41 protein-coding genes (1 of these 41 only partly in view) are annotated in these 57671 nt (G+C 48.1%); 21 read left to right on the plus strand and 20 right to left on the minus strand.

What is annotated here, in order from left to right; translation table 11 throughout:
• On the minus strand, window positions 1-733 hold the 5' portion of the coding sequence (gene kbl, locus ACTTHR_RS03150; protein WP_314669547.1) for a glycine C-acetyltransferase. The gene continues 458 nt to the left of window position 1, outside the view; the window shows 733 of its 1191 coding nt (coding positions 1-733); its start codon is at window positions 731-733; its stop codon lies off the left edge, out of view.
• Window positions 734-788: 55 nt separating this feature from the next.
• Window positions 789-1220, minus strand: coding sequence for a DUF5606 family protein (locus ACTTHR_RS03155; protein WP_315075005.1), 432 nt, complete (start codon window positions 1218-1220; stop codon window positions 789-791).
• A gap of 231 nt (window positions 1221-1451) precedes the next feature.
• Here ACTTHR_RS03155 and nadB point away from each other — a divergent pair, with 231 nt between their 5' ends.
• The 8 genes from nadB (at window position 1452) to ACTTHR_RS03195 (ending at window position 12391) form a co-directional block, all read left to right on the plus strand.
• Window positions 1452-3065, plus strand: coding sequence for an L-aspartate oxidase (nadB, locus tag ACTTHR_RS03160; protein WP_442605156.1), 1614 nt, complete (start codon window positions 1452-1454; stop codon window positions 3063-3065).
• Window positions 3062-3907: a carboxylating nicotinate-nucleotide diphosphorylase gene (nadC, locus tag ACTTHR_RS03165; protein ID WP_442605157.1), complete on the plus strand. Its 846-nt coding sequence runs from the start codon at window positions 3062-3064 to the stop codon at window positions 3905-3907. The genes nadB and nadC overlap by 4 nt, the downstream gene beginning before the upstream one ends.
• Window positions 3908-3936: 29 nt before the next feature.
• Complete coding sequence (gene nadA, locus ACTTHR_RS03170; protein WP_442605158.1) at window positions 3937-4875, plus strand: quinolinate synthase NadA; 939 nt, start codon at window positions 3937-3939, stop codon at window positions 4873-4875.
• A gap of 171 nt (window positions 4876-5046) precedes the next feature.
• The gene (locus ACTTHR_RS03175; protein ID WP_442605159.1) at window positions 5047-5910 is read left to right on the plus strand and encodes a DNA/RNA non-specific endonuclease; all 864 of its coding nucleotides are present in this window, start codon (window positions 5047-5049) and stop codon (window positions 5908-5910) included.
• A gap of 39 nt (window positions 5911-5949) precedes the next feature.
• The gene (locus ACTTHR_RS03180; RefSeq protein WP_314862369.1) at window positions 5950-6744 is read left to right on the plus strand and encodes a sulfide/dihydroorotate dehydrogenase-like FAD/NAD-binding protein; all 795 of its coding nucleotides are present in this window, start codon (window positions 5950-5952) and stop codon (window positions 6742-6744) included.
• Between the two features lie 19 nt (window positions 6745-6763).
• Entirely contained in the window at window positions 6764-8233 is a 1470-nt protein-coding gene (gene gltA / locus ACTTHR_RS03185) for an NADPH-dependent glutamate synthase (protein WP_281677149.1), read from the plus strand.
• Between the two features lie 6 nt (window positions 8234-8239).
• A complete protein-coding gene (gene priA, locus ACTTHR_RS03190; RefSeq protein ID WP_442605160.1) occupies window positions 8240-10693 on the plus strand; it encodes a replication restart helicase PriA in 2454 nt (817 codons plus the stop codon).
• A 318-nt stretch (window positions 10694-11011) separates the two neighbouring features.
• Window positions 11012-12391: a tryptophanase gene (locus ACTTHR_RS03195; protein ID WP_311552534.1), complete on the plus strand. Its 1380-nt coding sequence runs from the start codon at window positions 11012-11014 to the stop codon at window positions 12389-12391.
• 104 nt (window positions 12392-12495) lie between these two features.
• Here ACTTHR_RS03195 and ACTTHR_RS03200 read toward each other — a convergent pair whose 3' ends face one another.
• The 14 genes from ACTTHR_RS03200 to ACTTHR_RS03265 form a co-directional block, all read right to left on the minus strand.
• Window positions 12496-13791: a 3-phosphoshikimate 1-carboxyvinyltransferase gene (locus ACTTHR_RS03200; RefSeq protein WP_442605161.1), complete on the minus strand. Its 1296-nt coding sequence runs from the start codon at window positions 13789-13791 to the stop codon at window positions 12496-12498.
• Between the two features lie 22 nt (window positions 13792-13813).
• Complete coding sequence (locus tag ACTTHR_RS03205) at window positions 13814-15685, minus strand: ABC transporter ATP-binding protein (RefSeq protein ID WP_442605162.1); 1872 nt, start codon at window positions 15683-15685, stop codon at window positions 13814-13816.
• Window positions 15686-16609 carry a phosphatidate cytidylyltransferase gene (locus tag ACTTHR_RS03210; RefSeq protein WP_442605163.1) on the minus strand — a complete coding sequence of 308 codons (924 nt, stop codon included), beginning with the start codon at window positions 16607-16609 and terminating at the stop codon, window positions 15686-15688.
• Between the two features lie 111 nt (window positions 16610-16720).
• A complete protein-coding gene (ftsH, locus tag ACTTHR_RS03215; RefSeq protein WP_442605164.1) occupies window positions 16721-18763 on the minus strand; it encodes an ATP-dependent zinc metalloprotease FtsH in 2043 nt (680 codons plus the stop codon).
• 74 nt (window positions 18764-18837) lie between these two features.
• Window positions 18838-20637, minus strand: a complete 1800-nt coding sequence (locus ACTTHR_RS03220; protein ID WP_442605165.1) for a membrane dipeptidase — start codon at window positions 20635-20637, stop codon at window positions 18838-18840.
• Window positions 20618-22579 (minus strand): DNA topoisomerase (ATP-hydrolyzing) subunit B, encoded by a 1962-nt coding sequence (gene gyrB, locus ACTTHR_RS03225; RefSeq protein ID WP_281677161.1) that lies wholly within the window; start codon window positions 22577-22579, stop codon window positions 20618-20620. Before gyrB ends, ACTTHR_RS03220 begins: the two co-directional genes overlap by 20 nt.
• A 437-nt stretch (window positions 22580-23016) precedes the next feature.
• Entirely contained in the window at window positions 23017-24960 is a 1944-nt protein-coding gene (locus tag ACTTHR_RS03230; RefSeq protein ID WP_004333414.1) for an NAD(+) synthase, read from the minus strand.
• 25 nt (window positions 24961-24985) lie between these two features.
• Window positions 24986-26047 carry a S41 family peptidase gene (locus ACTTHR_RS03235; RefSeq protein ID WP_442605166.1) on the minus strand — a complete coding sequence of 354 codons (1062 nt, stop codon included), beginning with the start codon at window positions 26045-26047 and terminating at the stop codon, window positions 24986-24988.
• A 29-nt stretch (window positions 26048-26076) separates the two neighbouring features.
• On the minus strand, window positions 26077-26946 hold the full coding sequence (locus ACTTHR_RS03240; protein WP_442605167.1) for a hypothetical protein: 870 nt from the start codon (window positions 26944-26946) through the stop codon (window positions 26077-26079).
• Between the two features lie 21 nt (window positions 26947-26967).
• Window positions 26968-29667, minus strand: coding sequence for a DNA gyrase/topoisomerase IV subunit A (locus tag ACTTHR_RS03245; protein ID WP_442605168.1), 2700 nt, complete (start codon window positions 29665-29667; stop codon window positions 26968-26970).
• 51 nt (window positions 29668-29718) lie between these two features.
• Window positions 29719-30591: a 5'-nucleotidase, lipoprotein e(P4) family gene (locus tag ACTTHR_RS03250; protein WP_442605169.1), complete on the minus strand. Its 873-nt coding sequence runs from the start codon at window positions 30589-30591 to the stop codon at window positions 29719-29721.
• Between the two features lie 4 nt (window positions 30592-30595).
• A complete protein-coding gene (radA, locus tag ACTTHR_RS03255; protein ID WP_442605170.1) occupies window positions 30596-31987 on the minus strand; it encodes a DNA repair protein RadA in 1392 nt (463 codons plus the stop codon).
• Between the two features lie 32 nt (window positions 31988-32019).
• Window positions 32020-32952, minus strand: a complete 933-nt coding sequence (locus ACTTHR_RS03260) for a dimethylarginine dimethylaminohydrolase family protein (protein WP_442605171.1) — start codon at window positions 32950-32952, stop codon at window positions 32020-32022.
• Between the two features lie 146 nt (window positions 32953-33098).
• A complete protein-coding gene (locus ACTTHR_RS03265) occupies window positions 33099-33494 on the minus strand; it encodes a T9SS type A sorting domain-containing protein (RefSeq protein WP_442605172.1) in 396 nt (131 codons plus the stop codon).
• A 454-nt stretch (window positions 33495-33948) separates the two neighbouring features.
• Here ACTTHR_RS03265 and ACTTHR_RS03270 point away from each other — a divergent pair, with 454 nt between their 5' ends.
• The 11 genes from ACTTHR_RS03270 to ACTTHR_RS03320 all read left to right on the plus strand — a co-directional run bounded on the left by ACTTHR_RS03270 (window position 33949) and on the right by ACTTHR_RS03320 (window position 49621).
• Entirely contained in the window at window positions 33949-34587 is a 639-nt protein-coding gene (locus tag ACTTHR_RS03270) for a PASTA domain-containing protein (protein WP_442605173.1), read from the plus strand.
• 1 nt (window position 34588) lies between these two features.
• Window positions 34589-35668, plus strand: a complete 1080-nt coding sequence (locus ACTTHR_RS03275; RefSeq protein ID WP_442605200.1) for an RluA family pseudouridine synthase — start codon at window positions 34589-34591, stop codon at window positions 35666-35668.
• Window positions 35669-35710: 42 nt separating this feature from the next.
• Window positions 35711-36703, plus strand: coding sequence for a D-alanine--D-alanine ligase (locus ACTTHR_RS03280; RefSeq protein ID WP_442605174.1), 993 nt, complete (start codon window positions 35711-35713; stop codon window positions 36701-36703).
• The gene (locus ACTTHR_RS03285) at window positions 36700-37872 is read left to right on the plus strand and encodes a 1-acyl-sn-glycerol-3-phosphate acyltransferase (protein ID WP_442605175.1); all 1173 of its coding nucleotides are present in this window, start codon (window positions 36700-36702) and stop codon (window positions 37870-37872) included. Before ACTTHR_RS03280 ends, ACTTHR_RS03285 begins: the two co-directional genes overlap by 4 nt.
• Window positions 37873-37933: 61 nt before the next feature.
• Window positions 37934-38890: an NAD-dependent epimerase/dehydratase family protein gene (locus tag ACTTHR_RS03290; RefSeq protein WP_004334670.1), complete on the plus strand. Its 957-nt coding sequence runs from the start codon at window positions 37934-37936 to the stop codon at window positions 38888-38890.
• A 309-nt stretch (window positions 38891-39199) separates the two neighbouring features.
• Window positions 39200-39796, plus strand: a complete 597-nt coding sequence (yihA, locus tag ACTTHR_RS03295; protein WP_424037861.1) for a ribosome biogenesis GTP-binding protein YihA/YsxC — start codon at window positions 39200-39202, stop codon at window positions 39794-39796.
• Window positions 39793-40818 carry a UDP-glucose 4-epimerase GalE gene (galE, locus tag ACTTHR_RS03300; protein WP_442605176.1) on the plus strand — a complete coding sequence of 342 codons (1026 nt, stop codon included), beginning with the start codon at window positions 39793-39795 and terminating at the stop codon, window positions 40816-40818. The genes yihA and galE overlap by 4 nt, the downstream gene beginning before the upstream one ends.
• 696 nt (window positions 40819-41514) lie before the next feature.
• Window positions 41515-43254, plus strand: a complete 1740-nt coding sequence (locus ACTTHR_RS03305; RefSeq protein ID WP_442605177.1) for a leucine-rich repeat domain-containing protein — start codon at window positions 41515-41517, stop codon at window positions 43252-43254.
• A 41-nt stretch (window positions 43255-43295) separates the two neighbouring features.
• Window positions 43296-45608, plus strand: a complete 2313-nt coding sequence (locus ACTTHR_RS03310) for a T9SS type A sorting domain-containing protein (protein ID WP_442605178.1) — start codon at window positions 43296-43298, stop codon at window positions 45606-45608.
• A gap of 118 nt (window positions 45609-45726) precedes the next feature.
• Entirely contained in the window at window positions 45727-48675 is a 2949-nt protein-coding gene (locus tag ACTTHR_RS03315) for a T9SS type A sorting domain-containing protein (protein ID WP_442605179.1), read from the plus strand.
• Window positions 48676-48760: 85 nt separating this feature from the next.
• The gene (locus ACTTHR_RS03320; RefSeq protein ID WP_442605180.1) at window positions 48761-49621 is read left to right on the plus strand and encodes an Ig-like domain-containing protein; all 861 of its coding nucleotides are present in this window, start codon (window positions 48761-48763) and stop codon (window positions 49619-49621) included.
• A 185-nt stretch (window positions 49622-49806) separates the two neighbouring features.
• Here the strand turns inward: ACTTHR_RS03320 and ACTTHR_RS03325 are convergent, their stop codons facing one another.
• From ACTTHR_RS03325 to ruvB, 4 genes are read right to left on the minus strand one after another with little or no spacing between them, the layout of a single operon-like run.
• A complete protein-coding gene (locus ACTTHR_RS03325) occupies window positions 49807-51276 on the minus strand; it encodes a hypothetical protein (RefSeq protein ID WP_442605181.1) in 1470 nt (489 codons plus the stop codon).
• On the minus strand, window positions 51276-52694 hold the full coding sequence (gene xseA / locus ACTTHR_RS03330) for an exodeoxyribonuclease VII large subunit (protein WP_442605182.1): 1419 nt from the start codon (window positions 52692-52694) through the stop codon (window positions 51276-51278). Before xseA ends, ACTTHR_RS03325 begins: the two co-directional genes overlap by 1 nt.
• A gap of 42 nt (window positions 52695-52736) precedes the next feature.
• Complete coding sequence (locus ACTTHR_RS03335; RefSeq protein WP_314812793.1) at window positions 52737-53231, minus strand: Lrp/AsnC family transcriptional regulator; 495 nt, start codon at window positions 53229-53231, stop codon at window positions 52737-52739.
• Window positions 53232-53290: 59 nt separating this feature from the next.
• Window positions 53291-54325, minus strand: coding sequence for a Holliday junction branch migration DNA helicase RuvB (ruvB, locus tag ACTTHR_RS03340; RefSeq protein ID WP_442605183.1), 1035 nt, complete (start codon window positions 54323-54325; stop codon window positions 53291-53293).
• A 134-nt stretch (window positions 54326-54459) separates the two neighbouring features.
• Here ruvB and prfB point away from each other — a divergent pair.
• Both prfB and ACTTHR_RS03350 read left to right on the plus strand, forming a co-directional pair.
• Window positions 54460-55573 (plus strand): peptide chain release factor 2 gene (gene prfB, locus ACTTHR_RS03345; protein WP_276774368.1). Its coding sequence is split into 2 segments (ribosomal slippage): window positions 54460-54522 and window positions 54524-55573, totalling 1113 coding nucleotides; the frame shifts between segments, so codons are not numbered across the junction.
• 104 nt (window positions 55574-55677) lie between these two features.
• Window positions 55678-57489, plus strand: a complete 1812-nt coding sequence (locus ACTTHR_RS03350; RefSeq protein ID WP_442605184.1) for a DNA topoisomerase 3 — start codon at window positions 55678-55680, stop codon at window positions 57487-57489.
• Window positions 57490-57671 lie beyond the last annotated feature (182 nt).

Genomic DNA, 57671 nt, shown 5'->3' on the forward strand with positions numbered 1-57671 from the left:
CAAAAGCCTTACCGAGTGTACCGGTATGGATATCGATACGATCCCAGCAGTTGTACTTTTCGGCAACACCACGACCGGTTGCTCCTACAACGCCTGCCGAGTGGCATTCGTCTACCATCACAAGAGCATCGTACTTCTCAGCAAGAGCACAAATCTGATCCATGGGGGCAACATTACCGTCCATAGAGAAAACACCGTCCGTTACAATGATACGATGACGTTGTGCTTGTGCTTCTTTGAGACACTCTTCGAGCTCTGCCATGTTACCATTGGCATAACGATAACGCTTTGCCTTGCAGAGACGTACCCCGTCAATAATAGAAGCGTGATTGAGGGCATCGCTAATAATGGCATCTTCTGCACCAAAGAGAGGCTCAAACACACCTCCATTGGCATCGAAGCAAGCAGCGTAAAGAATAGCGTCTTCGGTATGGAAGTACTCGGCAATAGCACGCTCGAGTTGCTTGTGCATGTCCTGCGTACCACAAATGAAACGCACGCTACTCATACCATAACCACGGCTATCCATAGCTTCCTTGGCAGCCTTGATAAGGCGAGGATGATCACTAAGGCCTAGATAGTTGTTAGCGCAAAAGTTAAGTACTTCTTGACCTTCATTAACCTTGATGTCGGCACGTTGGGGTGTCGTAATGATGCGCTCCTCTTTGTAGAGCCCATCTTCTTTGATCTTCTTGAGCTCAGCACCCAAGAAATCTTTCATTCCCTTGAACATAGCAATGTTTGTACTATTAATGGATTTTAATTCGTAAGCGATCGAATAAGAAAGGTTATTTAACCTCCTCTTCCTTACCCTCTGCGGGAGTCTCTTCTGCGGTGAATCGGGTAAATCCGCCTTGTACCAATATATTATACCACGAGAGCATCTTCTTTACATCGGTAGGGTAAACTCGGTCTTTGTCGTACGTGGGGAGAACGGACTCCATATAGGCAAAAGTAGACTCTTTGGTTGCCCCAATGGTTTTGAGGTCTACCTCCTTGCCTTCGGCAGCCGTATACACAAGATCTAGCACCTCACCGAGAGGTTTCTCTCCCTCAGTCGTATATATGGCAATCTCTGCAAGCGACACCACTCGATCTGTAGCATGGATAGGCGTGCGACGCTTGTCTGTAAGAGACTCCACGATGAGGGAGTTTTTCCCCTGAGAGAGGAGTTTGAAAAGCCCCGGACGACCCGAGACAGACAGAATTTCTCTAAGCATAGTATATCTATTACTTTCTTTGGTCTAAACTAATGTAGCGGTTCTTTATAGGTAGCAATTCGTTGTTTCCACCCCCTGTGTAACCACTTACAAGCACAAAAGTAACCATTTCTCAGGGAATATGATACGCAGCATTTATACTCGCCTACTCTGCCCTCTTTCCCTGATTTTATCATAAATAAAAGAGTACCTTTGCCCCAACGTTCAATTGGAAGAGAGAAGAGACGCTATATGATGCAGTTCGACTATGTAGTAGTAGGAGGGGGGCTTGCGGGTCTATATACCGCATACTTATTGTCCTCCAAAGGCTCTGTAGCTCTTGTTACCTGCACTACCCTAGAGGAGAGTAATTCCTATTTTGCACAAGGGGGAATGGCTGCCGTAACAGAGGCAAGCGACACCCCTAAAAATCATTTCGAAGATACGATTGAAGCAGGGCGCGGACTATGCTCCGAGGCTGCTGTACGAATCCTGACAGAAGAGGCCCCACAACGTATCGAAGAATTGATCAACTTGGGAATGCACTTCGATACCGAAGATGGTCACTTAGCATTAGGGTTAGAAGGCGGGCACCACCACAGACGAATCTTACATGCCGGAGGAGATGCCACAGGCCGAATGGTCACCTCCTTTATGACGGAGCAAGTGCGCAAAACGGCCAATATAAAGATCCTAGATCACTACTTTGCACTCGGGTTAATTGTAACCCAAGGCCAATGCTTCGGACTTTACACCTACAATCAAAAGTCGCATCAGACGGAAGCGATAACCGCACATGCGACCATCCTAGCTACCGGTGGTGCCGGAGCTCTCTATCACCCCACAACCAATCCTCCAACGGCTCTAGGCGACGGATTGGGGATGGCATTAGCGGCAGGAGCCACGCTGCGAGATCTCGAGTTTGTACAATTCCACCCAACGGCTCTATACGTACCGGGGCAGGCTTCTTTTCTTATCAGCGAGGCAGTACGAGGGGAAGGAGCGCACCTCTACAATCAATCGGGGGAACGCTTTATGCTGGCAAAGCATCCGCTGGCAGAGCTTGCGCCTCGAGATGTAGTGGCACGCGAAATCTTCCATCAAATAGAAGCCGAGGGAGGGGATAGTGTTACCCTCTCCTTGCGTCACCTTGATGCCGAGCACATACGCCATCGCTTCCCCACCATCGCCCAACATTGTGCCGAGATAGGATTGGATCTCACACAAGAGATACCCGTAGCTCCGGCAGCTCACTATACCGTGGGAGGAGTGGCAACGGACCTTAATGGAGCTACGTCTGTACGACAACTCTATGCGGTGGGAGAAGTAGCCTCTACAGGAGTGATGGGTGCCAATCGCTTAGCTTCTAATTCCCTTGTTGAGTGTCTTGTTTTTGGCAAACGCATCGCAGACCACATCCATCAGCACCCCCATCCTCAAACTCTTCCTCTAGAGTCTCCATTACTCTACCGAGAATTCCCCCTCTCTTCGTATGCCAAAGAGCAAGAGTGGAGAGAGCAAGAAGGGAAGAAATACATGCTGCAACTAGGGAAGTTGCTCATGAAGCACGTGGGGATTGTACGCACAGAAGCCTCTCTCTCTACCGCTTTAGAGGAGCTCAATAGGCTTATCTCGGAGATCTCATCCCCAGCACAACAACTCTTATCTGCCCTCGTTGTTTCCCAAAGACTACGCCTAGCTCGTTGTTTGGTAAGGGCGGCTCTCGAGCGAAAAGAGAGCCGAGGTGGACACTTCCGAAGTGACTACCCCGAGACACTCCCCAACGACAAAGCATATCATTCCCTCATTACTCAAGAGAGTATAAAACAAGTATTTACGTTTACCTCCAGCCCAGGTTCTCTATGAAAGCAACTCACGACGAATTAGAAAAAATAGATCGTCTCATCGATCTTGCCTTTGACGAAGATATTGCACAAGGTGACCTTACCACAGAATCTATCTTCCCCGACGTAACCGAGGCAACAGCACTCCTCACCGCCAAAGCCCCCGGCATTATCTCGGGTATTGAGATAGCCCAACGAGTGCTCGACAAACGCGGGAGCAACAAGGTACAACTCTTTGTAAACGACGGAGACTCCGTGCAGAAGGGAGATAAGATTATGGCCATCACCGCCTCTTATACTACCCTACTTACAGCCGAGCGGCTCCTCCTAAACTTTATGCAACGGATGTCTGGTATCGCTACCGAAACGCACCGCTATGTGGCCGCTTGCGAAGGTACCAATACGCATATCCTGGATACGCGCAAGACAGCTCCCGGGCTACGACTTCTCGATAAAATGGCCGTTAGACACGGAGGTGGGCGCAATCATCGTATGGGCTTGTACGACATGATTATGCTCAAAGACAACCACATCAAGGCCGTGGGGAGCATCACAAAGGCGGTAGAGATGGTACACTCCCAACTTCCCCTCTCCGTTAAGGTAGAGGTAGAGACAACCTGCCTCAAGGAGGTGGAAGAGGCACTCTCTGCCGGCGCAGATATTATTATGCTAGACAATATGAGCAACGAAGCCATGCTAGAGGCAGTCCGTTTGATTAATCACCGCTGTGCAGTGGAAGCCTCAGGCAATATGACTCTCGAGCGCATCCGAGAGGTTGCAGCGTTGGGGGTAGACTACATCAGTGTGGGGGCTCTGACTCACTCCGTAAAGGCTCTCGACATTAGCATGAACTTTATACAATAGGATTTTAGCTCAACAAAAAGGGATAGAAAATGAACAACAACGAAGACGTTAAGGCTCTTGCAGAAGAGATTGCACAACTAAAGAAGGAGCGTGATGCTGTTATACTCGCGCATTATTACGCTCGTCCGGAGGTGCAGGCTGTTGCCGATATACTAGGCGACTCCTTGGCTTTATCCCAACTCGCAGCCACCACAGAGGCAAAAGTGATTGTATTCTGCGGAGTCCACTTTATGGCAGAGACGGCTGCAATTATCTCTCCTGAGAAGAAAGTACTCATCCCTGTAGAGAATGCCGGATGTTCCCTAGCCGAGAGTGTCACGGCCGCAGGGCTGGCAACTTGGCGCAAATACCATCCCAACGGTCTTATTGTAAGCTACGTAAATACATCGGCTGCCGTAAAGGCAGAAACAGACTACTGCGTAACGAGTGCCAATGCCCTCAAGGTGATAGAGACATTGCCCCTCGAGGTCCCCATCCTCTTCGGGCCGGACAAAAACTTAGGGGAGTACATCAACCTCAAAACAGGGCGTAATATGGATATTTGGCAGGGCGATTGCTATGTACATAGACACATAACAGGCGAGCTCATCCGCGAGTATCTTGAGCATTATCCCAATGCTGATATTCTCATCCATCCGGAGTCGGTTGCTTGTGGAGACAAGAGTATTCTGGAGCATCCTCGCTGCTTTGTTGGCTCTACCTCGGGCATCCTAAAGCATCCGGCTCAAAGCGAGAAAAAACAATTTGTAGTAGCGACCGAAAAGGAAGCTATTACGGAACTCGTACACCAATATCCCCATCTTGAGTTCATCCCCATCACCCGAGAGCACTACTGCGAATATATGAAACTCACTACACTCACTGACCTACGCGATGCCCTACGCGACGAGAAGCATGTAGTGACAATTGCTCCCGAGGTGCGGGAGCGAGCCTTGCTCCCCATCCAACGAATGCTAGCTGTAAAGTAACCGGAAACACCCCCTCTCCCCCTATGAGAGGGGGCTATATTTTATAAATAGGGGCTTTGATAGAGGGCTGATATAAGGTTTTAGCGTTAATTGGTACCTTTGCAGGAGGGAAACTACCACAACAAAAGGAACTCATAAAAGCATCTCCCTATCTAAAACAAACAAACTAGTATGAAACAATCCAGTAAACTCATCTTAGCATGCATCTCAGCCCTGCTACTAGGAAGTGGTCTCTGGGGCTGTCAATCAAGGCAAAAGCCACAACCTCCCTATATCCCCGATGGCGCGGGAGATGCCTCTCTACTAGAATGCCCCAAAGTGCGTGGACGTGAAGGGGATTTTTTCATAACACATCGGGTAAACAACGGTACTCGGGTAAACTATTCTCTTGAGTACGATATTAGGCTGCATCATGCCCTGTGGGTTTGCTTTAGCTTCGATAACTACACGAAACAAACCAATGTAAAGCGTACCAATGCCTGGGCTTGGGATCCCTTTATTCCGGCTCAGTACGAAGTAAATAAATCCTCATTCGAAGGATACGACCGAGGGCACTTGGTAGCATCCCACGACCGAGTATTCTCAGAAGAAGCCAACCGACAAACATTCTACTACTCCAATATGAGCCCTCAGAAAGCTGCCTTTAATCAAGTAGCTTGGCGACAACTTGAGGAGGCGGTGCAGAAGTGGGCTCGTAACGAAGCTCTAACCGATAAAATGTATATTGCCAAGGGGGGCACTCTCACTCCCGAAGGCATCTACCCCACCCTCTCGGGTGGTAAAATTGCTGTACCACGCAACTATTGGATGGCAATTCTTGCAGAAAAGAATGGAGAGTGGAGAGCTCTCGGCTTCTGGATCAGCCACGAAAGCAGCAAACAACTAAAGGGTGGATTAGCTCCTTTGACGTGCTCCATAGATGAACTAGAAAATAAAACCAACTTCGACTTTTTCCCAAATCTCGAAGACAATATCGAACAAAAGGTAGAGGCTATAGACCCCAAAGATTGCTCAGATCTCTGGCCCGGTTTGTAACCCATTCCCCACTATACATTTTCCGAAAGAAAAAGAGAAATGAATTTGATTGTAGAGAAGAAATACTTCTCCCCAAACGTAGCCATGCTGCGTATTGAAGCTCCGCGTATTGCCAAAGCTAGGCGTGCAGGCAACTTTGTAATAGTGCGTGCCGATGCCCATAGTGAGCGCATTCCACTAACCATTGCAAGTGCAGACCTCAACCAAGGAACCATTACTTTGGTAGTACAAGGTGTGGGACAATCGTCCAAGAAATTGATTGCCCTCAACGAAGGGGACTATGTACACGACATTGTAGGTCCCCTTGGGCAGGCTACCGAGATAGAGAAAGTAGGCACAGTTGTGTGTGCCGGAGGTGGCGTTGGCGTTGCCCCATTGCTCCCCATTGTAGAGGCCTTTCATGCAGCCGGCAATAGAGTAATTGTAGTACTCGCAGCCCGCACCAAAGATCTCATTATCCTAGAGAGGGAGATGCGCCAGGCCAGCGACGAAGTCCTCATTATGACCGACGATGGTTCTCTAGGAAAGAAAGGACTCGTAACCGAGGGTGTAGAGGAAGTGATCCTAAGAGAAAAGGTAGATAAGTGCGTGACTATCGGCCCTGCCATTATGATGAAATTTGTCTCCGCTCTCACGGCAAAGTACCAAATCCCCACAATAGCTTCACTCAATACCATTATGGTAGATGGCACCGGAATGTGTGGAGCCTGCCGTGTAACTGTGGGAGGGAAGCGCAAATTCGTTTGCGTTGATGGACCGGAGTTTGATGCCCATCAAGTAGATTTTGATGAGCTATTGATGCGTCTTAATTCCTATAAAGACGTAGGTAAATAATCCTCTAATATCTACTACAATGGAAATGAATGAACTAATTGCCGAACGCCGAAAGCTAGCTTGGCGAGAAGAGCTACGCAAGAGCCATTCCCCCAAAGAGCGAACCGCCATAGCTCGTGCCCAAATGCCCGAATTAGACCCCAAGTACCGCATTACTACACTTACAGAAGAGGTAAACCAAGGGTTAACCGAGGAGCAAGCCCTTGTGGAGGCTCGTCGCTGTCTAGACTGTGCTAAACCAACCTGTATGGAGGGGTGCCCCGTCGGCATTCATATCCCCTCTTTTATAAAGGAAATAGAGCGAGGGAATTTTGCTGCCGCAGCTTCCACGCTACGAGAAACAACCAGTTTGCCTGCCGTTTGTGGCCGTGTCTGCCCTCAAGAGCGCCAATGCGAAAGTCGGTGCGTATACCAAACGATGAAGAAACCGGCTGTTGCCATCGGTTACCTAGAGCGATTCGCCGCAGATTGGGCTCGAGAGCACAATGCCGTTGAGATGCCAACCCTAGCCCCTCCCACGGGCAAAAAGATTGCTGTTGTGGGGAGCGGCCCTGCCGGATTGTCCTTTGCCGGAGATATGGCAAAGCTAGGGTACGAAGTGGTAGTATTCGAGGCACTACACGAAATTGGGGGCGTACTAAAGTATGGTATCCCCGAGTATCGTCTGCCCAATAAGGTGGTAGACGCGGAGATAGAGCTGCTCAAACAAATGGGTGTCTCCTTTGAGACCAATACCATAATAGGGGCTACCCTCTCGTACGACGACTTGCACGAGATGGGATTCTCGGGGCTATTCGTCGGCTCAGGAGCCGGGTTGCCCAACTTCATGAACATCCCCGGGGAAAACCTCATCGGCGTAATGTCTTCTAACGAATACCTAACGCGTGTAAACCTGATGAACGCAGGAGATCCTGATAGCGAGACTCCTGTTTTCCGCGGACAGCACGTAGCCGTGATAGGAGGCGGGAATACCGCTATGGATAGTGTACGTACGGCTAAGCGACTAGGGGCTGAGCGCGCCATGATTGTGTACCGCCGTAGCGAAGAGGAGATGCCGGCGCGCCTAGAGGAGATAGCCCACGCCAAGGAAGAAGGGGTAGAGTTCCTTACGCTGCACAACCCTATCGAATATCTTGCCGATGAGAGGGGACACGTTGCCAAGATGCGCTTACAGAAGATGGAGCTAGGAGAACCCGATCCATCAGGGCGCCGTAAGCCAATACCTATAGAGGGAGCCATTGAGGAGATCCCTGTAGAGGTAGTTGTCGTCAGCATCGGGGTATCGCCCAATCCTCTTATCCCTAATACCTTCTCGGGACTCAATGTAACTCCCAAGGGTACCATCGTTGTGAACGAACTCGGAGCGACCGACTTGCCGGATGTGTATGCCGGAGGCGACATCGTACGAGGGGGCGCAACGGTCATCCTAGCCATGGGCGACGGTCGGCGAGCTGCAGCCAATATGCACCGCTACCTCTCCGGCAACTAAACCACTATGTTGTACGCCGGCGTACTACTCCCACTAAGCCTAAGCGACTTTTACCACTACCGAGTGCCCCAAGAGCTTGAGGCGAAAGTGCGAGTAGGTATGCGCTGCGTCATACAATTCGGAGCGAAGCGCATCTACGTAGGTATCATAGCGAGTCTCTCACCCACGCTTCCGTTGGGAGTGGAGACGCACAAGGTAAAGTCCTTAGGATACCTACCGGACGACGCTCCCATTATTTCCCAAGAAGAGATCGACTCGTGGCTCTGGGCTGCCCATTACTACATGGCAACGCCGGGAGATCTGCTGCACGCGGCTCTGCCTGCCACACTCCTACCCGAGAGCCGAACGGAGGTACTTATTGATTTCGAGCAAGCCGACTCCGACGCCTCCCTCGGGCGCACCGAGAGCGAAGTAGTTGAGCATCTCCGCTCAATCACAGGCAAAGGGATCCACTTCGAAACCCTCTTGCAATACATCCCGGGGCGCAATAAACTCTCCGTTTTCGACCAGCTCGTAGCCCACGGCGTCCTCTCCCTAAAGGAGCGAGTACGGGGAGTAGAAAAAAGAATCGGGGAGCGATGGCTCTACCTAAACCCCAAGTACCAATCGGACGATGCTCTGAACCTGCTCTTGGATGCCTATAAGCGAAGGCCTGCTCGGACGCGATTGCTCTACCGCTTTGTGGAGCTTCTCCCCGACCAGGAGCATTCCCTTTCCGGCTCCGTCCGCGAAAAAGAACTGATCGCCGGGGATAGCAACCGACAAAACGCCCTGCGTTACCTCCTCTCCGAGGGGGTACTGGAATGCTCCTTTCGGCAATATGCCTCTACCGACCGCCCTCCCGAGTATCGAATAGACCCGAATCTTCCTCCTTTGGAGAGCGATCGTCCCAACTACTACACCGCCGCGACGTACAGCGACGAACTGGAGCGAATCGGAGCCTACTCGGCCGCCGTGCTAGCACGAGGGGGACGCGTACTCCTTTTACTCCCCCAGAGTAGCGGATTAGAGGGCGACCTTCCCTCGCTTTGCTCCCAACTAAAGCTCCCCGTAGAGACGCCTCTCTACCTCTACACCAGCAGCCTATCCGATCGCGAACGAGCCTCCCTACGCTACCGCCTGACAGAGAGCGACGCCCCTCTTATCGTCGTAGGAAGTCGCATGGCGGCTCTACTTCCATTGGAGGGGGTCGAACTCATCATCGTAGCTGAGGAGCAGGATCCTCTCTACAAGCAACAGGAGCCGGCACCTCGCTTCAATGCCCGAGACCTACTCGCCTACAGAGCTACAAAGGGCAAGATTCCCCTACTTCTCACCTCCGTAACTCCCTCCATGGAGACGTACCACAACGTCGCCTACGACAAGTATGCCGCTATAGCGTCGCAGGAGTCGTTTACCCTAGCCTCTTTTCGCACTATCGACTTGGACTACGAGCGCACGACTCGCCGCCTCAAGACGGGGACGTTACTGAGCCTCCCCCTCCGAGAGGCCATATCCGAGACGCTAAAGAAGGGTGAGAAGGTAGTTTTGGTAAGTGCTCGACGCGGATACGCGCCCTATATCTTGTGCCAGAAGTGTGGCAAAAGCATCCGTTGCCTGCATTGCGATGTAAGCCTCACCTACCATCAGATGGAGAATCGGCTCACGTGCCACTACTGCGGTTACAATCTATCACTACCGGCGCAGTGCCCACACTGTGGAGCGGATCGGGAGGAGCTGAAGAAGGTAGGCTACGGTTCGGAACGCATTGAGGACGAACTAGCCACGCTCTACCCCGGGGAGGAGATCGTACGCATTGATGCCGATACGACCTCGGGCAAGGAAAAGCGAAGCCACATCCGAAGTGCGCTAGCGGAGGGGAAGGCCTCCCTCTACGTGGGTACCCAAATGCTCACACATTTTGCTCCGATTCAGGGGGTAGGACTGGTCGCGGTACCCCAACTTGATGCCATGCTCGCCCTACCCGACTTCCGCACAGACGAATTAGTCTTCGCCCTCCTCTACCGCCTGGCTGTAAAGTACCCCGAGGCTCTCATGTTGCTACAAACGAGTGATACGCAGCGTCCTCTCTTCGAGTATCTTGACATGCCCTCTCGCGAACTTAGGGAGAAGTATGCGAAGTTGGTACTACAGGAGCGCACATTTTTCGGCTTCCCTCCCTACGAAAGGATCATCCAGGTCATAGTCAAAAGCACGAAGGAAGAAGATACCATAGAGACGGCCACTCTCCTCTCCCGGCACTTCGGGAGCTACCCCGGACTAGCCCACGTCTCCGCCCCCATCAAGCCCTATGTGTCTCGCGTGCGACTCATGTACATTCGGCAGATTACCCTCAAACTATCCCCTAATTACTCAGCGAAACAGATTCGCGAAGCCCTGAAAAGCATCCTCCATCAGGTGGAGCGCACCTCGCTTTCCGCCCGACGCTCTCGTATCCTCTTCGACGTAGATCCCCTCTAAAAGCTGACTCTGTGTCAGATTTCTGCCCGAATCCTTGTGCATTTTGAAAACATTTATTATACTTGTGCTCAAATTGTATTCGAAAGAAGAAAAGCCAAGAAAATGCAACGCAGTGCCCTAGATATAAAGTGTACATCACCAATCCCAAGGAGAGGTGCCGAAGCATTCCTATCTAATACTTGGCTCGCAAAAGAATCCCTGGTATGGAAGACTTGTCTACGAGACGCCAGGGGCTCTCTTACTCTCTGCTCTTCTTGCAGAACCCAACGAGTAACTTCCGGCAAAATTCACTCTAAATTCATTTAATCAGTAGAATTCATGGAAATTCCCTTTTCTGAAAACTACCGCATCAAGATGGTAGAACAGCTCCGCAAGAGCACACGACAAGAACGCGAAACGTGGATACGCGAGGCCAAATACAACCTCTTCAACCTCCACAGCGAACAGGTATTTATCGACCTCCTAACCGACTCCGGTACCGGCGCCATGAGCGACAAACAATGGAGCGCCATGATGCTGGGAGACGAGAGCTACGCAGGTGCGACCTCGTACTACAAAATGCGAAAAGCCATCCAAGAGATCCTCGGATTCGAGTACTTCCTCCCCACCCACCAAGGGCGCGCTGCCGAGAATGTACTCTACTCCACCATCGTAAAGGCAGGCGACGTAGTACCCGGCAATTCGCACTTCGACACCACCAAAGGACATATCGAATTCCGTAAGGCGGCAGCCGTGGATTGCACCATAGACGCGGCAGCAGATACGCAACTGGAGATTCCCTTCAAGGGCGAAATGGACCTCGAAAAACTTGAGAAGGTACTAAAGGAAACTCCCAAAGAACGCATCCCCTGCTGTGTACTCACCGTAACCAACAACACGGCCGGAGGGCAACCCGTTTCGATGAAGAACATCCGCGAGACCAGCGAACTATGCCACAAATACGGCATCCTCGTGCAGATAGACGGCGCACGATTCGCAGAAAATGCCTACTTCATCAAGACTCGCGAAGAGGGCTATCAGGATAAATCCATCAAGGAGATCGTGCGCGAGATGCTCAGCTACGGCGATATCATGACCATGTCCAGCAAGAAAGACGCCATCGTGAACATGGGCGGATTCCTCGCCTTCCGAGACAAAGAGCTATGGCGTCGCTGCCAAATGTTCTGCGTTATGAACGAAGGTTTCATCACCTACGGAGGTCTCTCCGGACGTGACATGAATGCCTTGGCACAGGGGCTGGACGAAGGTACCGAGTTCGATACGCTCGAAACACGCATCGAACAGGTAGCCTACCTGGGGCGCAAGCTCGACGAGTACGGCATTCCCTACCAGCGTCCGGCAGGAGGGCACGCCATCTTCCTCGACGCTAAGAAGATCCTTACGCACGTGCCCAAAGAAGAATTTATCGCGCAGACCTTAGGTATCGAGCTCTACCTAGAGGCAGGCATACGTGGGGTAGAGATCGGATCCATCCTAGCCGACCGAGACCCCATCACACGCGAGAATCGCTATCCGCGTCTGGAGCTACTACGTCTTGCCATTCCACGCCGTACCTACACCAATAATCACATGGATGTAATCGCGGCCGCCGTGAAGAATGTGTTCGATAGGCGAGAAAGCATTACAAGAGGGTACGTAATCACAGAAGAGCTCCCCGTGATGCGTCACTTTACCATAGAGCTAGCTCCTGCAAAGTAACAGCAACCTATTTTGGAGGATCTGCCTCCGAAAGTAAAAAGCCCTCGATAGTTCATGTTTTCTATCGGGGGCATTCTTTATCTCTCCAGGAGGTAAGTCCGAAGTCAATGCGGAAGGGCTGCGAAGATGGGCTCTTGCCAGAAGCCCGGGTAGCTCTTCGATACGACCGAAGCATCCGTGTACTGCACTTGGGGGTAAAGGAGGCTTGCAATGGACCACGCCATAGCCATCCGATGATCCTCCGCCGTATCCACGAGGATAGTACGTTGCGCCTCCACAGGAGAGAATGTACCATCCCATGCCAACGCGTCGTCGCTCTCATGTAAACGAAATCCGAAGAGGGCCGCTGTCTCCACAAGCTGACGAAGACGATCGCTCTCCTTAAGACGCAAAGAGGCTACCCCTTTCATCAGAAAAGGCTGCCGGCGCATGAGAGCCGTCACCACCAGCGTGGGGACAAGATCCGGCACCTCGTTAAGCCCCTCCGGAGTGTAACACGCCAAATGGGGCACATCGGTAGGGATAAGCTCTACGCCTCCTCCCTCTAGGAACCGAGCCTCAACTCCCAAAGGGCGCATAAAGCCAACGATAGCCTTGTCCCCCTGTCTATCGGACGCCCGAAGAGAAGGTAAGAAAACAGGACGACGCACCACGGCACTCCAGCCGAAAGCGTAGGACGCGGCACTCCAATCCATCTCCGGAGCCTGAGCCATCTCGAGCAACTTATCTCCCCTATAGCCTCCGGGGTTTACCACAACCCCTGTTTCTGTGTAGCTCCAATCCGCCCCGGCTTCTCTCATCATGGCGAGAGTCAGGTCTATATAAGGGTAACTATTGCCTCGCCTCGGGAGCACAGGGATAGTAAAAGGAGCGGAAAAGTAGGGGGCAATCATCAACAAAGCACTGATAAACTGACTACTCTGCCTATCGAAGGTGCTAGAAAGAGCTCCTCCTCTCAAGGGGCGAGACGGAGGATATATGGTAAGGGGAGCGTGAGCTTTATCTTCTTTCCACTCCCCTCGAATATCCGCGCCCAAAGCCTTGAGCTCGTCCAGCAAAGGGCGTAGAGGACGGTTCTTTAGGCGTGTTGTTCCTGTTATCTGCAAAGGCCTCTCGGTCACGACAGCAGCCAAAGCCGTCACAAAGCGAAGTACCGTACCGGCAGCTCCCACATCAAGAAGGGTAAAGGGAGTATCTGATGAAGCCTCTGCCCCCGACGTCGCCCCCATCTCTTGGAGCACGCGACACATAATACGCACATCGTCCGGACAGTCTTCCCAATCCCTTTGCAAGAGGAGAGCCTCTCGAACGCGAGGGAATTCCCCTGCGAGATAGGCCATGACCAGCAAACGATTGGCATTACTCTTAGCTATGGGGAGGTGCCTGAGTTGTTCCATCATCGTCTGAAAAAGAAAGAATAAGCTAGGGAATTAGCTCCTCACGCGCCACCTGTAGTCTGTACAGTTTGGCGTAGGATCCATTGAGCGCCAGCAAGTCGGCATGGGAGCCTTGCTCCACAATAGTACCGTGGTCTAGCACGCAGATAACATCAGCATCCACAATAGTAGAGAGTCTATGCGCGATTACAATTGTGGTGCGGTCGCGCAAAAGGTGTTCAATGGCATCCTGCACAAGCCGCTCGCTTTCGTTGTCTAGAGCGGATGTTGCCTCGTCTAAAATAAGAATCGGAGGATTTTTGAGTATGGCGCGAGCAATGCTGAGACGCTGGCGTTCTCCCCCACTGAGTTTGTTTCCTCGGTCTCCAATATTGGTTTGATAGCCCTCCGGGAGACGAGAGATAAAGCCGTGCGCATTGGCAATAGTGGCTGCATGCTCCACCTCCTCCTGCGTCACGCTGAGAGGGGCAAACGCTATGTTGTTGTAAATGGTGTCGTTGAAGAGAATAGGCTCCTGATTAACGTTGCCGATAAGTGCACGCAAATCACGTACTGCCACCTCTCGAATATCGGTACCATCTATGGAGATACTCCCCTCCGTGACATCCCAAAAGCGAGGAATCAAATCGACCAACGTACTTTTCCCCGATCCCGAGCTTCCCACCAAAGCTACCGTCTGCCCTTTTTTAATGGTCAGATTGAGATTGGAGAGCACTCGCGTACGGGCATCGTAACCAAAAGAGACATTCTCAAAGCAAATCTCCCTCTCAAAGTGGAGTTCCTTAGGCTCTTTGGGGTCTTTTATTGGGTTATCCACCTCCAAGATACGCTCAATACGCTCCATGGAGGCAAGCCCCTTCTGTACGGAATAAACAGCCTTGCTAAAATCTTTAGCCGGGTTGATGATATTGTAAAAGACAATAAGATAGTATATGAAAACAGGAGCGGAGATAATACTGCTTCCGCCCAAAATGAGACTTCCCCCATACCACAAAATGATGGCAATAGTGGCGGTTCCCAAGAATTCACTCACGGGATGTGCCAATTGCTGACGGCGGTAGACACTCGAGACAAGCCTCCTATATTCCTCATTAGAAGTCCTAAAACGGGTGCGAATCTTCTCCTCTGCACCAAAAGCCTTGACAATGCGAAGCCCCCCGAGCGTCTCCTCTACTTGAGACATAAGGGCCCCCCAGCAATTCTGACTCTCCAGGCTCTGACGCTTGAGTTTCTTACCAATAAGCCCCATAATATACCCTGCAGGAGGCAGTACAACTATGACAAACAACGTAAGTTGCCAGCTGAGTAAGAATAGAGCCAATATGTAGATCAAGAGAAGTATCGGATTCTTGATGATCATTTCTAGAGAGTCCACAATCGTAGACTCAACATCCGTTACATCCCCCGATATACGGGCAAGGATATCCCCCTTATGCTCGTCGCTCATAAAAGCCATGGGGAAAGCGGTTATCTTGTCGTTAAGAAGATTACGCAAGTCACGTACGACCCCCGTACGCACAGGAACCAACAACCAAAGTCCCAAATAATTAACCCCTACCTTAGCAAGGGTCATCCCCACCAGATAGAGGCACAAAATAAGCAGTGTAGTACTTGCTCCGTGCTGGTGAATCAGCTGCTCTACATAGTAACTGAAGTTATTCATCAGGGCATTACCCCATGCAGAGATGGTAGAGAAGCCCTCAAAAGAAATCTCGCTCAAGGGCTGATACGTGTGCTCACCCTCCTCCATCCCAAACAGGATACGAAGAATGGGCATGATGAGCGAAAAAGTAAGAAGGTTGAGTAACGTTGCTAGTACATTCGCAGAGATACTCCCCCCCAAATACCCCTTATAGGGAGCTACATATCGTCGGATTACAGAGCGATAAGAGACCATTTAGAATAGTACAAACAGAGACGAGAGAGAGAAGAAAAGGAGAATATAGCTAGCAAAGAGATAACTATCCAGGCGATCTAGCACTCCTCCATGCCCGGGAATGATGTTACCGGAATCCTTTACTTTGGCCTGACGTTTGAGTACGGACTCAAAAAGATCTCCCAAGGTACCCAACACAACAATAAGCAATGCAAATATGGCCTTTGACAATGCTTCCATCAAGCGATCACCTCCACCTACTATTATATCCGTACGACTCAAAGGCGAGAAGCCGAAACTAGTAAAACAACAATCGGCGATTCCCGTAGAAAAATACCCGAATAAAGCCCCTACGAGAATAGAGAGCACCAAACCTCCGACGAGCCCCTCAACGCTCTTTTTAGGCGAAACTGCTGGGTACAATTTGTGCTTCCCGAAGAGAGAACCGACTAGATATGCCCCTGTATCATTCACCCATAGGATAACGAAAAGGAATAGAATCACGGTACCTCCCATGAGGTTACTAAATAAGGAGGTCAGTACCATAGGCAACGTTATATACAGCTGCCCTACTAACACATTCCCTATCGAACGAACCGCCCCTTTCTCCAAATCTGAGAAGATGGTGCGAGCCAGTATGTAGAAGATGTAGAAAAGATAGAAGAAGATAAGAGCAACCCCAACAAGATAGAGGTCAGGATTAAAAAAACAATAGGGGGAAAGTACGGCACATACCGAGGCAATCACATCCAAAGTCGTGCGGAAGGGATGGAGACGATTGACCTTAGTCAGCAAATTGTACTCCACAATCATTGCCCCTGTAAAGAAGGAAAAGAGCAAAATACGCAACAGGGGATTCTCCCACAAAAGGGAAGAGACGATGAGAGCGACATAGACCAATCCGGAAAGGGATCGGATGAGGAGATTTTTCTTATCAAGAGCCATATGTAGAGAACTATTGATCGGTACAATATATTTACTTATTCATAATCAAAGCCGATAGTAAGCTCCAACAGGGCTGAAGGCAACTCACTATCGACTTTTTAGAGATGCTAATTAGGGATGAAATGGAGGCGGAACAGCGTCTGTTGCTTCTCCTTCGGAGGGATGTTCACCTCCACCTTCGGTTGCCTTCTCCCCCTCAGGGACCTCAGACGGAGACTCGGAGGATTTTGCAGCGAGCAACAATTCGTCCGAACGGGAAGCCCAAAGGCGTTTGCCAAAGATTGCTTCTACATCCTCAGTGTAGATCACCTCGCGCTCTAGCAGTTGCTGATAGAGACGATGATGCCCCTCTGTTTTTTCTCGAAGCAACTGCTTAGCTCTCTCGTATTGCTCTGCAATAATGCGAGAGACTTCTTGGTCAATCACTTCTGCCGTATTGTCACTATATGGCTTCTGGAATGAGTAATCTCCTCCTTGCTCATGATAGTTTATATTCGGTAGCTTCTCACTCATACCATAGTAAACAACCATGGCGTAGGCGATACGTGTTACACGCTCCAAGTCATTGGCAGCGCCCGTAGAGATGCGTCCCAAAAAGAGTTCCTCGGCAGCACGTCCGCCCAAGAGGCTACAAATCTCATCCAGCAGTACTTGAGTATGTGTAATCTGTCTCTCCTCCGGCATATACCAAGCTGCACCAAGGGCTTTCCCTCGGGGAACAATGGTAACCTTGACCAAAGGATTGCCGTACTGGAGGTGCCAACTGATAGTAGCATGACCAGCCTCATGGATGGCAATACTCAAGCGCTCCTCTTCCGTTACAATGCGATTCTTTTTCTCTAAGCCACCGATAATACGATCGACAGCACTCATGAAGTCTTCTTTTGTGATAACACTCTTTTCGTGTCTCGCTGCAATAAGGGCGGCTTCGTTGCACACATTGGCAATATCGGCACCCGAGAAGCCCGGAGTTTGGCGAGCCAATTGCTCTATATCACAATCTCTGTCTAATCGCAAACTGCGCATGTGGACGGCGAAGATCTCCTTACGGTCGTTTATATCGGGGAGGTCTACAGAGATTTGTCTATCGAAGCGTCCTGCACGGAGCAAGGCGCTATCGAGTACATCTACTCGGTTGGTAGCTGCCAAGACAATCACTCCGCTATTCGAACCAAACCCGTCCATCTCGGTAAGTAATTGGTTGAGCGTGCTCTCCCGCTCATCATTACCTCCCATATTGGTATTGCGCCCACGAGCTCTCCCCACGGCATCAATTTCGTCGATAAAGACAATACAAGGAGCCTTGCTCTTTGCTTGAGCAAATAGATCGCGTACACGGCTAGCACCCACCCCCACAAACATCTCCACAAAGTCGGAACCCGACATAGAGAAGAAAGGAACATGAGCCTCTCCGGCCACTGCTTTAGCGAGCAAAGTTTTCCCGGTTCCCGGGGGACCAACCAAAAGGGCTCCCTTAGGGATCTTACCACCCAAAGCGGTGTATTTACTCGGGTCTTTAAGGAAATGCACAATCTCTTCGATCTCTTGCTTTGCCTCGTGCAGACCTGCTACATCTTTGAAGGTTACGTCGATATTTGTCTTATCGTAGAGTTGCGCTTTTGCTTTACCCACGTTGAAAATACCACCTCCACCGGCGCCACCTTTGCCACCGGCATTCATCCTTCGCATAATCACGATCCAAAAGACGATGAGGATAATCATCGGGAACCAATTGAGCAGGAAGGAAGTTAAACTGAATCCTCGGCTTGCATATTTCACCTCTGCCTTAAGCCCTGCCTTCTCGTAGAAGTCTGCAAAATTATCAACAGAAGGTATTTGGGTTGATACAATATACCGATCGTTTTGCTGGAACCCGGGAAGATAGGACTTCCGCAAAGCAGCGAGTTCTTGCTTCGTATAGACTAGAGACAGCTTGTCTTTCTTCACAACAGCCTCTACTTTATTCCCTTCTCGATGTACCGTAATACTCTCGAAAACCTCTTCTTTAGCTACTCGTTGGAACTCATTCCAACTCAGCTCTTTGCTGCTATCGGATGAGCGCATAAAGAAAATCCCAAGTAGCGAAATTGCTACCAAGAGATATATCCACAAGGGATTAAACCCCATTTTGCGCTTATTATTTCCTTTTGCCATCTTTCGTTATCTCTCGTTTTTATTCGTTGCACCTAGCATACTCACTCAGTAAAACAAATACCATGCCAATATGTTTAACGCCCTACGGACGTCAACACTCTGAGGAAGTTGCCTCCCAAAATGGCACGTAACTCTTCTTCTGTATGCCCACGGCGCAATAATTCAAGGGTCAAATTGATCAGATCTTGACTTCCTTGGCACCCTATAAGTCTGCCGTCTCCATCAAAATCGGAACCTATACCTACGGCTTGTACTCCTGCAATCTCTATAATATGCTCAATGTGATCGACAGCTCTCTGTACCGTTGCCTCCTCTTCCTTTTCTGCAATAAAACCTGCATAGAGGCAAACCTGTACCACACCGCCGGCCGAGGCAATCGCCCTGATATGCTCATCGCTAAGGTTGCGAGGATGGGGACAAAGGGCGTAGCACGAAGAATGACTTGCAATAATCGGCTGTGAAGATAATGCCAAAACATCCGTCACAGTCTCGGGAGCTGCATGGGAAATATCCACCAAAATACCAAGACGATTCATCTCCAGCACCACCTCTCGACCAAAGGCACTTAGCCCATGATGGCGGTGATCGCTATGCCGTGCGGAGTCGCAAACCTCGTTATCTCCATTATGGCACAGAGTAATATAGAAAACTCCTAAATCTCTAAATCGCTGAAGGATGGAGAGATCTCTACCTATCGCATACCCATTCTCTATCGCAGGCAGTATGCTGCAAAGGCCTTGTTTATAGCAAGTTTTAATCTCCTCTAGAGAGGTAACCACTCTACCTAAAGAGGGATGAGCCGAACCATACTTATGTATCTCTGCGAGCTTCTGGAGCGCATACTGTTGCGCTCTCGTATGCCCCTCCTCGGTACATTCTCCCTGAGGCAAATAGGCAGCCATAACCGTAGAAGCGACCTTACCCACCCTCATTTTTTGCAAATCAACCAGGGTATCTCCCCAATGCGATAGATCTGTATCTGGGGTAAAAAACATGGGAGTATCGGTGTGCGAATCAAGCACAATAGTCGATTGATGGAGTGCTTTGGCTTGAGCATAAAGGCGAGCTTCTTGCACTAAGTAAGTGAATAGTCCACGCATACACAGCCCTTCGGGCTGACGCACAAGATGCTCAGGATGCCACTGCACCCCCAAGAAATTTTTGTGAGGGAGGGCTGTAGCAGCCTCTACTATCCCATCCGAGGAGTGAGCCAAAGCTCGCAAGCCTGTGACCAATTCGCCCAAAGCTTGATGGTGCAAACTATTCACCATCAGCTCGTCTCCGGGTGCAACGTCCAAAACCTGAGCAAGTGGATTATCCCCTTCTGCAAGGCGAATAGCATGACATCCCACCTCCTTATCCATCTTTGGATCATGCCCAATAGATGGTTGGGGGTATTCTGTAGCAATATCTTGGATTAGGGTTCCTCCCATTGCTACATTATATATTTGTAAGCCACGACAAATCCCAAGAATAGGGATATTACGACGTGAAGCCTCTAATATCAATACTAACTCGAAACGATCGCGCCAGAGATCTATTGATCCGACCTCACGCGTGAGTTCCTTTCCCATAAAGGGAGAGTGAATATCCCCTCCCCCCGTAAGTAATAAGCCATCTAGAGAGTCAAGTAACTCTCCCACATGCTCTGTTGTATGCTCTGTTGGCAGCAATACGGGGAGCCCTCCGGCCTGCAATATAGCCTCAGAATAAGCTTCATTTACAGAGTTACCTGCCTCCGTATGGTGACAAGTTAGCCCAATCAAAGGCATTCGCCCCTTGGGAGACGGACTGCTATCAGCCGTCTCGTACAAGGAGCGAAGCATAGGAGATAGGTCAGTCCAAGAAGATGAACTAAGCGTCGATGCGAGCATAGGTAGCGTTATCTTCGATAAACTCTCGACGAGGAGGTACATCCTCTCCCATGAGCATCGAGAACGTGCGGTCTGCACTCGCCGCACTCTCTATGGTGATCTGCTTTAGAATGCGATTTTCGGGATTCATGGTTGTCTCCCAAAGTTGCTCTTCCATCATTTCCCCAAGACCTTTGTAACGCTGTACATGCACGCGACTCTCGTTGCCATCGGCATACTTATCAATAAAAGCCCTACGCTGCTGCTCCGTCCAGCAATAAGCCTGCTCCTTACCCTTACGACAGAGGTAAAGAGGAGGAGTAGCCAAATAGACATATCCATTATCTATAAGGGAGCGCATATTGCGGAAGAAGAAGGTTAGGATCAAAGTAGCGATATGACTGCCGTCCACATCGGCGTCGGTCATAATAATGATCTTGTGGTAACGAAGTTTCGATAGGTTGAGAGCCTTGCTATCCTCTTCTGTACCAATAGTAACCCCGAGAGCAGTATATATATTGCGAATCTCTTGGCTATCGAGTACTTTATGCTGCATGGCTTTCTCCACATTGAGGATCTTCCCTCGCAATGGCAGGATAGCTTGGTACATGCGGTCACGCCCTTGCTTTGCCGTTCCACCTGCCGAGTCCCCTTCCACTAGGAATATCTCACACTTGGCAGGGTCTTTGCTTGTACAGTCAGAGAGCTTACCAGGCAGACCTCCTGCGGCTAACGGACTTTTGCGAAGCACCAATTTACGAGCATTCGCTGCGGCATGACGAGCCTGAGCTGCGAGCACTACCTTATCAACAATTGCCTTAGCCTGCTGTGGGTGCTCCTCTAGGTAGATAGCAAGGGCTTCGCTTACAGCACTCTCTACAATGCCTATTACCTCGCTATTGCCCAACTTAGTTTTTGTTTGTCCTTCAAACTGAGGCTCTGCCACCTTAATACTAATTACAGCAGTGAGCCCCTCGCGGAAGTCGTCGCCCTCCACATTTACTTTCACCTTCTCAAGCATCTTAGAATCTGTAGCGTATTGCTTGAGAGTACGAGTAAGGGCGCGGCGGAAACCGGTTAGATGCGTCCCCCCCTCTATGGTATTAATATCGTTGACATAGGAGTATACATTCTCCTGATAGTCTTGATTATAGGTCATTGCCACCTCGATGGGGACCTCTCCCTTGTCATTCTTGATATGAATAACATCGTCCAGCAAATTGACCTTACTCTGATCGATGAAACGCACAAACTCCTTGAGACCATCCTCGGAATAGAAAACCTCAGTCAAGGGATTTCCTTCCTCATCACGCTCTCGCAAATCAGTAAGGGAAAGGCGAAGACCGGCATTCAAGAAGGCCAACTCTCGCAAGCGGTGTGCTAAGATCTTAAACTGATAGGTAGAAACCGTGAAAATGGTATCATCCGGAGTAAAAGTAACCGTAGTACCTGTGCGATCGCTTTTTCCCTCTTCTCTTACAGAATAGAGCGGCTTACCCTTAGAAAACTCTTGTACAAAATGCTTACCATCTCGGTAAACATCGGCTCTAAGATGCGTAGATAGGGCATTTACGCAAGAGACCCCTACACCATGGAGACCGCCCGATACCTTGTAGGAACCTTTGTCAAACTTACCCCCGGCATGCAATACGGTCATTACCACCTCTAGGGCACTACGCCCCTCTTTGGGGTGGATATCCACAGGGATACCACGACCGTTATCCTCTACAGAGATCGAATTATCTTCAAGGATCGTCACCTTAACATCCGTACAATACCCTGCAAGAGCTTCGTCAATGGAGTTGTCTACCACCTCATAAACAAGGTGATGCAACCCTTTTTCACTGATGTCGCCAATGTACATAGCAGGGCGTTTGCGCACGGCCTCCAACCCCTCAAGAACTTGAATACTACCGGCAGAATACTCTTGCTGCTCCGTTGACTTATTATTTTCGTCGCTCATAGTGCTCTCTTGCTTTCTTCTTCAAAAAAAGGTACCCTATACCCTATTTCTTAGGAATAGGCACACCTATCAATATCCCTACAAAGATAGCGAAATATTACTATTCTGGCAAATGATTACAGGTGAAAAATCCCGTATTCGCTCCTACTCTACGCGCCACAAAACATGGCACCACAGCTACTCAATACATCCCCTACCTCCAAAGGAGGAGTATATCCATCCCCCTCAAGCTCCATGGAGGAAACAGGCCTAAAACGCTAAAGAATCTAGCCAGAAACAGAGGGGGAAACTGGCTGAAAAAAGAAAATTTACTACCCGAGAAAAAGAAAATCCGCAGCCTATTTCCCTTTTGAGAATAGGCTGCGGAGTAAACTCACCACTCGACGAGAGCAAACTCAAAAAGGCGAGTTACTCTCGGGGTGATAGGGTGTGGAGGATTAATCCTCGGGGAGCTGCTCAATCTCTCTAATCCACATCGAGCTAACAGCATCGCTAGGCATACGCCATTCCCCTCGGGGAGAGAGACTTACCGCTCCCACCTTAGGTCCATCCGGCATACAATTACGTTTGTACTGCTGACTAAAGAAGCGACGGAAGAAAAGCAACATATAACGCTTAATCACCGAGGGAGGATAGATGCCCTCAAACGCTACACGTGCAAGATAGAATATCTTACTTGGCTGATTTTTCTTGAAGAGGAAGTGGTAGATAAAGAAGTCGTGCAACTCGTAGGGGCCAATTGCCTCCTGCGTCTTCTGATGCGGCTCGTCTCCATTAACTCCCGGTATCAACTCGGGGCTAATGGGGGTATCTACCACATCAAGAAGCGTCTTTTTCAATACCTCATCTCCGTGCGAAAGCACTCGAGCATGCCAATCAATAATGAGCGCAACAGAGGTTTTGGCAACGGTTGCATTGACCGAGTACATTGACATATGATCCCCATTGTAGGTACACCAACCGAGGGCAATCTCGGAGAGGTCTCCCGTACCAATCACAGGGGCATTGTAGCGATTCGCGATATCCATTAGCAGTTGGGTACGCTCGCGAGCCTGCACATTTTCGTAGGTGGTATCATGCACTTCGGGGTCATGCCCAATGGCAGCGAAGTGTTGCATACATGCCTCCGTAATATCAATTTCTTGCAGCGTAACACCCAAATGCCTCATCATCTTGTGCGCATTCTCTCGGGTACGGGTCGAAGTGCCAAAGCCAGGCATCGTAACCCCAATTATATTACTATGGGGTAATCCGAGTATGTCAAAAGCTCGTACCGTAACAAGTAGAGCCAACGTAGAATCAAGACCTCCGGAGATCCCAATTACAGCATGCTCTGCCTTCATGTGACGCAACCTCTGTACCAACCCACAAACTTGTATTTGGAACATCTCTTCGCAACGCTCGTCGGGGTCTACACCCGTAGGCATAAAAGGATTGCGCTCAATGGGACGATCTACAGGAGCGGACTCCTCTTCGCTCCTGAGGGCGAAAGGAATTTCCGTTAGCTCTTCTTGTGTAAAATGGGAGACAGCCGACTTGAAACTACTATTGAGAAGACGCTCCGTCTGTACATGAGATACGTCTATATCGCTCACGATCATTCGCTCGCAATACTCGAAGCGTTTCATCTCCTTTACAATCTTCCCGATCTCAGAAATGAATGCCTTGCCTGTATAAACGAGGTCGGTAGAGCTCTCTCCATATCCACACGAAACATAGACGTAACCACACAACCCTTGGGAAGACAATCCGCTGATAATGGAGCGCAAATAGTTGTGCTTACCGGCATTCTCATTGCTTGCCGATAGGTTGAAAATAATGTGTGCACCATAGAGACTGAGACGAGTACCAGGGGTGTAAGGCGTCCACATATCCTCACATATCTCAATACCAATTCCCACTCTCCCTGAGCGGAAAAGGATATTACGACCTATGGGTACAGTATGCTCGCCTATCCTTACGGTCTTATATTGGAGCACATCACTAGGGGAGAACCAACGCTTCTCCTGAAACTCCCGATAGTTGGGAAGATAGGTCTTGGGTATAGCACCCAAGATATGACCTTGCTGGAAAACCACGGCACTATTGAAGAGTTTTTCTTCCACTCGCACGGGCATCCCCACAATTACAAGCGTACGGGTATCGGCCGTGTCTCGCACCAATTGGCAAAGGGCTGCATTGGCCTCGTCTAGGAGGAAAGGCTGCAAAAAGAGGTCCCCACATGTATACCCCGTAACGGACAACTCGGGGAAGGTGACAATCTCCACCCCTTGAGCATCCGCCTGATGCACCATCTCGCTGATGCGCTCCACGTTGTAGTAACAATCTGCCACCTTAACGTAAGGTACGGCAGCTGCCACCTTTACATATCCTTGCTTCATATCTATTGTTATTGCTTAGTTATTATCACTTCTTGTATACTCCCGTCAAGCGGTATTCCTTTGTAGTACGATTGAGGTAGGCAATCGCCTCTTCTATCAATGTATCCTTCCCATCGGCCACATCCTCGGGCGTTAATGCCACCTTGTAGTGAGGGAGAATACCGTGCTCTACCTGCCGATCATCGACATCGGTCATCATAGAGGCCGAGTAACGCACCGCCCACCCATTAGGCAACTCGCTACTACGAGGCAATCCTCCACCTCCTCCGGTTTGATCCCCCATGATGGTAACCAGTGGTAGATTTTTCATATTCATGGTAAAATCATTAGCGGCACTATACACTCCCCTATTGGTCAAGACAACCACAGGGCGCAACCACTTTATCCCCATCTTTAGGGTATCAAGATAGACAGGGACAGGGGCAGAAAACTCTCTGTGCCCGGGGCCGGTCTTATGGCGCATATAGCCTGTCAGTACACGCTTATCCGTAAAGTGAGAAGCCAAAAGTGTGGAATGGGAAACATATCCTCCCCCATTGCCCCTAATATCTATGATTAGGGCTTTACACCGCGCTAGGCGAACAAAAGCAGAAGATATACCCGACTCCGAAAGAGAATTGGAGAAACTAGTGTAGACAATGTAGCCAATGCTATCCTTTGCATGGTCTAGATAAGATATGGGAGTGTAGTAAAGCCCCCCTGCAATCCGGTAGGATTCTCCCAAATAACGACTGCGAATAGAGGCATCTAGATGGGGAGGATAATCGCTGCGCCAACGTGAGTAGCGACTAACATCGAATGGCGCAATGATATTCACATGCCCATCCTTTAGCTCAGAGAGGAGCATCCCCATCACATCAAACAGAGAGTCTTGCCCCATATCGTTGGCTATGAGAGGCAGATATTTATTATACATATCATACCAAGAAGAGTCTTGCGGGAGCTTCTCGTCGAAGTAACAATACCCATTATCAAGCACCTCCCAAAGAGCTCTATAATTGGCTCTGGGTGAGGAGGTATAATGCCCCTTGGTAGTACAGCTAAGAGCTAGTAGAGAGAGAAAGAAAAAACTCAGAACTCGTTTCATATACCGAAGAAAGGGAATGAAAGTTAGCATCAATTACCAAAAAGGAATGGACGATGAGAAGCCCCTCGGGCAGCCTTCCGACCCACAAAAGATAGGGTCTCAAAACTGAATCCCAGCATGCCTATATGCTGGATATGCCTACGCTCTAACCCTTTGAGATGGGTATAATCGTACTGCAAACGATACCCCAACTGCAATGTACACACATTCCAAAGAGGAATATCAACACGTATTTGGGAAGTACAATAGAAGGTATTATGGGGAGCTGTAAAGGAAAAAGATTTGATCACACCCCCAGCCAAAAACTCTTGTTCATAGTAGCTCTGACCATAGCCGATACTATTGGCGAAGCCTAACAATCCACAGGTAGTTCCTAGCCGTATGGCAATGGGCCAATGCTCACTAGGCAAGCGATATGCCACAAGAGCACTCACCGTAAGATCCTCTTTTGCGTCTATGGATCCGGGATTATTGCCGTTGCGAGAGTGAAGTCTTCCGCCCCCTCCCAAACGAAGCCCAGGCCCCAAAGAGAATCTTATATCGTGAGGCAAACGCCATAGGTACATCAGCTGAGGGTGCACTTCGGCTCGGTAGTAGGTCATACTGGCATTGCGCGCCGGATTGAGGGTTACAGAGTAATCAAAAGTACCATCTACCATGATCATACAAGGTTTAGTACCCAAAGGGGTCTCTGTATGTACCCCAATCTCATAAGCACTCCCCCCATAGGGAAGAGGGGACAAAAACTGATCGGTATTGTACATTCCCCCCAATCCGACAGTGATAGCCGTATAAGTGCTTATGGGCCGTGCAGAGCTATCTTGCTCCTGAGCTACAGAAAGGGGAAGAGATAGTACTCTAAGGAGTAGCAAAACGGCAGTGATATAACCAAGTCTCATCTAGGGAAGAAAACAAAGTGATTATTCGAGTTCGTGGTCGAAAAGAGAGGTCTGTTTCAAGCCCTCTTCCTCCATCTCCTCTTCTTGGGACATAGAAAAATCGTATTCATCGCTCTCTAATGAGGTATCCGGAGTAGGTTCCGGCTCTCGTAGAGGAGGCAACTCTTCTATCTTGGCCACCTCTCTAGTGGTCAGACGCTTGCCCTTAGCCCTGATGCTCTTTACCCCGATAAAGTCTACAGCCTCAACCTCTTCACTGGGTCGATCCTCGTCTCGCCCTCCAAAAATCAAGGCGAACCGAGCATAGGGCACATCACTATAAGCAACGAGATCATTGCCCTCCCCTTGGAGTAAAATTGGCTTTTTTGAGTCTTCTATCTGGCAGCGTTTGAGATAGTAATAGTCCTGCTCTTTATCAAAATACACAACAGACCAAACCTTGTTGGCATCGAATTTCTCAACTCGGGTTGTGCCTTCGGGGAAGTGGTTCGACTCGCCAAAATCGGTGGTGTAGACACTTCCATCTTTGGCAAAAACAAGGAGTCTGTCTTCAGCTTCGAACTCACCGATAAACTCGCCCTGCCCATTGTAATTTATCCGCATTACGTCTCGGTCGAACCAAATCTTGCGCCCCCCAAGAGTAGATGCCCCTCGTTGCTTTAGCGTAATGCGCTGCACTTCTGCACGAGTCACCAGATTTCCTTTTGCGCCTCGCCCACGGATGGGCACCTCACTAAAGCTCTTTTCGAAGGTCAAAACACGCATTCGAGGTTGCGGTTTGAGGGCAATCCGTACGGTTTCTGCCTCTCCGTTGGGGTTCGCAGAGAAGTAAGTAATACGAGACCCCTCCTCATCACTAATCAGATTGTAGTCTTTGTCTCGGCTAATCCCGGTGATGCTGCATCGTTTTATCAACCAAGGGCCTTTCTTTCCCTGGCGATAAATTATGTTATAAATAGTGCGGTTATCGTTGCGACGGAAGCGATTAATATAGAGTACCTCTCCCCTTCCGATAAACTTCTTATCCTCTATCTTCGTGATTCGATATGTACCATTCCTGAAGATAACAATCATCTCATCAAGCAGGGAGCACTCAGCCACAAACTCGGCATTCTTGAGGCCTGTTCCTGCAAACCCTCCCTCTCTATCGAAGTAAAGTTTTTCTGTGGCTTCTATTACCTTGGTCGCCTCAATCGTACCAAAGCGAGCTATGGTGGTTTTTCTCGTCCAGCCTGCTCCAAACTCTTTGAGAAGTCGAGTGTAGTAATCGATTGTGTATTGAGTACTATGAGCTAGATGCTTCTCTATCGTTCGCGCATCGCGCATCAATTGAGCAATACGCTCCTCGTGTTTTTCGATATTAAAACGCAGTATTCGAGCCATCTTGATCTCGAGAAGACGCTTAAGATCAGCCTCTGTAATAGGACGCACAAAGACAAGATCTTCCATGGCTTCGATGCGCTTACGCACATGATCTAGGGCATCAGCTTCACAAGCCGCTTCTTCAAAAGGCTTGTCCTTATAGATACGATTCTCTATGAAAATACGCTCTAAGCTAGCCGTTACAAGGGCATCTTGCACCTCGCCTAGGCGATAATTGAGCTGAGCGACAAGTAGTTCTTTCGTTCTATCGGCACTATATTTGAGAAGATCCGAGACGCCCAAAAATACCGGAGTTCCCTCCTTGATTACACAAGCATTGGGCGAAAGCCCCACCTCGCAATCGGTAAAGGCATAAAGCCCATCTATTGTTTTGTCGGTAGATACGCCTGCAGGTAGCTGGATACGAATATCTGCTGTTGCTGCGGTCATATCATCAATATGCTTGATCTTTATCTTCCCCTTTTCGTTTGCCTTTAGGATGGACTCGATAAGAGAAGTGGTTGTTTTCCCAAAGGGAAGCTCCGTAATGCTGAGGACACGATCGTCTATTTTCTCAATCTTGGCTCTGCACTTCAAGGCTCCACCTCGGTGACCGTCGTTGTACTTATCCACGTCTAGAAGACCGCCCGTAGGGAAGTCCGGGTACAACTCAAAGCTTTCTCCTCGGAGGTAAGCAATGGCAGCTTCGAGCAGTTCTTTGGGATTGTGAGGATAGATCCTCGAAGAAAGCCCGACGGCAATACCCTCGGCACCTTGAGCCAATAGGAGAGGAAAGCGAACAGGGAGGGCTACCGGCTCATCCGCTGTACCGTCGTACGTGCGCTTCCATTCCGTGAGTTTAGAATCAAAAAGGACCTCTAAGGCTAAGGATGATAGCTTGGCCTCAATGTATCGTCCTGCAGCGGCTTCGTCGCCTGTGAGTGTATTCCCCCAGTTTCCTTGGGTATCTACCAAAAATCCCTTCTGCCCCAATTGCACGAGAGCATCGTTGATCGAAGCATCTCCATGGGGATGAAACGCCATAGTTTGCCCCACGATCTTCGCCACTTTGTGAAGATGTCCATTCTCGAAAAGCTGCATAGCATACAAGATACGACGCTGTACGGGCTTGAGTCCATCCTCAATATGAGGTACAGCACGCTCTAGGATCACATACGAAGCATAGTCTAAAAACCAAGTCCGATACATCTGTGGCAACGAATGCAATCGCACCACATCAGTAGACTGGGGACGGGTCACCTCACTTCCCTCTTGAGGGGGTGTAGAATCGTTATTCTCAGACAAACTCACTTCGTGAGATTGGGAGGAGTTCTCTAGATCTTCTAAGGAGTCGCTCATCTGTTTGCAAAAAGTCTTTGTATAGAATTACCAAAGGGTATGACTAAAGCATTACTCTCCGCTTTGGGAGTGTAGGGAATGAATCAAAAGGTGTTCTTGGTGCATCAGGAGGTGTTGTTGATGCATCGAAAGATACTCTTTCTCCGCATTCGAGGAGGCTTCATGCAAGAGAACTCGCTCCCAAGTACCATAATTAGGATTGGGCAATACGATAAATTTCTTGCCAAACTCACTCTTGAACTTTTGGACGGCATCCTTTCGATCTTTAGCATTCAAGCTATCAAAAATATGATCGAAGTCTCCTAAATTATCCCCCAAGAGGAGTAAGATATTGTATTTAGAGAGGATTTTTTCACGGCGAGAGCTCTTATCGGACGTCTGCTCACGCAAGAGAAGATGCTCTTCATCGGCTTGAGGGAACCCAAACTTCTGTAGATTAGCAAGGGTTGCAACCCTACTCTCGGGATCTCTATTGGAGACATAAAAAATCTCCACACCTCGCTCCTGAGCCAAACAAAAGAAATCCAAAGCTCCCATTAGGGTATCGGCCTCGGCCAACTCGCACCATTTATTCCAAGATTCGGACGTGAACTCTTTTCCTCGGAGGGCTAGATGCACAGCATTGGGAGTGTTATCTAAAATGGTTTCGTCAATATCTGTAACAACGGCCCAAGGCTTAGCCCCGGGAGCTAGAGGCGAACGAGTTGCTTCGAGTACCCGATCCGTTGCAATATTATAGGCTTGCTGGCAAAGCGCTTTGTACTCTGCAGAGTGCTGAATCCATGCAGAAGTATAGAGTTTACCTCCTATCAAAACGGCCCCTTGTGTGGTAGGCTCACAATGCCTCGTGACATTGGAAATAACGCAACCGCTGAGTAAGAAAGAAAATATAGCGAGCGAAAATAGAGAAATATGACGACGCATACTGCTATTGATTAGTTGATGAAAATAGAATACGAAAAGCCTCCTCCACTCCACTGCAAAGGTGAATGCGAATCGCCCTCCCGGGAGGATGTAGACGATCGGAGTCGTTACTTCTCGGAATAATAATATCCTTGAATCCTATACGTTCTGCCTCCGCGATGCGTTGTTCGATACGCTGAACGGCTCGAATCTCCCCAGATAGACCCACCTCTCCTGCGATGCAAAAAGTAGAGGGTATGGCTCGATCCAATCCCGAAGAAAGCACGGCGGACAATACAGCCAGGTCTACAGCCGGGTCATTGATGCGTATACCTCCTGCGATATTTAAGAAGACATCTTGCTTAATGAGCTTGAATCCGGCGCGCTTCTCCAGTACCGCAAGCAACATATTGAGCCGCCTGAGGTCGAATCCTGTGGCACTCCGCTGCGGATTGGCATAGATGGCACTGCTGACGAGAGCCTGAGTTTCTATTAGCAAGGGACGAGCTCCCTCTAGAGCGACAGCCACGGCCCTCCCGCTAAGAGCCTCCATATCTTTTGAGATTAGATGTTCCGAAGGATTCTCTACCGCCATAAGCCCCTCGTTGCGCATCTCGTAAATCCCTATTTCGTGGGTACTACCAAAACGATTCTTGCTGGCTCGCAGTATCCTATAAAGGAAGTGCTTATCTCCCTCGAACTGCAATACGGTATCCACAGTATGCTCTAAGACTTTAGGACCTGCAATAGAACCATCCTTTGTGATATGCCCAACAACAATAATCGAGACGCCCTGTGTCTTGGCATACTGGAGGAGGAGATTTGCGCACTCTTTGATCTGAGATGGCGTACCGGGGCTACTCTCCGACGATGACGTTGCCACCGTCTGAATGGAGTCAATAACGAGTAAATCCGGATGTACTTCTTGAGCTGTTGCCAAAATTTCCTCTATGGAAGTCGAACAGTAAATCAAGCAGTTACTCTTTTCGCTGTTCAGGCGGTCTGCGCGCATTTTGAGCTGCTGCTCACTCTCTTCTCCGGAGACATAGAGGATACCAAGGGTCTGGAGCCGGAGCATCGTCTGTAAGAGCAAGGTAGACTTACCGATGCCGGGTTCTCCCCCTAGTAGAGTAAAAGAACCTCGAACCAGCCCCCCGCCCAATACGCGATTGAACTCACCATCTAACAAGTCCCAGCGAGCCTCTTCGGAGGCTTCTATGCTATGCAGAGGACGCGCAACGGATGGTTTATACCCCATAATACGCTCTACTACACCCCCTCCCTTAGACAAAGAGGGACGCTCTACCTCCTCTTTTAGCGTATTCCACTCCTTACAAACCGTACACTGCCCTTGCCACTTGGGATAAGAAGCTCCACATTCACTACAAACGAATGAAACCTTAGCGCGCACAGCCATAGCTCTCGAGAAGGATAGGAGTCTAGAGCTATTTAATCACGAACAATGGGACAAGTAGAACACCTCAGCAGCCCTCCCTCCTTAGAAATCTCGTGATAGGGAATTGCCTCTACCACCATATTCCACTCGGTTGCCAAGTGATGGTTCAAACGCTCGAAACGTTCTTCCGAAATAATAGCCCGAGGAGAAAGAGAAAACAGGTTTGTCGAAAGACTCATGGCCTCCTCTTGGGTTACAACAAAGAGGTTCTCACGACCAAAGATGCGTTCGATAAGTTGATACTCTTCCTCTTGCGCAAAACCTCCGGGATAAACCACGGCCTTCCCTTCGGCAACCGGTTGGAAAGTACAATCAAGATGCAAAATAGATTGAGTTGGGTCTGTGTCGTGTTTTCTCAAATGCAACGGGACGATCTTCTTATCGGGGAATTGCTTTTTGAAAAACTCTATGCCGGCACGATTGGTACGTGCAGTCTTATATCGATCAAATTCATCCTCCCGACAGGTACCGATGAACAGATAATCATTATATAAAAGTACATCCCCTCCCTCGGCATGTGCCTCCTTTGGCATCTCTACCAAGTGCCCGGGAGCAATGCGATCAAAGATGGGACGAAAAGCCTCTACCTCTCGCATCCGATCCTCTATCATATTAGCAACAAAGAAACGATCCTCTATGGTAAAGGCAACGTCTCGTGCAAATATTTGGTTGTAGTTGGGGATGAACGTAGGGCGAAGCACCTCCACTTGATACCTCTCCAAAACGGAGAGTAATGCATCCATCTCCCTTTTTATGTCTTTTTCTTGGGGATAAATACCCAACTCCACACTGCGATAACTTGTTGCATCATAGGCCTCCTCAAGAGAGGGAGTAGCTCCGGGAGAATCGGGCAACCCAAGTACTACTGTACGCAATGTAGCAGTTTCGTTGGCTGCGTGTGGGGTTAGTTGTGCCGCGATATCCATATTGTTTACAAATATGTAGCCGTAATTATTTGGCGGATGTATGTACCTCTAGAGTAGAACCCATCCGCACCCAACCGAGGAGAAGTAGATAGGATACCACTCTAGGCTCTAGGTGAGTTTTTATTACACTCCGCGATAGGAGTATTTTACAACTTCACCTTAAAGGTCTTCCGATGCCCCTCCTTGCTGATAACCTCTACAAGTAATAGGCCCGAAGGAAGCTGGTCATGACCGATACGCAGTACCCCCTCACCTTGTGGGGAGGCCTTGTACCATACCCGACCCGTTATATCGTAAATAGTTACTAGCTGTACATTGGGAGTCGGCAGCTCTATCACGAGATCAGACGAAGTGCTAAAGGCACGTACCAAGGTAAAATCATCGTCTAGAGCATCAAAATCCACGACTAATTTTTGCTCTTGGGCAATAGGCTCCGGCGCATTGGCAGCAGCCAGCACTTGAGTGGATGCAGCCAAAGTAAAGACCGCCAATAGGCAGCCTATCAACGTTCTACGAAAAGAAGGAGTAGTCTGTTTGCTCATACTTCTGCATTTACTATATCTCTTGCAAATATACAATTTTCCTCACACACTCCACCACATTTGAGGAGTCTCTTCAATCCCATAAGCGGAAGTAATACAGCAATCACAGGCCAATAAAAAGAAACGTAGAGGCTAAAACAGATTTGTTTCTACCTAAGTTCTTTCCAATTCCAACCCTACTATTTCTCAAAATCACAGACAAAAACCTCCGCTCATAGGCTCTCCCCTTACATGCTTTTTCTCTAGATAATCAGGTAAGATCTGCCGTTGTGTGTCTCTTTTGCTTTATCTTTGAAGCCGGAAAGTGCCCAAGCTCTTCCTTTTGTCTCATTTATTCTCAAGAGCAAATAAGGGAGCGAGGCTGTGGCGCTCTGCACCCCAATCGAAGAAATATATGAATTGGAGAAACTGGACATTCATTCGGAAACACCCTATAATAAGCTCTATAGTAGCTATGGTTGTCATTTCCATATTGGTACTTTTTATCGTATTCCTGCTGATGCATCTATACACTCGGCACGGAAAGGCAGTGACAGTACCCGAGCTAAAAGGGCTATCCTTTGAGGAGGCTATAGAGAAACTCGACGATGCCGGACTGAACTACGAAGTCGTAGACTCCAACTATGTAGAAGACATGAAACCCGGGACTGTCTTTGAGACTCTCCCCGAATCTGGTTCTCGTGTAAAGCCACGTCGCATCATCTTCCTAACTATCAATGCTTTTTATCCTCGCACAATAGCCATACCGGAGGTAGAAGGGCAATCTGCCCGTCATGCCAATGCCCTATTAGAAGGGTTAGGGTTCACCAATATCGGACTTAAGCGAGTGGATGGCAAATACAACGGACTGGTGGTAGGGATTGCGAACGAAAAAGGCCAATTGATACCCCCTGGCACTAAAGTTACTATCAAGGCTCATCTTACCCTTTTGGTTACAAGCGATGCTCTGAGCTTTAGTGCAGATAGCCTTGCTATAGAGGAGTCTCTATTTGCTATTCCAAGCGGGGATGATGATTCTGCAACACCTCAATCGGAGATTGACACACGCGAAGTCGCCCCAATAAAAGATGACGAACCCGAAGAATGGTGGTAACATGGCTCTGAATTGGGAGAATGAAGAGGAGGACCTAGATACCCTCTCTCCTCTCGACGAAGAGGGTGATGAGGAAGGGGGAACTCTCTACGAACATTTTCGCATCGTTGTGGATAAGGGACAAACGCCCCTCCGTATCGATAAATTCCTAGTCGACAAATTAGAACATAGCTCCCGGCATCGCATCCAACTAGCTGCAGAGGCGGGCTATCTCTTTGTGGGAGAGACTCCCATCAAAAGCAACTACAAGGTACGCCCTGGGGATGTTATTACCCTGCGACTTGCTCGCCCGCCACACGAGCGAGGCATTGTTGCCGAAGATATCCCTCTAGAGGTTGTTTACGAAGACAACGACCTACTTGTAGTAAATAAACCGGCAGGTATGGTAGTGCATCCCGGCAACGGCAACTATACGGGCACCCTGGTAAATGCCTTGGCGTATTACTTCCGAGACGACCCTACATACGATGCAAACGACCCCAATGTTGGGCTTGTACATCGTATCGACAAAGACACAAGCGGACTCCTTGTTGTAGCGAAGCGACCCGAGGCAAAAACAGCCTTGGGGAAACAGTTTTTTGAGAAGACCTCAGAGCGAAGCTACCGTGCTCTTGTATGGGGAGCCTTCAAAGAAAGCGAAGGAAAAATAGAGGGCAATATTGGTAGAGATCCGCGAGACAGGACGCGTATGAGCGTTTTCCCTCCCGATAGCGATGAGGGGAAAAATGCCATTACACACTATCGGGTACTTGAGACTTTTGCCTTTGTATCCTACATTGAGTGCCGGCTAGAAACGGGGAGAACTCACCAAATCCGCGCCCATATGAAGAGCATCAATCACCCTCTCTTTGGGGACGAAAAATATGGAGGTAGCGAGATACTTCGAGGGCGCCCCTCTAGTAGCTACTTGTCGTTTGCGCGCCATATGCTCGAGCTTTGCCCGAGACAAGCCCTCCATGCACGCACATTGGGATTTACCCACCCCTCAACCGGAGAATTTATGCGCTTCGAAGCCCCGATCCCTCGAGACATGGAGCAACTCATCTTGGAGTGGAGAGATTATGCTCTTTCCCTCTTATAAATATCAAATTTGACCCTATCCCACTTATATAGTGTAGTGTATATGAAGACCCAAAAACCACGTATAGCCATTGTTGCCGGCGGGTACTCCGGAGAGCGAGAAGTATCGCTCCGTAGTGCAGCCACCATCATAAAAAATATAGATACTACCCTCTTCTCCCCCTATCTCGTTCGCCTATCAAAAGAACTCTGGGAGGTACAAGTAGAGGAAACATGGCTCCCCATAGACCGCAACCACTTCTCCTTTATCCTTGGAGATAAAGAGTGCCGTTTCGATTACGCTTTCATTACCATACATGGGACTCCTGGCGAGAATGGATTGCTGCAAGGGTACCTCGATATGCTCGAGATTCCCTACAATACGGGGGGAGTTTTGTGCGAATCTCTCACCTTTGACAAATTCACTTGCAACCACTATCTCTCTGCCTTTGGTATTCGCATAGCTGCTTCCGAGCGATTATTCTCCGACATTCCCTACCAAGTGGAAGAGGTAGCCAAGCGCATCCCTCTACCCGTATTTGTAAAACCCAATGCCGGGGGGTCTAGCATAGCTACAACCAAAGTAACCTCCATGGACCAACTTGCCGTGGCTATACAAAAAGCCTTCGAAGAAGCTCCGGAGGTGCTCGTAGAGCGACTGATCGAAGGTACAGAAGTGACATCCGGTTGCTACATTGTAAACAATACCCCCCACCCTCTCCCTCTTACAGAGGTGGTAATAAAGAAAGGAGAATTCTTCGACTTCGATGCGAAATATCACGGCAATAGTGATGAGATTACGCCTGCACGCATCTCAGCAGAGCTTACCAAAGAGCTACAAGACCTCACCTCTCGTATTGCCCTCCTACTGCATGCCCAAGGGATTATCCGCGTAGACTATATTATCGAAGCCGACGGCAAGCCCACCTTACTAGAGGTCAATACGACCCCCGGTATGACCGAAGCGAGCTTTATCCCCCAAGAGATACGAGCTGCCGGGCTTGAGCTATCCCATATATTTACAGCGATTATAAACGACAAACTACACCTCCTATGACCTCAACTGCCTCAACCGAAATATGGAGGGATATTCGTCCCTATCTCGATAGTGAAGTACACGATGCCGTAGAGCAACTATTGGACGATCCGGAGTTTTGCTCCCTGCTCGATCAGGTTCTTCCTAACCAGGCCGAGGCTCTAAAACAGGGTATGCTAAAATCCCAAACGATACGGGAGATAAAACTGGCATTCGGCTATAATATCATTCGTTATATCCTGCAAAAAACGGCATTTAGTTGCGATCTATCGGGTACATCTCGCCTCGGAGGGGATACTCCGGCCACCTTTGTGAGTAACCACCGAGACATTATTTTAGATACCGGGATACTCAATGTACTACTAGCCGATAAGGGGTATCGCCTCCCCCGCATTGCCATTGGCGACAACCTCTTTGCTCGCCCTTGGATTAAAGAAGTGGTAAGGCTGATGGATAGCGTCACCGTAAAACGCGCCGAATCGCCCCGCGACTTCCTTGCCTCCTCTCAGGCACTCTCGGCCTATATCCTCCATAGTATTACCCAAGACAAAGCCTCTTTGTGGATTGCCCAACGCGAGGGGCGTGCAAAGGATAGCAACGATCGCACCCAACCTGCACTACTCAAAATGCTCGCCATCGCAGGAGAGGGGTCAATCATAGATAGACTGGTAAACATAAACACTGTACCCGTAAGCATTAGCTACGAATACGACCCCTGTGACTACCTCAAGGCGATGGAGCTACTTGCTCGTCAGCAAAATGGCGAATACCACAAGTCGCCCGGTGAGGATGTACTGAATATGCGCGAGGGGCTTATGGGCAAAAAGGGGCGTATACATGTTACTATTGGCACACCACTTCGGGAGCTAATCTCCGGGGTAGAACTACCCAAAAGCCCCAAAGATCAATTGCTTCTTGCTGCCGAACTTATAGACCGTGAGATACATCGCCACTACCGATTGTATCCGGCAAATTACATCGCAGATGATCTCCTGAGGGGCTCTACGCACCACCATACGGCGGGGCATTACAGTAGTAAGGAACAGGGAAAATTTGAGCAATACGTAGAGGCTCAACTAGATAAATGCCCTACTCCCCAAGAAGCACGCCCCCACCTGCGCCAGCAGATGCTACTCATGTATGCCAATCCGTTACGCAATCATTTGCTCGCTATAAAAGGTGGAGAATGACCTCTAATAAATAGCAAAAAGTTACCTTTGCAGAAGATATATAGTTAACCATTTAGGAGTAATGAAGAATATACTCATCATCGGCTCAACAGGGCAAATTGGCTCGGAGCTCACTATGAAGTTGAGGGAGACCTACCCCTCCGGAAATGTAATTGCAGGCTATATCCCGGGTGCAGAGCCCAAGGGTGTATTGGCAGAATCCGGTCCTGCCGAAGTGGTGGACATTACCAACGCCCAGCAGATTAGCGAGGTGGTAGATAAGTACCATGTGGATACGATTTACAACCTAGCAGCCCTACTGAGTGCAGTAGCAGAGGCAAAACCTCAACTTGCATGGCATATCGGACTTGGAGGTCTCTTCAATGTACTTGAGATTGCTCGTGAAAAAGGATGTGCCGTATTTACTCCTAGCTCTATCGGAGCTTTTGGTAACGATACCCCCAAAGACAAGACACCCCAAGATACCCTACAACGCCCCAAGACGATGTACGGGGTGACCAAAGTAGCCGGTGAGCTTCTTAGCGACTACTACTTCAAGCGCTTCGGTGTAGACACTCGCTCGGTGCGCTTCCCCGGCCTTATCTCCAACGTCACTCTCCCCGGAGGTGGTACAACAGATTACGCTGTGGATATCTACTATGCTGCGGTAAAAGAGGGTAAGTTTGTCTGCCCCATAAAAGAGGGTACTTACATGGATATGATGTACATGCCCGATGCTCTCCGTGCCGCCATCGAGCTAATGGAAGCCGATCCTACGCGCCTCGTTCATCGCAATTCTTTCAATATTGCCTCTATGAGTTTCGAGCCTAGCCAAATCGCAGCTGCCGTAAAGCGTCAGATCCCGAACTTCGAGATGACCTACGATGTAGACCCTCTCCGCCAAGGCATCGCAGAGTCGTGGCCCAACTCACTTGACGATACTTGCGCTCGCCAAGAGTGGGATTGGAAACCCCAATTCGACATTGACTCAATGAGCGAAGACATGGTACGCATCCTAAAAGCACGCTACAACAAATAATTTCCTGCCCAGAATCAAATAGAATTCTACCTAGATCCTAGCGAAAAACTAACCAGATTCGGATAGAATTCTAGTCAGATTCGGATTCATTATAGGGGAGTACACTCATACATGAGTGAGCTCCCCTTTTTTGTCTCCATAGATGGCTCTCGTTTAATGAGGAGATTAGTTATTCCTACAAAAGCCTCCTGCCTCTCGTAGAGAGAGGGGCAATCAATTAGTAGAAAGAGACTACCTTTGCAGGTGACGTCCTCCCCAAAAAGGAGGCATTTAACTTGTGTCATTCAACAAATACGACTGCTAAAGTTCATGATAATAAAGACTGCCGAATTTGTCAAAAGTAGTGCTCAATTGGATCAATGCCCCGAGAGTAAACTACCGGAATATGCCTTCATCGGACGCTCTAATGTGGGTAAATCTTCCCTTATCAATATGCTTACGGGGCACACAAAGCTGGCAATGACAAGTTCAAAACCAGGCAAAACCCAACTCATCAACCACTTCTTGATCAATAAAGATTGGCATCTTGTAGACCTCCCGGGCTATGGTTATGCCGCTCGCAATAAGGAGCAACGCCTTGCCTTTCGCCGTATGATTGAGGGATATATCTTGGGACGTAAGCAACTTATCAACCTGTTTATACTCGTCGATAGCCGTCTGGAGCCACAAAAAATAGACCTAGAGTTTATCCAGCAGATGGGTGAAGCCGGGGTACCTCTCTCTATTGTCATGACAAAAATTGATAAGCTCTCTCGCCCCAAATTGCAAGAGTCTATAAAGCGATACCAAGAGACATTGTCTGAGGAGTGGGACGAACTCCCCCCCTTCTTTTACACTTCATCAGAAAAAGCGATAGGGAGAGAAGAATTACTACAATACATCGACACTATCAATCATTCACTATGAAAGGAACCATTCTCGTAACGGGAGGAACAGGCTATATTGGCTCCCACACGACGGTAGAACTCATCTCGGCAGGCTACCAGGTAGTAGTAGTAGACAACCTAAACAACTCTCGTCGTGAGGTGCTCGATGGGGTTGAAGCCATCACGGGCAAACGCCCCGAGTTTTATGCAATTGACTGCTGCGACCAAGGGGCCTTGCGCCAAGTCTTTAGGGAGCACCCCATAGATGCCGTTATCCACTTTGCAGCGAGCAAGGCTGTAGGGGAGTCAGTACAAAAACCCCTACTCTACTACCGCAATAATATCCTCTCGCTCATCACCCTGCTGGAGTGCATGCAAGAGTTTGCAACCAAAGCTCTTGTTTTTTCTTCGAGTTGCACGGTGTATGGTCAGCCCGATGTGCTCCCCGTAAGTGAAGATGCCCCTATCCTTCCTGCAACTTCGCCTTATGGAAATACCAAACAGATTAACGAAGAAATTATTCGGGATACCATCCTATCAGGAGCAGATTTTCGAGCTACCTTGCTACGTTACTTTAACCCAATCGGAGCCCATCCCTCAGCTCTTATCGGGGAAGAACCCAACGGAGTTCCTCAAAATCTTATTCCCTATCTAACGCAAACGGCGACAGGCATCCGTGAAGTACTCAGTGTATTTGGCACTGACTATAATACCCCCGATGGTAGTTGCATTCGAGACTACATCAATGTTGTAGACCTGGCAAAAGCCCATATTGCAGCTCTAGAGCGGATGCTACAAGCGAAGGAAGCCCCTCAGCTTGATATGTTCAATATCGGTACCGGTAGAGGGGTAAGTGTAATCGAACTCATAGAAAAATTTGAGACCGCCACAGGCGTAAAGGTTCCTCATCGGTATGTGGATAGGCGAGAAGGCGATATAGAAGCCATTTGGGCAGAAGCTACAAAGTCTAACGAAGTGCTCGGTTGGCACGCAGAGAAAAGCCTAGAAGAAACCCTCCGTTCGGCATGGGATTGGCAATGTGCCCTTGCTAAGCGTGGCTGAAATGCACGCCCACCTACCCATATTGCCCTCTCAATGGTTGCAAAGGGGATAGATAATCACTAGACTCCAAAGGAGCCTATAATCCAAAACCAAAAGAGCTTGCCCACAATACGGGGCAGGCTCTTTTTCTATTTTGTCTCCTGAGACGCTCTACTATTTCTGTTCGTACTCCCTGCCCCCTTCGCCTTATAAGAGGAACTTTTATCCGCTGGAGCCACGAAGCAAGTGTATCTGTTTTTCTCTAATGGAAGACTCTCTTCATCGCTCAAAGGCAGCTTTTTCCCTTAAGAAGCAATTGTTGATCCACTCCAAGAACACCCAAACCCCAAAATATTAAAGAGACTACTGCACGGGAAAGAAGAATAAAAACTGAGGGCATAGTACTTAGTACGAGTCAGCAGTAAAGGTTTTTTCGTCATCTCTCTGTGTAGTAGCCTTTTTGTGTTCTTTTCAGCTCATCACCCCACTGTACGCACAAAATCGTATAATACGTACAGGGAATAGTACGAAATGAAACAACCTTATTATCGAGCAGATAATCCACCCCAAAAAATAGACTTTCGGAGCCCAGAAAAGATTGTCGTTTTGGAAAAAGTATCTATCTTCGCATGTGAGTGGAAATAAAGATAGCGGCAAAAAGCCGCTTGCAAAGACTATATGATATAAAACCGCAATATAAACATTAAAACAGAAAAGATGAAAAGAACTACCCTTATTTCTGTTGCTATTGCTTCAGTAATGTCTGCAGTAGCAACGAATTCTTTTGGGAATACAGTCGTGCCATCGGCTGCCCAAAAAGAAATTAGCACCGGGGACAATGTAACCTACAATGCCACCCGAGGCACAACATTCGATGACTCGTGGAAAAAACCTGACTACTCAAAAAAATTTCAAGTAGGGAAGTTGTTCTACTACGTTATCAGCGAAGCAAATAAGACTGTAGGTGTAGCTCCATATAGTGGGATAGATAATGTCTACCAATACGATATGGTTGTGCCCGAGACTATTACTCATGGCAGTAACACCTATACTGTAGTTGCTATTGGACGTGTTGCTTTTGCAAACATGTTCAATCTAACAAGTGTTAAACTTCCCAGGACAATCCAATACATTGGCCAGAGTGCTTTCTGGGGATCGTCAATTAAAACGATGGAAATTCCCGATGCAACAGAAGAAATTGGCGAAAAGTGCTTCAAAGAAGCCATCAAACTCGGTTCTATCAAACTCGGTAAGGGACTCGAAAAGATCGGAGATGCAGCATTCTCTGGCTGCTGGGATATCAAAGAAATAATTGTAGCAGAAGGGAACAAGGCTTTCTCTAATAGAGATGGCGCCCTATATACGAAGGATGAGACTACAGTTATCAAATATCCATCGTACAGACCCGGTGTAAAGGAGGTTGTCCTCCCTGCGACAGTAACGAAGATCGCTCAAGGGGCTTTTGAGTTTTGTGATTACCTTACAGAAATCACCATGAACGAAGGGCTCAAAGAAATTGAATCGACTGCATTTTATCTCTGTAGGAGTTTAAAATCAATAAAAATCCCTGCCTCTGTAGAAAAAATTGCCGATGGTTCAGTTTTCTGTCTTCTCGAAAGCTGCGAAAAATTTGAAGTAGCTGCCGGTAATACTACCTACGAGCCCCTCATGAACGGCAGACTCCTTGCCAACAAAAAGACTCACACAGCCGTATCTCTCCTTTACACGGACAAGAAGGATCCGATTACTATCCCCGAAGGTATCGAACACATTGGCGACAAGGCAATGCTCGTACTCTACGAAAACAGCCACATGGAAGAGGATTACAGAGGTAAAGGCCCCCGTGAGGTTATCCTCCCCACAACTCTTAAAACCATTGGCACATATGCCTTCAGTGGTAGCAACATCCATTCAATAAAAGTACCCGATGCAGTTGAAACGATTGCAGCAGGAGCGTTCCAAGATTGTAAGCGCCTCAACTATGTAGAGATTGGGAAAGGTTGTAAGAAGATCGGAGACTTCGTATTTTCATCTTGTGATGCCCTCGCCACCAAGGGTAAGGGTATAATACGTGTCTATGCTGAGGTACCTCCCAAGGTATTAGATTCTGAAGGAAAGTCTGTAGACTTTGATGATGATCTTGTTAAGGGAGTGCAGTTGCAAGTGCCAGAAGCAAGTCTCCCTGAATATAAGAAGGCCTCTGCATGGAAGAAAATCCGCCAAATCGTAAAACTAGAAGGTCTGAGTGCCGAAGAAGTAGAGAACGAAAGTCTTCTTTTGATGCCCTCTGCAGGCGTTCTTCGCATCCAAAACCCCGAAGCTAATCAGGTAAACCTCTACTCTCTCAATGGCTATTTGGTATACAGCACTAGCGAAACAGCCTTCAGTGTAGAGTTGTCTACGGGTATCTATTTGGTTTCTTCCAATGGAAAGACCCAGAAGGTTTACATTCCCTAAGTATTGGTTATAGAACATCATTCTCATAATTAACAAAAGCTATGAAATTTAGAATTGCTACGCTTATTTCGTTGCTGGCATTCGTGGGAGCGCTTTTGCCCAACCATGCCAATGCCCAGGAACCGAAACCACAAGTCATCAAGTTTAGAACGCAGGTAAAGCCGAACAGTGATGAGAGAATTAACCTCGTCATGACGCCTATGCCTGGAGAGGGCGGAGTCAAAATTGAAGGTGCTGAACTCATAACCCTACCCGATGGACACAACAAAGCATGGAAGGTAACAAAGAACTGGATTACCATTACAGGTCCTGTCACAGAGTTCGATTGTAACCTATCGGCCATTGACTCTATTACATTCGAAAACCCCGAAATTCTACAACAACTTATCGTAGAAACCAATAAGATGGGTGTACTCAATCTTACTGGGATGAAAGCTCTCACATATCTAGGAGCCTCTGCTACTGATGTGCGCGAGATTGACCTTACGGGGTGCGCCAACTTGAAATGGCTCAAATGTGATGGAAGTAAGCTGATAAAGATTAATCTAACTGCTGCAAAAAATCTCGAAGTTGCCTCACTAACAATGAGTTCGCTCAGTGAAATTGATCTTACAGGCTTGACGAAACTCAAAAATCTCGATCTTAATAACAATGCTATCTCAAAGATCGATATTAAGGATCTTCCAGCTCTGGAGAGTGTTGTGCTTTCGTACAATCCTATTGATGCTGTAAGTTTCTCTAATTGTCCCAAGCTTGACGCAATTTCAATCAAGAACAAGCATCAAAACTCAAGACTTACAAACTTTACAGCTGTTGGACTTCCCGCACTTAGAGAACTAAACCTCTATGGTAACAAGATCTCTACAATCAAGTTAGAAAACCTACCAGCACTCAGCGAGATCAACCTTGAAAATAACAGCCTTACCGCTGTAGATTTCTCCAAGTGTGCCGAGTCTCTTAGCGAAGTTGGCCTAGGGAGCAATAAGTTTACAGGCGAATTTGAATTGAAGGGTCTTGAAAGCCTTTATAAGTTCACAATCGAAAACAACAAGCTAACCTCTTTCAAGGTTACCGGTTGTCCTGCCTTGTCAACTCTTGGTGTTCAGAAGAATGAGCTAACTTCACTGGACCTCACTGATTGTACCGGTGATCTTGAAAGCATTTATGCAAGTGAGAATAAACTTACTTCTATCAAACTTACTGGCACTCACAAATACCTCTTCCTCAACGACAACCAACTTTCTTCTATTGACCTCTCTGCTTGTAAAGATCTAGAAAGCATTGAGTTGGGCAATAATAAGCTCACCGCTTTGGATCTAACAGGTCTTAATAAACTTTCTGAAGTCAATGTTTATAAAAACAACATTCAGGGAGAGAACATGAGGAAGCTTGTTGCGTCTCTAGCCGATAAGAAAGAATCGTATAGTGCGGGGTCTCTTTACGCAGTAGAGACTCGTTCTCCTGAAGAACAAAACCTCTGTACTGCAGACGATGTAAAGGCTGCTATGGAGAAAAACTGGAACATCCTTGACCACCGTACCTGGGCTAAGTATCCGGGAGCTATACTTCGTACAATAAAGTGTCGTACAGAAGGTAATGGAGGTTCTATCAAACTCAACAACCAAGATGCTGCTTCTATACAAGCCTATACAGACACTAGAGTGGATGTAACAATTACTCCTGATGCCGGATATGGGCTAAAGACGCTCAAATTTACCCCTTCTGAAGAAGGTGCTGCCCCCGAAGATCTCTTCGCAAACTCAACTTTCTGGGTATCTAAAGACGGAGAAGTAGTTGCTTCATTTACCAATGAAATCTGCAAGGTAACACTGAAACGTGATGGTCATGGGGTCCTAAAGCTCAGAGGTGAAAGACTCAATCAGGATCTTGAGAGACTTCCTAAAGGCTTGAAGGTTGAAGTTATCGCTACCATTGACCCCAATGAAACGGATGGAGAAAGAGAACTCCAATCTTTGAAGGCAAATGGGAAGAACATTAAGGGAACCAAAGAATTTGTCCTCAATGAAGATACAGAAGTAGAAGCAACATTTGTGTGGCTCCTCGACACTAAGGATCCCTATGAAGGAGAAACTTGGACAAGCAATTTCACCAAAGAGATAGTTAGAGACGATGTAAACGTTGTACTCTTCCCCAACCCTGCAAGAGCAGAAGTCTTTGTTGAAGGCGCTTCTAAGGAAGCTACTATCGATCTATATACATTAGACGGAGTACGCGTTCTCTCTTCTGTAGCAGATCTCTCTGGTAGAGCATCTCTCAATGTAGACGGACTCACAGAAGGTATCTATGTTGTGTTGGTAGGCAATGTTTCTAAACGTCTCATTGTTCGTCACTAAGCATAGTTTTAAATAGTCTTTATGAGGGAGGAGCTACCTTGTCATACAGAGAATGACATGGCTTCTCCCTCTATTCTGTGAAGAATTAAGACATCTATATAGATTACAACAGATCAAAATGAAAATCAATTGTAAAAAGGCTGTACTGCTTGCGCTAGCAGCTCCTCTAATCGGAGCACAAGCTTATCAAGCCTATGCACAGGAATCCTTTGGAGGATTGCCCCCCAGCTTTACAGCACCCAAGTCTGAGCTTCGAGGAGCTGAGGCCATCAACATTGTGCGAGTAGCCCCCGACTTTAATGCACAAGACCTGAAAACCTTGAACGAATGGAACAAGAACTCCATTCACTTTAAACCTCTACGCGTGGGGCAAGTTGTAGAGACCTCTATCGACTTTGCCAAGGAGGCTAAACGCACCACTCTAGAATCTGGAAAAGAGATTTATCGCCTAGCCATCTCATCCCCAGGAGCTAAAGCACTCTCTATTACCTACAAGGACTTCTTTATTCCAAATGACGGAGGGAAACTTTTCATATACAACACCAACAAAAGTGCCCTTCTTGGAGCTTACACCAACGAGACACACCCCAAACACGGCGTCTTCTCTACAGAGCCTCTCAAGGGTAATGAAGTGATCCTTGAATACGTACCGGGGAGAAGGAATGAGATGCCCTCTCTATTGATTGATGGTATAGGTCATATTGTTTACTCTCATGTAGGTCTGGGATCTCTCACAAAGAAGTTCTTCGACCCCGGAGAAGATAATAGCGACCCTCTTTGCCAGATTGGTGTCAATTGTAAGCAAGGGGCAGAATGGCAAACCGAGAAGACAGGGGTGGTACAGATCGTTATGTACGAAACCGAAGATGGTAAGGTATCTTTGGGTTGTTGCTCAGGGAACCTTCTTAATAACACCAACCTCGACTTTGCGCCCTACATCCTTACGGCAGCACACTGTATCACCGGAGATAATGACAAGCCTCTAACCTCGCAAGCGGATCTCGACAAGTGGGTTTTCAGATTCAACTATGAAAAGCCAACTTGCAGCAATGGAGCAGAAGCCTTGAGCCGAGGTAAGTCTGTAATCGGCTGTACGGTAAAGAGCTATCTTCCTATTATCGAAGGGAAGGGTGTAGCCAAGAGCGATGGTATGCTTCTACTTGCCAATAGTAAGGTTCCCAAGAACTATAGGGTTTACTACAACGGCTGGGATCGTGTTACAGCACGCCCCAAAGGACGAATTGTAGGAATCCACCACCCTTCTGGAGACGCTAAAAAGATCTCTATTTCTGACAAACCCTTGGAGATTAGCACATGGGACGTTTTCGGATCTGAGGGCGGAAAGGGAGACCACTTCCTAGTAACCTTCACCGAAGGGGATACAGAAGGAGGATCATCAGGCTCTTCAATTTTTGATGAGAATCACTTAGTCGTAGGGACTCTCACGGGAGGACGCTCTAAGTGTGGTGACTACCCCAACTATTATGGACGTCTCAGCCGCCACTGGGATAACTATAAGGATCCCAGCAATCCTCTATCCTCAATGGATATCTACCTTGACCCTAAAACACAAGGTGAAGCAGAGAAACTAGAAGGGACTTGGAGAGAAAACTTGAAACCCCTTGAAGGGATTAGTGGTTTGACTATCAGACTAACAGACAACGAAAAGATACAAGTTTCTTGGAAGGGTGTAGATAAAAAGAACCTACCCTCAGAATGGAAGTTGCAGTATCGTGTGTATAGAAATGGAGTATTGGTAAAGGAGCTCGGAGAGACAGACGAACTTTCCTTTACAGAAACTCGCACCGAAGCCCTCAATGGATCTAATCGAGAAGGAGGGGTTGTATATGGTGTACAAGTTCGCTACAACTACAACGGTCTTACCATCCCCGATGATGGATTTAATAATGGCAAAGCCTACACGTATGGAGATTCCGATATCGCCGAACGCGGTCTATATCTAGGGAAACTCATCGAAACCGTGCCTGTAGAAGTAAGCGCAAATGGCTCTAATGGTGTTAACTTGACTTGGAAAGCTCCCTCTTATCTACAAGAGATCTCCCTCTTCGGTTATCCCAAAAACATGCAACTAGGCACATATGCACGCCCCAAGTGCGAAATGAAAGGTCGCTGGAACACTCCTGATAGATATAGATTGGTACAACGTATGCCCAGCGACAAGTTTGTGGGAGAAAAAGCTCCTTGCATCTATGCCGTACGACTCATCCCCGATACAAAAGCAAAAGGGAAATATAGCATCTGTATTCGCAATGGTGTTGAGTATAACAAAATAAAGGACACTAATGTTGGTAAGCTATACGAGCAGGTATTCGATGTACCCGATACATGGAAAGAAGGCGAATGGCTAACGGTAACTCTTGATAAGCCCTTCCAATTCGACCCCATGCAGGATCTTTTTGTAGGTTGTGGATCTCCCAACGATGATGCTCCCATCGGGATTGCTTACGTAAAGGATAGCGATAACGAAATTCGTCGCTACCTAGACGCATTCCTCCTCGTTAATGGGATGCAGCACCCTGTTCCTGAAGATTATTATAGGGGTTCTACACCTCCCGAAGCATATCATGCAATCCGTGTTGTTTTCGCTTCCTCGCCTGATGTTGAAAAGAAAGAAGATTTCGAATGCTTTGCAAAAGCGGTATCTCCGGTAACCTTCCCCGTTGTAAAGGAATATAAGGTATTGAAGAATGGTGTGGAAGTTGCCAAAGGACTAAAGGCTATGACCTACCAAGATGCAACAGGTTCTACCAGCGACAAGTACGAAGTGAAGGTATCTTACGAAACAGAGCTTGCAACGGAAGGAATCGACACAAACACTCCGGAAGTATTCCCAACACAACTTGGATCAAACTCTACGCTTTATCTAAAGAATGCACAAGAGGTTGCCCAACTAAGTGTGTACAGTATGGATGGAGCTCGCCTCGTTCAGATTAGTAATCCTCAAGAGAGTGTAGATCTTTCTCAGCTAAGCGAAGGTGTATTTATTGTGGTACTAGAAACTGCAAATCAACGTATCTCTCAACGTATCACTGTACTCAAGAAGTAATATCCTATGACAGAGAAGAGGTTAGTACAGCACCTCCGCTGTACTTCCTTTTCTCCTCTAAAAAGAACCCAAAACAAAAAAACATATGAATAGAAACAAATTTGCCATTATGGCACTTGCCATCTTTACTTTGATGGTATCCGCATGCGGTCCCAAGACCCCTGAAGTTAAGCTAACCGTTTCTCCAGCCTCTCTAAAAATTAAAGTCGGAGAAGTAGCAACTCTTAAGACAACCATTACCCCAGAGAATACCGCTGTTACCTTTAACTCTACCGATAACAAGATCGCTACTGTAAACGAAAAGGGTGAGGTAAAAGGTGAAGCAGAAGGCAATGCATACATTGTTGTAAAGGCAGGAAACCAAACTAAGAGAATTCCGGTACTTGTTTACAAACCTGAGACTGACTACTCTGCTCGCATGATTGGGAACAAGGATAATGCGCTAGCTCCTCCTTTCTACATCCCCAAACGAGATCTCATGAAAGAACTCTTTGAAGATATAAAGGCTGCCAACGAACCCTTTGGATGGATATATGCCAATCCCTATATGAAAGAGAAGGATCCCGAAAAAGTCGGATACTATTTTGCTCCTATCTCTAATGGACAAATCCTTAAGGACCGCTATATCCGAGCTATTCGATACAACTTCATTGATAAAACCCAAGTACACATAGAACTTCGCATCAACTTCGAAGATGAGCAGAATCCTTTTGCTACAGAATCTGGAAAGGAGAAAATAAAAAACATCGCTGATGCATATGGCTTTACAGGAAATGGATCGTTTGCCAACCAAGGAGGAAAGATAGGATATACCTATACAGCCTACAATACTAAGTTGGGATTGGATGAGCAGTTATCCATTATCTTATACACACAACCTGACAACAATGGGTTATATCAGCTTTTTGCACATATCGTGTATCACTACCATCAGGATCATGATTGATCCCCATTTAGGAGAAGGCTGCAGTTAGATCTCATAGATATTTGAGTATAACGTAATCCCCCTCCCCTTTGGAGCATCTTCTCGCCTAGAGAAGTGCTCTAAAAAGAGGTCTCGGTTTAAAAGGTTATTACAACCTTCTAAATCGAGACCTTTTCGTTTCCGTAAGAAGTCTTTCCCCCTCCTATCTACTTTCGCTTTTCCGTAGAGGGTTCATAAGCTCCTATGGTAGGTTGTGTAGCTCTTGTGCGCCCTTGTATATCTGTAGACAGGTCACTTTTTACCCCCTTCTGTACCCATGGAGCATCTGCCCAAGGCTGGAAGAAATAGACAAAATCCATCTTATCTTTTTTCCGGTCCCGCCCTGCATGCACATAAACCTCATCTGCAGCTTGCTTGGCTTCTATACAATCAAAGTAGGCAACGCCGTTATTTTGTGGGAGGGCAGTACGCAAATAGCAATGGTCGAACGTAGTTCGCTCTCTTACCTTCTCGGCGAGTTCAATCTCTCCCCCCACAGGCTCCCTTCCTGCTATACGTATCACACTACGTGCCCCATCCACTAGCGTATTAGTTGCTTTGAAAGAGGTCTGCTCTGCTCCACCACCCTCTGGTAGATTATATACCAAGGTACTTCCCTCTCTTTTGTCCCAAGCATAGTAATTCACCAAACTACAATGCAACAATTCCGTTACACCTCCCGTAACCAAAAGAGAGGTAGATAGTGTATTTGAAAGCTCGCAATTGTACAAACGAACACGTGCTCTATCAAGGGCAAGAGCACGCCCTTTCATATTCGTTATAATCAGCCCCTCGGCATAAAGAGTTTCTTCTCCACTTGCGGAGTGTGCAGCATCACAAATAATCCCATCTCTACCATTTCGGATGGTTGTATAGAGTAGTTTATTCCCCTTTGTAGCACGAGCTAAACGCACAAAGTCCCACTGCCCGGGCACGAGACGATAGTTTATAGAAGGGATTAAATAGTCACGTCTCAACCCCTCTATGAGTACTCTCTCCGTCGGAGTACCATTGGCGCATAAAGTGCCATAGATGCTAATATGGGCCTTGTCGCCCAATAGTAAGTGTACGCCTGCCTCCAAGGTAAGGGTTACTCCCTCATCCACCACTAAACTATCACGGATATAAAGCGGCCTTTGAGCAGTTATCACAGAGTCTCTTTGAACCTGAAGCACATCGTATTGATCAAGATTATGGCACCAACTTTCTATCCGCAGTGCTTGTTGTTTCCCATTGAAGCGGAATAAGATCGAGTCCGTAATCAATTGAGGCAAATCATCAATCACCCTCTGCAGAGTAGCCTCTACAAAAATGTGAATACTATCTCCTGCAGGTAGTGTCACCCCCTCAAAACGCTGTCCGGACCGTCCATCTACATTTATTCTGAAGCCTCGCTCCACTCCATGGAGTAACCTTATCTCATCTATTTTGAGAGCCTTGTTTCCTTTGTTGTAAACCAATAGCGTACGCGTAGAAGAGGGTTGCTCAGAGTATAAAGTATCCAAACGCAAGGTGTCTTGAGAGAACGAAATGCGCGCATTCGGGTCTGATGTAAAATGGTCAAATTGGTCACGGCAGCCCGTCAATGCAAGAGCTAAGAAGAGCAAAAGGAGACCTATAGAAGCAATATATTTCATCACAAAGAGATTGATTTTTCAGGGTCATTGGATCCGGAGGAGGGGGATTCCACAGAAGAAACCTGCGCTCCCACACGTCCCTCGTAAAAGAAGATTTCGAGGGTATCGCCCCTCGTTAGTTGCTGAGAAGAGAGGATACTCTTATCCGCTTTTCGTACAATAGAATACCCTCGCTTGAGTGTTTGACGAGGACTAAGAAGCTGCACCAACCTTGCCAAATGCTCAAGAGATTCTTTCTTCTTCTCTAGGATGAGGGGAAGTACGCGCTGTAGGTGCTGTTGCTCTTGCTCTAATACGCTTTGGTAGCTGAGCAACAACTTGGGCATTGTGGCTTTGAGTACATAGCTGCAGTGCTCAATACGCTGTCTCTCTTGGGCTAGCAGCATGAGAGCAGCGCGTTGCAAAGTAGCTTCTTGGCGTTGCAACTTAAAAAACTCCTGTTGAGTAGATTCTTTTATAGCTATAGGGAGGTGATGCACAAGGCGCTGCAACAGTACCAAATGGTAGTCCTGCATCAGTACAACGGATCGCTGCAATCGCTCAGAGAGTTTTCTCAGAAGGGTCCACTCTCTCTCTCTACTATTGAGGAGGAACTCGGCGACAGCAGTGGGGGTCTTTAGGGAATGGTGAGCTACCCTATCGGCAACACTTGTATCACGCTCGTGCCCTATCCCCACGATAATAGGTAAGGGATAGCGAGCGATTGAGGCGCAAAGCTCATAGCTATCAAAAGCCATCAAATCAATTTCTGCCCCTCCTCCTCGTATAAGTACCACACAATCATACGCTATCCCACTCTGTACAATGTCTCGGAGAGCCGAAAGAATGGAAGTGGTTGTTCCCTCTCCTTGCATCAGAGCGGGATAAAGTCGGAGAAGGAAAGGCCACTGTTCTCTCGTAGCTTGTATATGACTATAGAAATCGCCCCACCCAGCTGCCGAAGCCGAAGAGATAACGGCAATATGCCGCAAAGGGCGACCTAAGGATAGGGACTTCTGGCAATCAAGCAACCCCTCGCGTCGTAATCGCTCTAGCGTCTCTCTACGCTTTCTTGCCATATCCCCCAACGTAAAAGTGGGGTCTAGGTCATAAACATCAAGGTAGAGACCAAACTGCTCATGGAAGTGGACGCCCACCAAAAGCTGCACCTGCAATCCGTTCGTAAGAGTCTGACCCGTTGCAGATTCAAACTTTGTAAGCAAAGAGCCTACGGAAGCACGCCACATCACAGCACGAGATCGGGCTAAGATCTGCCCTTCTCTCTCGCCCTTCTCAAGAAGTTCAAAGTAAAAGTGCCCCCCCTGAGGGGGAGCCTTGATCCCACTAGTCTCAGCAGTAACCCAAAATCGGCCTCCAAAGTTTTGTTCAAAAGCACGACGGATACTGCTATTCAACTCGTGAAGGGAAAAGACCTTCATAGGGATCGGTTTTGGTATCCCCTCTACCGAGGGAATAAGCTATTACTCCGCGTTATAGGAAGCATACGAATCCGTAGTATCCTCTTCCGGGATAGGCATATTACGCACAAAACCTTCTGCAAGAGAGATCAATGTCTCTGTAGACGAAACTCCCGCAATAGACTGAATGCGATTACTCAATATATGCATCAAGTGCGAGTTGTCTACAGCATATAGCTTGATCAGCATCGAGTAAGGTCCTGTGGTGTAATGGCATTCCACTACTTCGGGTATTGCTTCTATCTGAGGCAACACTTCACGGTACAAGGCAGCACGCTCTAGGCGCACCCCAATATAGGTACAAGTGGTATAACCGAGGTCCTTAGGATTCACGCGATATCCGGAGCCGGTAATTACCCCTCGCTCCACCATGCGCTGTACATGTTGGTGAATAGCTGCGCGAGATACTCCACATCGCTCTGCTACATCACGAAACGGAATGCGAGCATTATCCGAAATAATGGCAAGAATGCGACGATCTAACTTATCTATCTTCATATGTTTATATTGGTTTATAGTTTCTTACTGTATCTATTCTCTCCCCCCTTAAGGGAGACTTAATCTGTAAAAAGGGAGTTGCTATATGGAGGTAGGATGGTACGACCCAAATGCTCATAAGCATGAGCTGTAGCTTCTCGCCCTCTGGGAGTACGTTTGATAAAACCCTCCTTTATCAAAAAAGGTTCATAAACCTCCTCTATAGTGCCTACATCTTCGCTCATAGCCGTAGCAATGGTAGATACTCCCACAGGGCCTCCCCCAAACTTATCTATGATGGTCGTCAATAGTTTGTGGTCTATATTATCCAAACCACAACTATCGATATTGAGAGCCTCCAATGAAAAGACGGCAATCTCGGAGTCAATAGTACCATTTCCCCTCACTTGGGCAAAGTCGCGCACCCGACGCAGTAGGGCATTGGCGATACGTGGCGTCCCTCTACTCCTACGCGCAATCTCAGCGGCAGCCTCTTCGCTACACGCAACCCCTAAAATGCCTGCCGACCGGAGTACAATACCTGCAATCATCTTGGTGTCGTAGTACTCGAGGTGTAGATTTATACCAAAACGCGCTCGCAAGGGAGCTGTAAGCAAACCACTACGCGTTGTTGCGCCTACCAGAGTAAAGGGGTTGAGGTCTATCTGAATAGAACGAGCACCGGGACCCTTATCAATCATTATGTCAATGCGATAGTCCTCCATTGCCGAATAGAGATACTCCTCTACAATCGGACTTAGTCGGTGAATTTCGTCAATGAATAGGACATCACGAGGCTCCAACGAGGTAAGCAATCCTGCCAAATCTCCCGGTTTATCGAGTACAGGGCCGGATGTTATTTTAATGCCAACACCCAACTCTGCTGCGATGATATTGGAGAGCGTGGTCTTACCCAAGCCTGGGGGGCCATGCAACAAGACGTGGTCGAGACTATCGCCACGCATAGCTGCAGCCTGCACAAATACGGAGAGATTCTCCACCACCGTATCCTGTCCTCTGAAAGAACGGAAACTAATCGGGCGAAGAGCCTCCTCTATCTGTTCGTCGGTAACGGGGCGACAACTCTCTTCTCGTATATCAAATATATCTTCCATACACGCCACAAAGTTACTCTTTTTGCTCCCATCACAGACATTTTCTACCCATCAGTTGTACATCATGTCAAGATAAGTATGCCCCCTTGAGAAATGAATCAGTACCTTTGCAGGAGTTTTTAATGATATAGAAGATGATTACAATAGACCAACTGAATAATCTGTTGGAGCGCAAGGAAGCGCTGAGGGGGTATCTTTGACGTCGATAATAGACGTATCCAACTAGAGGAAGAAGAACTTATCACACAAGCTCCCGACTTTTGGGAAGACAATAAAAGAGCCGAGGCGCAAATGCGAAAGGTCAAGGAGATTCGTCGCTGGATAGAAGCCTACGAATCTGTAGAATCTGCCGTAGAAGAGGTGAAGTTGAGCTTCGATTTCTACAAAGAAGGGGTTGCCGAAGAAGAGGAGGTAGACCAAGCCTACCAAGTAGCCCTCTCTCTGATTGAGAATGTAGAGCTCCGCAACATGCTCCGAAGAGAAGAAGATCGCCTAGGGGCAGTACTCAAGGTCAATGCAGGAGCCGGAGGTACCGAAAGCCAAGATTGGGCTTCGATGCTCGTCCGCTTATACCAGCGTTGGGCAGAAAACCACGACTACAAAGTAACCATCACCAACTGGCAAGATGGAGACGAAGCGGGCATCAAAACGGTAACGATGCAGATTGAGGGCGACCTAGCCTACGGATTCCTCAAAAGCGAAAATGGGGTACATCGCCTCGTGCGTGTCTCTCCCTACAACGCCCAAGGGAAGCGAATGACTTCGTTTGCCTCCGTTTTCGTCGTGCCCCTTGTCGACGATAGTATAGAGATTGCAGTCAACCCTGCCAACCTATCATGGGATACTTTCCGCTCAAGTGGAGCCGGGGGGCAAAACGTGAACAAGGTAGAGACCGGTGTACGCTTGCATTACCAATTCAAAGACCCCGACACGGGAGAAGAGCGAGAGATCGTTATCGAGAATACCGAGAGTAGGTCTCAGCTAGATAATAGAGAGAATGCACTCCGCCTACTCCGCTCTCAACTCTACGACATAGAGCTAGAGAAGAGGCGAGCTGCGCAAGCAGAAGTGGAGGCCGGTAAGAAGAAAATTGAATGGGGTTCGCAGATCCGAAGCTATGTATTCGACGATCGGCGCGTAAAAGACCATCGTACCAACTTCCAGACCTCCAATGTAAATGCTGTAATGGATGGCGACATCGATGATTTTATCAAGGCCTATTTAATGGAATTTGGTGGCGAGAAATAATTTCCTTTTAGGGCAGAAACACAACATGTTTCCACCTAGAAACAGAAGAGGTTTCTGCCCAGAAAGGAAATAAAAATCACCCGGAGAGAGGAACTGATCTATCTATGATTGTTTGTATTGCCGAGAAACCTTCCGTAGCTCGCGAGATTGCTCGTATATTGGGGGCTAATCACCCTCAAAATGGGTTTATTGAGGGCAATGGCTATTGTGTTACGTGGACTCTTGGGCACCTCTGCACCCTAAAGGAGCCCAACGACTACCTCCCTCTCTGGAAGCGATGGAGCCTCGGCGACCTCCCTCTCATCCCTCAACGCTTTGGCATTAAACTAATTGAAAACGAGGACTATAAACGTCAATTCGAAATTATTCGTCAGCTTGTAGAAAAAGCTGATGAGGTGATCAATTGTGGTGATGCCGGGCAAGAGGGGGAGCTTATACAGCAATGGGTGCTCACCAAAGCTCTTTGCAAATGTCCTATTCGCAGGCTATGGGTATCCAGCCTTACAGACGAGGCAATCCGAGAGGGTTTTGCCCAGCTTCGCACCAACGAAGAGATGAAAAGCCTTTACGAGGCAGGCCTCGCAAGAGCTATTGGCGACTGGCTCCTCGGGATCAATGCAACACGCCTCTACACCATGCGTTTCCCACAACCCGGGAGGGTTCTCTCTGTTGGGCGAGTGCAAACACCCACCCTGGCTCTCATTGTGGAGCGAGGACGACAAATTGAGCACTTTGTACCCACCACTACTTTTGAGTTGCAGACAACCTATAAAGAGACTCTATTCCGGCAGACGGCAGAGAGTTTCTCCACCAAAGAGGAGGTAGAAGCTCTTATTGAAAGCATCCGTTCCGCTCCACTCACCATCAAAAAGATAACCAAGCAGCAAGGGAAAGAACTTCCCCCGAGGCTCTTCGACCTTACGAGCCTACAAGTAGAGGCTAACAAACGTTTTGGCATGACTGCAGAAGCTACTCTACAGACTATCCAAAGCCTATATGAGAAGAAACTTACGACCTACCCACGTGTAGATACCACCTACCTATCTGAGGATATTTACCCCAAAGTACCAGCCATCCTCAAGGGGTTACGCCCTTACGAGCATCTTGTTACCCCTATTCTTTCCTCAGGGAAGCCGCCCAAGAAAAGCAAAAAGGTATTCGACAACAAAAAGGTAACCGATCATCACGCTATCATTCCTACGGGAGTACCCCTCCCTTCCGGACTTACGCTGAATGAAAATCGAATCTACGACCTTATCGCCCTACGCTTTATTGCCGCATTCTATCCCGATGCCAAAACGGCTACAACCACGGTTCTTGCAGAGGTAGAAGGGATAGAACTAAAAGCGACCGGAAAAGAGATTTTGGATCCGGGTTGGCGTGTCGTTCTCTCTTCTCAAAAGGGGAAGGAGGATACGACAAACCCTGGAAATAAAGAGGAACAAGGGGAGACCCAAGAGGGAAAAGAGAGCCTCTTACCCGCCTTTGTAGAGGGAGAATCCGGCCCCCACGAACCTTCTATCCGAGAGCGCACAACAGAGCCTCCTAAGTATTATACCGAGGCTACGTTGCTACGAGCCATGGAAACGGCAGGGAAGCAAGTCGAAGACGAAACGTTGAGAGAGGCTCTTAAGCAGAATGGCATTGGGCGCCCCTCCACCCGAGCTTCCATTATTGAGACCCTCTTCAAGCGCAACTATATCCGTAGAGAAAAGTCTTCGTTGCGTGCCACCGAGACGGGGATTCAATTAATTGATACAATACAAGACCCACTGCTAAAAAGCGCAGAACTAACGGGATTGTGGGAGTACAAACTCCGACAAATCGAAAGTGGCGAATACACAGCATCAGACTTTTTGACGGAACTCAAACAACAGGTCTCCGACTTGGTGCAAAGTGTCCGCCGCTACCACTAATACCTTTGGAAATATCTTTTTCAGCAAGCCAACACTACGTTGTTGCTTCCTTTCTGAGCAAATCTCAGCTATAAGCGAATAAGTTTCGTATCTTTGTAGTGACGTATGTTGGCAAAAAGGCTCGCACTACTACTCCTTAAGAGGGATCGTGTCTCTCGGTTGTAAGTTATGAAGAAAGGATA

It is taken from the genome of Porphyromonas endodontalis (assembly GCF_052173515.1).
In the GTDB taxonomy this organism is placed as follows: domain Bacteria; phylum Bacteroidota; class Bacteroidia; order Bacteroidales; family Porphyromonadaceae; genus Porphyromonas; species Porphyromonas endodontalis_A.

What these genes read in the sequence shown, in the direction of transcription:
- ACTTHR_RS03155 (WP_315075005.1), bottom strand. Translation starts at nt 1,220, where the DNA reads ATGCTTAGAGAAATTCTGTCTGTCTCGGGTCGTCCGGGGCTTTTCAAA.
- nadB (WP_442605156.1), top strand. Translation starts at nt 1,452, where the DNA reads ATGATGCAGTTCGACTATGTAGTAGTAGGAGGGGGGCTTGCGGGTCTA.
- nadC (WP_442605157.1), top strand. Translation starts at nt 3,062, where the DNA reads ATGAAAGCAACTCACGACGAATTAGAAAAAATAGATCGTCTCATCGAT.
- nadA (WP_442605158.1), top strand. Translation starts at nt 3,937, where the DNA reads ATGAACAACAACGAAGACGTTAAGGCTCTTGCAGAAGAGATTGCACAA.
- ACTTHR_RS03175 (WP_442605159.1), top strand. Translation starts at nt 5,047, where the DNA reads ATGAAACAATCCAGTAAACTCATCTTAGCATGCATCTCAGCCCTGCTA.
- ACTTHR_RS03180 (WP_314862369.1), top strand. Translation starts at nt 5,950, where the DNA reads ATGAATTTGATTGTAGAGAAGAAATACTTCTCCCCAAACGTAGCCATG.
- gltA (WP_281677149.1), top strand. Translation starts at nt 6,764, where the DNA reads ATGGAAATGAATGAACTAATTGCCGAACGCCGAAAGCTAGCTTGGCGA.
- priA (WP_442605160.1), top strand. Translation starts at nt 8,240, where the DNA reads ATGTTGTACGCCGGCGTACTACTCCCACTAAGCCTAAGCGACTTTTAC.
- ACTTHR_RS03195 (WP_311552534.1), top strand. Translation starts at nt 11,012, where the DNA reads ATGGAAATTCCCTTTTCTGAAAACTACCGCATCAAGATGGTAGAACAG.
- ACTTHR_RS03200 (WP_442605161.1), bottom strand. Translation starts at nt 13,791, where the DNA reads ATGATGGAACAACTCAGGCACCTCCCCATAGCTAAGAGTAATGCCAAT.
- ACTTHR_RS03205 (WP_442605162.1), bottom strand. Translation starts at nt 15,685, where the DNA reads ATGGTCTCTTATCGCTCTGTAATCCGACGATATGTAGCTCCCTATAAG.
- ACTTHR_RS03210 (WP_442605163.1), bottom strand. Translation starts at nt 16,609, where the DNA reads ATGGCTCTTGATAAGAAAAATCTCCTCATCCGATCCCTTTCCGGATTG.
- ftsH (WP_442605164.1), bottom strand. Translation starts at nt 18,763, where the DNA reads ATGGCAAAAGGAAATAATAAGCGCAAAATGGGGTTTAATCCCTTGTGG.
- ACTTHR_RS03220 (WP_442605165.1), bottom strand. Translation starts at nt 20,637, where the DNA reads ATGCTCGCATCGACGCTTAGTTCATCTTCTTGGACTGACCTATCTCCT.
- gyrB (WP_281677161.1), bottom strand. Translation starts at nt 22,579, where the DNA reads ATGAGCGACGAAAATAATAAGTCAACGGAGCAGCAAGAGTATTCTGCC.
- ACTTHR_RS03230 (WP_004333414.1), bottom strand. Translation starts at nt 24,960, where the DNA reads ATGAAGCAAGGATATGTAAAGGTGGCAGCTGCCGTACCTTACGTTAAG.
- ACTTHR_RS03235 (WP_442605166.1), bottom strand. Translation starts at nt 26,047, where the DNA reads ATGAAACGAGTTCTGAGTTTTTTCTTTCTCTCTCTACTAGCTCTTAGC.
- ACTTHR_RS03240 (WP_442605167.1), bottom strand. Translation starts at nt 26,946, where the DNA reads ATGAGACTTGGTTATATCACTGCCGTTTTGCTACTCCTTAGAGTACTA.
- ACTTHR_RS03245 (WP_442605168.1), bottom strand. Translation starts at nt 29,667, where the DNA reads ATGAGCGACTCCTTAGAAGATCTAGAGAACTCCTCCCAATCTCACGAA.
- ACTTHR_RS03250 (WP_442605169.1), bottom strand. Translation starts at nt 30,591, where the DNA reads ATGCGTCGTCATATTTCTCTATTTTCGCTCGCTATATTTTCTTTCTTA.
- radA (WP_442605170.1), bottom strand. Translation starts at nt 31,987, where the DNA reads ATGGCTGTGCGCGCTAAGGTTTCATTCGTTTGTAGTGAATGTGGAGCT.
- ACTTHR_RS03260 (WP_442605171.1), bottom strand. Translation starts at nt 32,952, where the DNA reads ATGGATATCGCGGCACAACTAACCCCACACGCAGCCAACGAAACTGCT.
- ACTTHR_RS03265 (WP_442605172.1), bottom strand. Translation starts at nt 33,494, where the DNA reads ATGAGCAAACAGACTACTCCTTCTTTTCGTAGAACGTTGATAGGCTGC.
- ACTTHR_RS03270 (WP_442605173.1), top strand. Translation starts at nt 33,949, where the DNA reads ATGGTTGTCATTTCCATATTGGTACTTTTTATCGTATTCCTGCTGATG.
- ACTTHR_RS03275 (WP_442605200.1), top strand. Translation starts at nt 34,589, where the DNA reads ATGGCTCTGAATTGGGAGAATGAAGAGGAGGACCTAGATACCCTCTCT.
- ACTTHR_RS03280 (WP_442605174.1), top strand. Translation starts at nt 35,711, where the DNA reads ATGAAGACCCAAAAACCACGTATAGCCATTGTTGCCGGCGGGTACTCC.
- ACTTHR_RS03285 (WP_442605175.1), top strand. Translation starts at nt 36,700, where the DNA reads ATGACCTCAACTGCCTCAACCGAAATATGGAGGGATATTCGTCCCTAT.
- ACTTHR_RS03290 (WP_004334670.1), top strand. Translation starts at nt 37,934, where the DNA reads ATGAAGAATATACTCATCATCGGCTCAACAGGGCAAATTGGCTCGGAG.
- yihA (WP_424037861.1), top strand. Translation starts at nt 39,200, where the DNA reads ATGATAATAAAGACTGCCGAATTTGTCAAAAGTAGTGCTCAATTGGAT.
- galE (WP_442605176.1), top strand. Translation starts at nt 39,793, where the DNA reads ATGAAAGGAACCATTCTCGTAACGGGAGGAACAGGCTATATTGGCTCC.
- ACTTHR_RS03305 (WP_442605177.1), top strand. Translation starts at nt 41,515, where the DNA reads ATGAAAAGAACTACCCTTATTTCTGTTGCTATTGCTTCAGTAATGTCT.
- ACTTHR_RS03310 (WP_442605178.1), top strand. Translation starts at nt 43,296, where the DNA reads ATGAAATTTAGAATTGCTACGCTTATTTCGTTGCTGGCATTCGTGGGA.
- ACTTHR_RS03315 (WP_442605179.1), top strand. Translation starts at nt 45,727, where the DNA reads ATGAAAATCAATTGTAAAAAGGCTGTACTGCTTGCGCTAGCAGCTCCT.
- ACTTHR_RS03320 (WP_442605180.1), top strand. Translation starts at nt 48,761, where the DNA reads ATGAATAGAAACAAATTTGCCATTATGGCACTTGCCATCTTTACTTTG.
- ACTTHR_RS03325 (WP_442605181.1), bottom strand. Translation starts at nt 51,276, where the DNA reads ATGAAATATATTGCTTCTATAGGTCTCCTTTTGCTCTTCTTAGCTCTT.
- xseA (WP_442605182.1), bottom strand. Translation starts at nt 52,694, where the DNA reads ATGAAGGTCTTTTCCCTTCACGAGTTGAATAGCAGTATCCGTCGTGCT.
- ACTTHR_RS03335 (WP_314812793.1), bottom strand. Translation starts at nt 53,231, where the DNA reads ATGAAGATAGATAAGTTAGATCGTCGCATTCTTGCCATTATTTCGGAT.
- ruvB (WP_442605183.1), bottom strand. Translation starts at nt 54,325, where the DNA reads ATGGAAGATATATTTGATATACGAGAAGAGAGTTGTCGCCCCGTTACC.
- ACTTHR_RS03350 (WP_442605184.1), top strand. Translation starts at nt 55,678, where the DNA reads ATGATTGTTTGTATTGCCGAGAAACCTTCCGTAGCTCGCGAGATTGCT.